The organism is bacterium, from assembly GCA_035559435.1.
Classification (GTDB): domain Bacteria; phylum Zixibacteria; class MSB-5A5; order WJJR01; family WJJR01; genus JACQFV01.
This window is the reverse complement of the sequence record DATMBC010000021.1, coordinates 1-43,548: the sequence shown is the minus strand read 5'-3', so window position 1 is coordinate 43,548 and position 43,548 is coordinate 1. Positions and strand designations below refer to the sequence as shown.

The 43,548-nt window shown below is 61.8% G+C and carries 37 protein-coding genes and 1 tRNA gene; 29 read left to right on the top strand and 9 right to left on the bottom strand.

Annotated elements, in window-relative coordinates; all coding sequences use genetic code 11:
- Window positions 1–521: 521 nt before the first annotated feature.
- Window positions 522–980, bottom strand: a complete 459-nt coding sequence (locus VNN55_02610; GenBank protein HWO56438.1) for an acyltransferase — start codon at window positions 978–980, stop codon at window positions 522–524.
- Window positions 981–1,326: 346 nt separating this feature from the next.
- On the opposite strand from VNN55_02610, the gene VNN55_02605 reads away from it, so the two are divergent.
- The gene (locus VNN55_02605; GenBank protein HWO56437.1) at window positions 1,327–3,183 is read left to right on the top strand and encodes a 2-oxoacid:acceptor oxidoreductase subunit alpha; all 1,857 of its coding nucleotides are present in this window, start codon (window positions 1,327–1,329) and stop codon (window positions 3,181–3,183) included.
- Window positions 3,183–4,217, top strand: a complete 1,035-nt coding sequence (locus VNN55_02600; GenBank protein ID HWO56436.1) for a 2-oxoacid:ferredoxin oxidoreductase subunit beta — start codon at window positions 3,183–3,185, stop codon at window positions 4,215–4,217. The genes VNN55_02605 and VNN55_02600 overlap by 1 nt, the downstream gene beginning before the upstream one ends.
- An 84-nt stretch (window positions 4,218–4,301) precedes the next feature.
- Here the strand turns inward: VNN55_02600 and VNN55_02595 are convergent, their stop codons facing one another.
- The 3 genes from VNN55_02595 to VNN55_02585 all read right to left on the bottom strand — a co-directional run bounded on the left by VNN55_02595 (window position 4,302) and on the right by VNN55_02585 (window position 6,720).
- Window positions 4,302–4,994, bottom strand: coding sequence for a hypothetical protein (locus VNN55_02595; protein ID HWO56435.1), 693 nt, complete (start codon window positions 4,992–4,994; stop codon window positions 4,302–4,304).
- Window positions 4,995–5,078: 84 nt separating this feature from the next.
- Window positions 5,079–5,846, bottom strand: coding sequence for a hypothetical protein (locus tag VNN55_02590; protein ID HWO56434.1), 768 nt, complete (start codon window positions 5,844–5,846; stop codon window positions 5,079–5,081).
- Between the two features lie 73 nt (window positions 5,847–5,919).
- The gene (locus tag VNN55_02585) at window positions 5,920–6,720 is read right to left on the bottom strand and encodes a urate hydroxylase PuuD (protein HWO56433.1); all 801 of its coding nucleotides are present in this window, start codon (window positions 6,718–6,720) and stop codon (window positions 5,920–5,922) included.
- Window positions 6,721–6,965: 245 nt separating this feature from the next.
- Here VNN55_02585 and VNN55_02580 point away from each other — a divergent pair, with 245 nt between their 5' ends.
- The 6 genes from VNN55_02580 to lepA all read left to right on the top strand — a co-directional run bounded on the left by VNN55_02580 (window position 6,966) and on the right by lepA (window position 16,381).
- On the top strand, window positions 6,966–8,042 hold the full coding sequence (locus tag VNN55_02580; protein ID HWO56432.1) for an Mrp/NBP35 family ATP-binding protein: 1,077 nt from the start codon (window positions 6,966–6,968) through the stop codon (window positions 8,040–8,042).
- Window positions 8,043–8,467: 425 nt separating this feature from the next.
- The gene (locus VNN55_02575; protein HWO56431.1) at window positions 8,468–9,451 is read left to right on the top strand and encodes an RluA family pseudouridine synthase; all 984 of its coding nucleotides are present in this window, start codon (window positions 8,468–8,470) and stop codon (window positions 9,449–9,451) included.
- 328 nt (window positions 9,452–9,779) lie between these two features.
- Window positions 9,780–10,493: a hypothetical protein gene (locus VNN55_02570; protein ID HWO56430.1), complete on the top strand. Its 714-nt coding sequence runs from the start codon at window positions 9,780–9,782 to the stop codon at window positions 10,491–10,493.
- A 40-nt stretch (window positions 10,494–10,533) separates the two neighbouring features.
- Window positions 10,534–12,372, top strand: coding sequence for a S8 family serine peptidase (locus tag VNN55_02565; GenBank protein ID HWO56429.1), 1,839 nt, complete (start codon window positions 10,534–10,536; stop codon window positions 12,370–12,372).
- 167 nt (window positions 12,373–12,539) lie between these two features.
- The gene (locus tag VNN55_02560) at window positions 12,540–14,225 is read left to right on the top strand and encodes a FlgD immunoglobulin-like domain containing protein (GenBank protein HWO56428.1); all 1,686 of its coding nucleotides are present in this window, start codon (window positions 12,540–12,542) and stop codon (window positions 14,223–14,225) included.
- Between the two features lie 356 nt (window positions 14,226–14,581).
- Window positions 14,582–16,381, top strand: a complete 1,800-nt coding sequence (gene lepA, locus VNN55_02555) for a translation elongation factor 4 (GenBank protein ID HWO56427.1) — start codon at window positions 14,582–14,584, stop codon at window positions 16,379–16,381.
- 9 nt (window positions 16,382–16,390) lie between these two features.
- On the opposite strand, the gene VNN55_02550 is transcribed toward lepA, so the two are convergent.
- Window positions 16,391–17,926 carry an HD domain-containing phosphohydrolase gene (locus tag VNN55_02550; GenBank protein HWO56426.1) on the bottom strand — a complete coding sequence of 512 codons (1,536 nt, stop codon included), beginning with the start codon at window positions 17,924–17,926 and terminating at the stop codon, window positions 16,391–16,393.
- Complete coding sequence (locus VNN55_02545; GenBank protein ID HWO56425.1) at window positions 17,923–19,701, bottom strand: HEAT repeat domain-containing protein; 1,779 nt, start codon at window positions 19,699–19,701, stop codon at window positions 17,923–17,925. The genes VNN55_02550 and VNN55_02545 overlap by 4 nt, the downstream gene beginning before the upstream one ends.
- A gap of 156 nt (window positions 19,702–19,857) precedes the next feature.
- On the opposite strand from VNN55_02545, the gene VNN55_02540 reads away from it, so the two are divergent.
- From VNN55_02540 to VNN55_02490, 11 genes are all read left to right on the top strand, one after another.
- Complete coding sequence (locus VNN55_02540) at window positions 19,858–21,423, top strand: capsule assembly Wzi family protein (GenBank protein ID HWO56424.1); 1,566 nt, start codon at window positions 19,858–19,860, stop codon at window positions 21,421–21,423.
- Window positions 21,416–22,324 carry a 4-(cytidine 5'-diphospho)-2-C-methyl-D-erythritol kinase gene (gene ispE / locus VNN55_02535; GenBank protein ID HWO56423.1) on the top strand — a complete coding sequence of 303 codons (909 nt, stop codon included), beginning with the start codon at window positions 21,416–21,418 and terminating at the stop codon, window positions 22,322–22,324. The genes VNN55_02540 and ispE overlap by 8 nt, the downstream gene beginning before the upstream one ends.
- A gap of 30 nt (window positions 22,325–22,354) precedes the next feature.
- The gene (locus VNN55_02530; protein ID HWO56422.1) at window positions 22,355–22,669 is read left to right on the top strand and encodes a SpoVG family protein; all 315 of its coding nucleotides are present in this window, start codon (window positions 22,355–22,357) and stop codon (window positions 22,667–22,669) included.
- An 84-nt stretch (window positions 22,670–22,753) separates the two neighbouring features.
- Window positions 22,754–22,828, top strand: a tRNA-Gln gene (locus VNN55_02525).
- A gap of 58 nt (window positions 22,829–22,886) precedes the next feature.
- On the top strand, window positions 22,887–23,927 hold the full coding sequence (locus VNN55_02520) for a ribose-phosphate pyrophosphokinase (protein HWO56421.1): 1,041 nt from the start codon (window positions 22,887–22,889) through the stop codon (window positions 23,925–23,927).
- Window positions 23,928–23,963: 36 nt separating this feature from the next.
- Complete coding sequence (locus VNN55_02515; GenBank protein ID HWO56420.1) at window positions 23,964–24,674, top strand: 50S ribosomal protein L25; 711 nt, start codon at window positions 23,964–23,966, stop codon at window positions 24,672–24,674.
- Between the two features lie 40 nt (window positions 24,675–24,714).
- Window positions 24,715–26,604 (top strand): sulfatase, encoded by a 1,890-nt coding sequence (locus VNN55_02510; protein ID HWO56419.1) that lies wholly within the window; start codon window positions 24,715–24,717, stop codon window positions 26,602–26,604.
- Between the two features lie 178 nt (window positions 26,605–26,782).
- Entirely contained in the window at window positions 26,783–27,778 is a 996-nt protein-coding gene (locus VNN55_02505) for a radical SAM protein (GenBank protein HWO56418.1), read from the top strand.
- 136 nt (window positions 27,779–27,914) lie between these two features.
- Window positions 27,915–28,508 (top strand): DinB family protein, encoded by a 594-nt coding sequence (locus VNN55_02500; GenBank protein HWO56417.1) that lies wholly within the window; start codon window positions 27,915–27,917, stop codon window positions 28,506–28,508.
- The gene (locus VNN55_02495) at window positions 28,505–29,404 is read left to right on the top strand and encodes an IS1595 family transposase (protein HWO56416.1); all 900 of its coding nucleotides are present in this window, start codon (window positions 28,505–28,507) and stop codon (window positions 29,402–29,404) included. The genes VNN55_02500 and VNN55_02495 overlap by 4 nt, the downstream gene beginning before the upstream one ends.
- Window positions 29,401–31,047 carry a site-specific DNA-methyltransferase gene (locus VNN55_02490; protein HWO56415.1) on the top strand — a complete coding sequence of 549 codons (1,647 nt, stop codon included), beginning with the start codon at window positions 29,401–29,403 and terminating at the stop codon, window positions 31,045–31,047. Before VNN55_02495 ends, VNN55_02490 begins: the two co-directional genes overlap by 4 nt.
- A gap of 4 nt (window positions 31,048–31,051) precedes the next feature.
- Here VNN55_02490 and VNN55_02485 read toward each other — a convergent pair whose 3' ends face one another.
- Together VNN55_02485 and VNN55_02480 are read right to left on the bottom strand one after the other, a co-directional pair.
- Window positions 31,052–31,462, bottom strand: coding sequence for a hypothetical protein (locus VNN55_02485; protein HWO56414.1), 411 nt, complete (start codon window positions 31,460–31,462; stop codon window positions 31,052–31,054).
- 22 nt (window positions 31,463–31,484) lie between these two features.
- Window positions 31,485–31,781, bottom strand: a complete 297-nt coding sequence (locus VNN55_02480) for a hypothetical protein (protein ID HWO56413.1) — start codon at window positions 31,779–31,781, stop codon at window positions 31,485–31,487.
- Between the two features lie 441 nt (window positions 31,782–32,222).
- Between VNN55_02480 and VNN55_02475 the strand changes: the two genes are divergently transcribed.
- The 3 genes from VNN55_02475 (at window position 32,223) to VNN55_02465 (ending at window position 34,410) form a co-directional block, all read left to right on the top strand.
- Window positions 32,223–32,828 (top strand): hypothetical protein, encoded by a 606-nt coding sequence (locus VNN55_02475; protein HWO56412.1) that lies wholly within the window; start codon window positions 32,223–32,225, stop codon window positions 32,826–32,828.
- Between the two features lie 213 nt (window positions 32,829–33,041).
- Window positions 33,042–33,905, top strand: a complete 864-nt coding sequence (purU, locus tag VNN55_02470; GenBank protein HWO56411.1) for a formyltetrahydrofolate deformylase — start codon at window positions 33,042–33,044, stop codon at window positions 33,903–33,905.
- A gap of 145 nt (window positions 33,906–34,050) precedes the next feature.
- Window positions 34,051–34,410, top strand: a complete 360-nt coding sequence (locus VNN55_02465) for an RNA-binding protein (protein ID HWO56410.1) — start codon at window positions 34,051–34,053, stop codon at window positions 34,408–34,410.
- Window positions 34,411–34,490: 80 nt separating this feature from the next.
- Here the strand turns inward: VNN55_02465 and VNN55_02460 are convergent, their stop codons facing one another.
- Complete coding sequence (locus VNN55_02460) at window positions 34,491–34,691, bottom strand: cold-shock protein (GenBank protein HWO56409.1); 201 nt, start codon at window positions 34,689–34,691, stop codon at window positions 34,491–34,493.
- A 497-nt stretch (window positions 34,692–35,188) separates the two neighbouring features.
- Here VNN55_02460 and VNN55_02455 point away from each other — a divergent pair, with 497 nt between their 5' ends.
- The 7 genes from VNN55_02455 to VNN55_02425 form a co-directional block, all read left to right on the top strand.
- The gene (locus tag VNN55_02455) at window positions 35,189–36,793 is read left to right on the top strand and encodes a radical SAM protein (GenBank protein ID HWO56408.1); all 1,605 of its coding nucleotides are present in this window, start codon (window positions 35,189–35,191) and stop codon (window positions 36,791–36,793) included.
- A 151-nt stretch (window positions 36,794–36,944) separates the two neighbouring features.
- Window positions 36,945–38,543: a class I SAM-dependent DNA methyltransferase gene (locus tag VNN55_02450; GenBank protein HWO56407.1), complete on the top strand. Its 1,599-nt coding sequence runs from the start codon at window positions 36,945–36,947 to the stop codon at window positions 38,541–38,543.
- Between the two features lie 25 nt (window positions 38,544–38,568).
- Complete coding sequence (locus VNN55_02445) at window positions 38,569–39,051, top strand: hypothetical protein (GenBank protein ID HWO56406.1); 483 nt, start codon at window positions 38,569–38,571, stop codon at window positions 39,049–39,051.
- A complete protein-coding gene (locus tag VNN55_02440; GenBank protein ID HWO56405.1) occupies window positions 39,041–40,294 on the top strand; it encodes a restriction endonuclease subunit S in 1,254 nt (417 codons plus the stop codon). The genes VNN55_02445 and VNN55_02440 overlap by 11 nt, the downstream gene beginning before the upstream one ends.
- Entirely contained in the window at window positions 40,291–40,815 is a 525-nt protein-coding gene (locus VNN55_02435) for a hypothetical protein (protein HWO56404.1), read from the top strand. The genes VNN55_02440 and VNN55_02435 overlap by 4 nt, the downstream gene beginning before the upstream one ends.
- Window positions 40,816–40,867: 52 nt before the next feature.
- On the top strand, window positions 40,868–42,265 hold the full coding sequence (locus tag VNN55_02430; protein ID HWO56403.1) for an RNA-binding domain-containing protein: 1,398 nt from the start codon (window positions 40,868–40,870) through the stop codon (window positions 42,263–42,265).
- A gap of 92 nt (window positions 42,266–42,357) precedes the next feature.
- On the top strand, window positions 42,358–43,548 hold a 1,191-nt coding region (locus VNN55_02425), incomplete at its 3' end, for an HsdR family type I site-specific deoxyribonuclease (GenBank protein HWO56402.1).

Sequence of the window (43,548 nt, the reverse complement as noted above, 5' to 3'; positions counted from 1 at the left end):
GACCGTTCGGGAATCAGGTCCCGATAATTCGGATGATGGCCGCCGGCAGCATCATAATAACTCCGTCACCAATATACATCGGCCGCGACCGCCGGGGCAACAGGCGCCAGGAGGAGACGACGTCGCCCCCAAGCGCCCTCGCCCGTCCCGTGCCCGGAGGCACGGAACGACCTCTCCCAAAGGGAGAGGTGAACGGATTGGGTGAAGTTGCCAATATCGCGGGGAGGTAATCTATTGCCTTCTCACATTCTGAGGCCCCCACGAGCCCAGAAAACTGACGTGTCCCTTGGGAGGGAGGTTCGCCTCTCCCTTTGGGAGAGGTAAACCGATTGAGTGGGATACCCACGTCTGCGCCAAGGTCTTCCGCTGGCTTCGCACGTTCTGAGACCCCCCACAAGCTCAGAAGACTGACATGTTTGCTGGTACGAAGGTTCACCTCTCCCTTAGGGTGAGGTCGTTCTGCCCGCGCCAGCGGACAGCGCGGGTGAGGGGACCTCACTCAGCCGCACATCCCCCTCGGGCTACCGGCTCCCCTTCGGCAACATCTTCAGCACCCGAGCCGGGTTGCCCACCACCACCGCCCAATCGGGGACGTCTTTGGTCACCACCGCGCCGGCGCCGACCACCGCGCCCTCGCCGATCGTCACCGGCAACAGCACCGCCCCGGTTCCGATCATTGCCTTGCGCTTGACCACGGTCTTTTCCCACTTCTCCCGCGGCAACGGCGGCATCCGGTCGTTGGTGAACATTACCCCATGCGAGATGAAGCAATCCTCCTCGATTGTGACCAACTCGCAGATGAAGGCGTGCGATTGCACCCGCGTCCGGTCGCCAATGACGGCGCCGCGCTGGATTTCCGTGAACGGTCCAATCATGCAGTCCTTGCCGATGGTGCAACCGTAGAGGTTGACCGGCGAGAAGATCTTGGCAGATGGATCAATCTTGCAGTCGACTATTTTCCAGGGGTCTTGGGGAAACATGGCGCACCTGTGCCGGTTGATGGTGACAGAGAGGCGTTTCGACCATCGATCCGCCTCGAAGCGGTCAATTAACCCGCCGCCCGGGCCGGCGCAAAGCAGATTGCGTCACTTAAGTCAGAAGGCGCAGGGCTCCCTGACGGGGACGGCGGGTCCAGTTGTCTGGCATTCAAGGAGTTATTAGGACGGGGGCGAGTTAACCATGCGTCCGTCCGGCCAGCAAGGCGCAAGCGCTTGTGAAGATTATATCATAGAGGAATTGCCGCGGCAGAATCCGATAGTTTATATTGTGTTTCTGCCCAAAAACGGGCGTAGAAGCAAATGCACGGTCGCTAAAAGGAAGAAACGCGTGTCCACCCCATCCACCGAACCACCGAAGTCCCAGCGCGTCAAGGAAGTGATTGAACGCGTTACGATCCGTTTTGCCGGCGACTCCGGCGACGGCATCCAGTTGTCGGGAAACCAATTCACGCTGGCCACCGCGATGGCCGGCAACGACCTCGGGACGCTGCCCGATTTCCCCGCCGAGATTCGCGCCCCCGCCGGCACCCTGCCCGGGGTCTCCAATTTCCAGATCAGCTTCTCGGAGAAGTCGATTCACACTCCCGGCGATGCGCCCGATGTCTTGGTGGCGATGAACCCCGCCGCGCTCAAGGTCAATCTCAAGGACCTGGCCAAGGACGGCACGATCATCGTCAACTCCGACAACTTCACCCCGGTGAACCTCAAGAAGGCGGGCTATACCAGCAACCCGCTGGAAGACGGCTCCCTGGGGTCGCGCCGGGTAATCCAGATCCCAATCAATGAGCTCAATCTCAAGGCGCTGGAATCCTCGCCGCTCTCCAAAAAAGAACGCGACAAGTGCCGCAATTTCTACGCTCTGGGCGTGATCTACTGGCTCTATGACCGTCCGCTGGAGCCGACGCTCCAATGGATCGCCGACAAGTTCGCCAAGAATCCGGCGGTGGTCGAAGCCAACCAGACCGCCCTGCGCGCCGGCTACTACTACGCCGACACCACCGAGATTTTCACGCACAGCTACACCGTGCGCAAGGCCGCCCTCCCGCCCGGCGAGTACCGCAACATCACCGGGACCGAGGCGATGGTGCTCGGGCTGGTGGCGGGAGCCACGCTGGCCGAAACGCAGCTGTTCTACGGCAGCTACCCGATCACTCCGGCCTCCGACATTCTGCACGAATTGGCGCGACACAAAAACTACGGCATCGCCACCTTCCAGGCCGAGGATGAGATTGCCGCGGTCTGCGCCGCCATCGGCGCCGCCTACGCCGGCAACATCGGCGTGACCGGCACGTCCGGACCCGGCGTCGCGCTGAAAGGCGAGGCGATCGGCCTGGCGGTGATGGCGGAATTGCCGCTTGTCATCATCAATGTCCAGCGCGCCGGCCCGTCGACCGGCATGCCGACCAAAGCCGAGCAGTCTGACCTGCTGCAAGCGGTGGTGGGACGCAATTCGGAATGCCCGGTGGCGGTCCTCGCCCCGGCCACACCCGCGGATTGCTTCAACACCGCCATCGAGGCGATCCGGATTGCGGTGAAATACATGACCCCGGTCTTTGTCCTCTCCGACGGTTTCCTGGCCAACTCGTCGGAGCCGTGGCTGTTGCCGGATATCTCCACGCTGGAAAAGATCACGATCAGCCACAAGGCAGATGTGAACGATTTCAAGCCATACCGCCGCGACCCGAAAACACTGGCGCGGCCATGGGTGATCCCCGGGATGCCCGGTTTCGAGCATCGCATCGGCGGCCTGGAAAAAGAGGATGTGACCGGCAATGTCAGTTACGACCCGCAGAATCACGAGAAGATGACCCTGACCCGCGCCGAGAAGGTGCGCCGCATCGCGCAGGACATCCCGCCGACGCAGATTGTCGGCGAGCCCTCCGGGCAACTGCTGGTCATCGGCTGGGGCTCGACCTACGGCGCCATCACCTCGGCGGTGGAAAATGTCCGCGCCAGGGGCAAGAAGGTCTCGTATGTCCACCTGCGCCACCTCTGGCCCTTCCCGTCCGACCTGGGCGAGATCATCAGGCGCTTCGAGACCGTGCTGGTCCCCGAGATGAACCTCGGCCAGCTGAAACTGCTGTTGCGCGGCGAGTATGGACTGCCGGTGATCGGTTTGCACAAGGTGCAGGGACGCCCCTTCAAAATCAGCGAAATCCAAAGCAAGATCGAGGAGTTGATCTAATGGCCACCATGACCGCCCCGGCGCCGCAGACGCCCAAGCCGACACGCAAGGATTACGAGTCCGACCAGGAGGTCCGCTGGTGTCCCGGTTGCGGGGATTACAGCATCCTCGCCCAGATGCAGCGTGTCTGCGCCGATCTGGCCATCCCGCGCGAGAAACTGGTGTTCGTCTCGGGGATCGGCTGTTCCTCGCGCTTCCCATATTACATGAACACCTACGGCTTCCACACCATCCATGGCCGCGCTCCGGCGATCGCCACCGGGGTCAAGTGCGCCAACCCCGATCTGATGGTGTGGGTGATGACCGGCGACGGCGACGGGCTCTCGATCGGCGGCAACCACATGCTGCACACCCTGCGCCGCAACGTCGATCTGAAGATCGTGCTGTTCAACAACCGCATCTATGGCCTCACCAAGGGGCAGACCTCGCCGACCTCGGAGATGGGCAAGATCACCAAGTCGACCCCGATCGGCTCGATCGAGCATCCGATCCAGCCGGTGGCCTTCGCGCTGGCCGCCGAGGCGACCTTCGTCGCCCGCGCCATCGACGGCGAGCCGCAGCACATGCAGGAGGTCCTCAAGCGCGCCGCGCAGCACAAGGGCGTGGCCTTTGTCGAGGTCTTTCAGAACTGCAACATCTTCAACGACGGCGCCTGGGAGTACCTGACCGCCAGGGAAATCCGCGACGACCGGATCATCGAACTCAGGCACGGCCAGCCGATGAAGTTCGGCAAAAACCTCGACAAGGGGCTTCGCCTGAAGGGATTCCGGCTGGAGGTGGTGCAACTCGGTCAGGGCGTCAGCGAAAGCGATCTTCTGGTCCACGATGAAACCGACGAGGATGCCTCGCTCGCCTTCCTGCTGTCGCGCGAAAACCCCGACCTGCCGGTCCCGATCGGCGTCTTCCGCAGTGTCAGCCATCCCACCTACGATGGCCTGATGAAGGCACAGATCGACGATTACACGTCCAAGCGCGGTAAAGGCGACCTCAGGAAGCTGATCCACTCCGGCCAACGTTGGACTGTCGGCGCGTAGCCGGTGTTGTCATCCGCAACTGAGAACGCCGGGCATCCTCGCCCGGCGTTTTATATTGTGTCATTAGCGGTTGGGAGGGCGAGGCTATGCCGAGCCTGCTCTTGAGATGCCCATGGGCCTCCGATGCCGCTCAATCCACCATCCCCACACCGGAAACAACCACGCCGCCAGTCCCACCCACCCGATTGCCTCGGCGCTGGGCGGCGGCGGACCGGAGATGTTGGCGATGTAGATGACCGCTGCGAAGGCCACAAACCCCCAGAACGACCAACGGCCGATCCGGTCGCGCGGCTTGATCAGGCGAGTGTAGAAAAAGACCCCGGCGAGGAAGATCATGCCCTCGATGACGACTGTCGAAGGAACCGAATTCCAGAGTCCCAGACCCGCACGCGGCCCCTCCGGGTAAAGCGGCAGGTCGGGACGGTGTGTCAGCCAGTCGAGGACCCAATGACTGACCACCAGCGCGGCAATCACCGCGCCGTCGAGTACAAGGAGCCGGCGGGCAATGCCCCTCCGGCGCAGGATCACATAGCTGCCGGCCAGGAGCATTCCCCAGCCGACGACATAGAGCAGACTGTGCGTGTACGGGTAATGCGTGAATTCCAGCGGGGTGAACGCGGTGTCACCCGGGGCGATCCGCACCTGTTCGATCCCCAAAAGCAGGAAGATCGGCCAGACCAGATCGATCCACGATGTCGCCAGGATCAAGGTCCCCAGCGAGACACGCGGCACGGCTTTCTTTGCCGCCAATGCCAAGCCGAAATGACCGATGAACATGGATCAAGCCCGTTACTTCGCGCGATGACCCGTTAGCTCCTCACGCGTGGAGCAACATCCGCGCTCCATCCATCTCTGCACGAATCATCGCCTGACAATTCTTGTGAAGCGAAACGTGAATTCAGGAGATGTCATCGATCCCCGTTCGGTCACGCTCTGTTCTTCAATAAAATCCCTGTCGTCAGCCATGAATCGACCGTCAAAGGTGACGCGGTCACCTTCGGAGAGACCTGAAAGAGCATCAAAAATCGGAGAGGATTGATCAATCAGCGTCCCGTCCGTGATATCAGACAGTGCATTGTTCCAAGTTTGAACACGGATCTTTGATCCTTCCAGCTGGATCGACACATACGCTTTGCCCTCACTATTCGTCCCCATATCCCTAAGCGTCCCTGCCCAACTGGAAACTGTCCGGTCCCCACTTAGCGCATTGGCTATCTCTCCGCGACGATTAGTCCTCAGCGCTGATTTCTTAAGTTCGTTGGGGGCGTCCTCGTATGCGTCGTAAAACGCTTCGACTGCGCTTACGAATCTGAGTTGATCAGCGGGAATAACAGCTTCGGCTTCGTGGCTAGGTTCAGGTGGATCTTGATTGCGCTCGGCGATTTGCGTGCTGCCGTCTTCTTTCGGTCCCTGTGCTTCCCTCTGCGAGTTGCTTCCTATCGCGGCCAGGAACACGAGTCCAAGCACTACTGTCAACACAAGCTTTACGCCAGTTTTCCACGGAGCTCTGACCCACATGAGTATAACACCGACGGGGTAGACAAAGACCAAGAGCACCACTTGGAGCCAAGTCTTGTCCCATACGGAGATTCGCGACTTGGTACCCACGGGCTGAGACGTGTCTTCCATCTGAATCCTCCTTTTCCTTCAGCAGAATCCATAAATCCGAAGCCGCCCACGTACCTCAGCGACCTACCTCTACTCAAAATGAGTGCATATTCCCCGCACGCTTCAAGAACTGAAAGATCACATGCCAGCCCAGCAATGTGACGATCAAGAATCCGATCCACCAGGTCTTGTCGGTCATGCCCATCGCGCCGCCGGCAAACGAGAAGGTGTGCGCGCCGATCATTGTCCAGAGGATGGTCACGCCCATGTAGCTGTTGTGCCGGGCGCGGAGCATCGCCCCGGCCATCTTCGCCGGGTCCGGCGGCGTCCCCGCCTTGATCCCCGCCACCAGTTGACGCTGCCCCGGCAACAGACGGAAGAGCGTGTTGAACGCGGTGATCGAGCCGAGCATCGCCCCGATGTGAATGTTCGCGGTGCGGTACTCGAACTTCGCCCAGAAGATCATGAGCAGCAGCGTGACGGCCAGCAGCACAAACAGCGCCGCGCCGAGCGCCTTGGGGGTTTTGCCCAGGGCGCTGTTGACCAATAGGTCATAGACCACCGGCGCGAGCAACAGCGAAAACACAATCATCGCGATCGGCCCGACATACCCGCTGGCTCCCTGCACATTGGCAAACGCCAGTTTGCCGTGGTAGAAAACCAGCATCAAAAGCAGGAGCCCGAAGATATAGGCGAGGATCGAGGAGATCTTGAACCAGAACATCGACCGCGGCAGCATCTCCGGCACCAGCCGGCGCTGAACATCGGGCTCCAGTTTCGCCAGCATCGGCATCACGACAAAACTGAAGAAGAACCCATACCCCAGCCAGATCACGCCGAAGAGCACATGCATCCAGCGAAACAACGCATCGAGAATCGGACTGACGGTCTGCATTCACATCCTCCTTGGCGCGGGATTATATCGGGGCCTCGCGACGATCGGCGCGTTTAAGATGCGATCCCCGAAGCACTTGGCAAGCAATATCGCGCCCGGCGGGCGCAATGTCAAAAGCGGATACTTTTTCTCCGCGACCGCCAAACTTTCGCTTTTCATCGCGTATGCCCATAGGCAATAGATGCGCGCGGGTGTTATGATCCATGCCCCGCGCGCCAACGCGCGATTAACGAGAGGACAACCACGTGGCCACCGAAGCCCAGATTTTACAAGCGCTGAAAACCATCATCGATCCCGATCTGCACCGCGACATCGTCTCGCTCGGCTTTGTGAAGGACATCGCCGTCTGCGAGGACCTGGTCAAGGTGACGATTGAGCTGACCACGCCCGCCTGCCCGGTCAAGGACGACATGAAGGCCCAGGCCGAGCGCGTCATCCGCGCCCTGCCCGGCGTGAGCATGGTCAACATAAAGATGACCGCGCAGGTCCGTCCGACGCTGAGCGAGATGGGCCAGGCGCTGATCCCGGGCGTGAAGAATGTCATCCCGGTCGGCTCCGGCAAAGGCGGCGTGGGCAAATCAACCGTCTCGGCCAACCTCGCGGTCGCGCTGGCGCAGACCGGCGCGAGCGTCGGGCTCATGGACGCCGACGTCTACGGCCCCAGCATCCCGACCATCCTCGGCATCACCGAGCCGCCGGTCCCCGGCGAGCGCGGGATCATCCCCGTCACCGCCTATGGCGTCAAGGTGATCTCGATGGGTTTCTTCCTCAAGCCCGACCAGGCGGTTGTCTGGCGCGGGCCGATGCTGACCAAGATGATCGAGCAGTTTCTCGGCGGGGTCGAATGGGGCGAGATCGATTATCTCGTCGTCGATCTGCCCCCCGGCACCGGCGATATCCAGCTTTCGTTGTGCCAACGCATCCCGCTCACCGGCGCGGCGATTGTCTCCACGCCGCAGGATGTCGCGCTGAAGGTCGCCGAGAAGGCGGTGATCATGTTCAATCAGTTGAAGACGCCGATCCTCGGCCTGATCGAGAACATGAGCTACTTCACCTGCTCCCACTGCAACCACCGCGAATACATCTTCGACAACGGCGGCGCCCGCCGCGCCGCCGACCGTCTCGGCGTCCCCTTCCTCGGCGAGATCCCGCTGGCCACCCGTCTGCGCGAAACGTCGGATTCCGGCGTGCCGATCGTGATCGCCGAACCCGACTCCGAATCGGCCATCGCCTTCCAGCAGATCGCGCGCAACCTCGCCGCCCAGGTGAGCATCCGCAATGCGGAGGCCGAAGCGGCCGAGCCGGTGAAAATCACGTTCTGAGACAGTTCACCAATGGCCGGACACGTAGGGGCGTATTGCATACGCCCCTTTCCGATTCCGGTGCATCCCCTGATGACCACGGAACGCCGCGAGCGTGACGCGCCCTGAAGTGACCCGTGGAGGCAGGTTCGAGATCTACCCTGGCAGGTTGCTGATAAACCCAGAATCTCGCATTGTCACCCTGAGCGGAGCGAAAGGTCTGCTTTTCCGGTACATAGATGAAAACAGCAGTTGCTTCGCATCGCTCAGCATGACATTTGCCTCTTCGCAGTCGCATCGTAGGGGCGTATTGCATACGCCCCTTCCCCACGCCGCCTCATGGCATCAAACGGGCTTGCGGCGCAGAGTGCCCCACGGCAGGAGGATGGGGCGCTTGGCGATGACCGCCTCCCTCCGCTCCGAATTCCGTATCTTACCCCCGACACATGCACTCGAACCCCACCATCCACCACACCGCCGCCGCCGCCGATGCCGGCATCCGTGTCGACCGCGTGCTGGCCGAGCGCTTCCCCGACTACTCCCGCTCGCAGATTCAGCGGGCCATTGACGGCGGCCAACTGCTCATCAACGGCGTCGTTGCGCGATCCAATTACAAGGTGGAGGAAGGCGACCAGATCACGCTCACGCTGGCGCGCGTCGCGGCGCCCGATGCCCCCGCCGAACCGGAAGACATCCCGCTGGATGTCCTCTTCGAGGACGAGCACTTGCTGGTAATTAACAAGCCCGCCGGGATGGTGGTGCATCCGGCCGCCGGGCACCGCACTGGGACTTTGCTCAACGCGCTGCTGGGACGGGGCGCCTTCGACGACGATGACGCCGAAGCCGAAAGCGACCGCCCGGGGATCGTTCACCGGCTCGACAAGGGCACTTCCGGCCTGATGGTGGTGGCGCGCACCGAACTGGCCCACCGTCGTCTGGCCGCGCAACTGAAGGACCGCGCGCTCTCGCGCATCTACTGGACCATCGCCTGGGGGCACCTGAAGAAGTCGCCGCTGGTGATCGACGCGCCCATCGGCCGCTCCCTGCGCGACCGCAAGAAGATGGCGGTCAACAACGCCGGTCGTGAGGCGAAGACCACCGTGCACCTGCGCGAACGCCACGCCCTCGCCGATTGGCTCGAAGTGCACCTATCGACCGGACGCACCCATCAGATCCGTGTGCATCTTTCGCACGTCGGCCATGCGGTGGTCGGGGATGTCGAATACGGCGGCGGACGCGACCGGATCGCGGGGGTCGATCCCCGCCGCCGCGACCTGGCCCGTAAGATGCTCGAGGCCATCGGCCGCCCCGCCCTGCACGCCCACACGCTCGCCTTCCTGCACCCGGCCTCCGGCGCGCCGCTTACCTTCTCCGCCCCGCCCCCGCCTGACTTCCAGGCGCTGTTGGACCTCTGCGCCCAGCACCCCTGAATCCGCTTGACCGCGCCGAAACCGGAACAGAAATTCTCCCCATCTAAAACGGGGCGGCAGCGCCGGCTGTGACTGTGCGCGTCAGCGCCGCGCCCGTGCTTCGCAACTTCGCAACACACACGATCGACGGGTTGTCTCGCATGCGGGTGAGGGCATGCAGATGCTGACTCCAGGGACCGCTATGACGGCCGGACCGTCCGTGGACAGGCCGCATCGAAACGATGCGCCGCGGGTGGGGAGGTGGTGTCGTTGAGTGCGTCGTAATCGCTTCGGATGTCCTTAGTCAACGTTGTTGCCCATTCACCGAACTCTGAAAGAGGACAAAGCCATGAGGCATCGCATCATCCTCCTGATCGTTGCCGCCTGTGTGCTGGCCGGATTCGCCGGCGCCGCCGCCGCCGATTACGTCATCCGCAAGGAGTTTGTGCCCGTCGATGACACGCCACGCTGGGTGGATGACGAGTTTGTGGTCGTGCTCAAACCCGCCTTCAAGTCGGGCTTCGATGTCCAGGTCGACAAGCGCGCCAACCGTGTGCGGGTCAGTGTCGCGTCAATCCAGCGACTGGTCGACGCGCACGGCGTCATTGGCATGTGGCGTCAGTTCGCCGCCGCCGCCGCGCCGGAGCTGGAAGCGTTCTACACCGTGAAACTGGCGCCGGGGCAGGATCTGGATCAGGCCGCCGCCGCCTTCGCCGCCGACCCGGCGGTCGATCATGTCGAGAAAATCGGCATCCATCCGCTCTACGCCAACTGCGCCACCGGGACACCCCGTCCCGCCAACGACACCTACTACAACAACCCACCGCCGACCTTCAACTGGCCGCAGTGGGACCTCTGGGACAGCAAGGGCATCGATGCCGAGCTGGCCTGGACGGTTGAGACCGGCGACGCCACCGTGGTGGTGGTGGCGATGGATTCGGGCGTGAAGTACACGCACAAGGACCTGGGCGGCAACAATCCCCCCGGGCCCCTCGGACAACTCCACCGACGGCAACGTCTGGGTCAATCCCTTCGAGGTCCCCGGCAATGGAATCGACGATGAAGGCAACGGCTTTGTCGATGACGTCATCGGCTACGACTTCGTGACCGGCGTGACCGGCTGCGCCTCGGGCGAGGACTGCTCGACCATCGACAACAACCCGATGGACTTCAACGGCCATGGCACGCACACCGCCGGCACGATGGCCGCGATCACCAACAACGCCCGCGCCGTGGCCGGCATCGCCGGCGGATTCGGCGATGGCACGACGGCCTCGCCCGGCAACGGCTGCAAGATCATGTGCATGCGCATCGGCTGGTCGGACGCGGCCGGCAACGGCTTCGTCCGCATGGATTTCGCTGCCCAGGCAATCAACTACGTCGTCGGCATGAAGCAGCGCGGCGTCAACGTCGCCGCCATCAACTGCTCCTGGGGCAGTTCCAACTCCGGCGGCATCGCCGCCGCCCTCGACGCGGCCATGAACAATGACATCCTCGTCGTTCACGCCGCCGGCAATTCCAACTCCAGCCTCGCCGACTATATGGGCAGCCGCACCGAAATCCTGAATGTGGCCGCCACCGACGAGGCCGGATTGCGCGCCAGCTTCTCCAACTACGGCTCCTGGGTCGACATCGCCGCGCCCGGCGTCTCAATCATCAGCACCTACCAGGTCGGCACCGACCCGATTCCGGATTATGTCGCCGTCCTCGACGGCACCTCGATGGCGGCCCCGCACTGCGTCGGCGTGGCCGGATTGCTGGAGTCCTTTAACCCCTCCCTGACCCGCGCCGACAAGTTCAGTCTGATGGTCAATAACACCTGCCCCGCCGGCAGTCCGAACATCGGCGGCATCCTCAATGCCAAAAAGGCGCTCGATGCGATCGCCCCGCCCTGCGATGTGACCGCCAACTTCACCGGAGCGCCCACGTCAGGCAATGTGCCGCTGACGGTCAATTTCACCGACGCCTCCACCGGGCCGGTGACGTCGTGGTCATGGGATTTCGGCGACGGCGGCGCCTCGACGGCGCAGAACCCGTCGCATGTCTACTCCGCCGCCGGCACCTACACCGTGTCCCTGACGGTGACAACCGCCACCTGTAACAACACCCTGACCCGCACCGATTACATAACGGTGACCGACCCGAACGCCTGGGTCACATTGTCCTCGGATGACTTCGAGGCGGGATTCGGCAGTTACACCGACGGCGGCGCCGATTGCATCCGCTACACCGGCGGCACTCATGCGCACCAGGGCGTGGCGGCCATCGACATTCAGGACAACACCGCCAGTTCCCTGTTCTCCCACACCGCCGCGTACAACGTGACCGCCTACAACACGCTGGAGGTCTCGTTCTGGTTCAAGGCCGTCAGCATGGAGAACGGCGAGGACTTCTGGGTCCAGTACTTCAACGGGTCGACCTGGGTCACGGTCGGCGATTTCAACGCCGGCACGGACTTCGTCAATAACACCTTCAACAACCGGGTGGTGACGATCTCGCGCAGTCAGCACAATTTCCCGACCAACGCACGCATTCGCTTCCGCTGCGACGCCGGCGACAACAACGACGACGTCTATATCGACGAGGTGGTCTTCCGCGCCACCACCGCCACGACACCGTCGATCAATTCCGCCCCCGCGCTGGCCTCGGCCGATCCCGTGCCGCGCGAATACGCGCTGGAGCAGAACTACCCCAATCCCTTCAACGCCGGCACCGTCATTCCTTTCACGCTGCTGGAGGGCGGCGATGTGCAGCTGGTGGTCTACGACATCCTTGGCCGCACCGTACGCCGACTGGCCGCCGGCTTCTTCCCGGAAGGATCGCACACCGTCGTATTTGACGGCCGCGACGCGGACGGTCAACCTCTGGCTTCCGGCGTCTATCTCTATCGATTGGTCGCATCCGGAAGTGTCCAGACCCGCAAGATGGTTTTGCTGAAATAGCCCCGAACAATCGCGCCGCGGGGAAGTCCGACGGACTTCCCCGCGGCTCAGTTCGCGGAGACAGCAAAGCAATCGCTATCGCGCCGCCTCGGACCGTCCGAACCGACGACACGTGGCGGGGCGCCCAACGTCAGGCTGCTGATCGTGCGGCAGGGAGGATTCTCATCATGAAGTATTTCGTCCTGGCACTACTTGTGTGTGCGTTGGTGTGCGCCGCACCGACCGTCCGGGCGGGCGAGCGCGATCCCTCCGCGGACCGACTGTTGGCGGCGGCCGAGCCCTGCCCACCGGAAACGATGTTCACCAGCGCCCAATCCGGGCCCCCGCGCCCCTGGTGCGGCGCCCAGGAATTGTGGGATCGCAAAGTCCGGCTCATGGGTTTGTCGAAGCCCGTGGCCGCCTGCCCTCAACAGGGCGCTTGCGACGATCCCGCCGTGCGCGACGCGACTCCAGTGACACCCCTCACGGTCCGCGTGATTGTCCACGTGCTGCGGAATGATGACGGCACCGACGGCGTATCGCAGGCCGTGGTCGACGCGACCATTGCCCAACTGAACGCCGACTTTGCGGCCAACGGAACCGGTCTGTCGTTTAGTCTGACCGCAACGCGATTCCACAACAACAGCGCGCTGGCCTGCATCGCCGCCTGCACGGCCGGCGATTGCGGCGCCGCGCTGGCAGATATTGACGCCATGCGCAACCTGTACGCCGAGTCCCCGACCAGCCAGTGTAACATCTACATCTCCTGCCAGGACTCGGGACCGGCCACACTCTACGGACTGGGAAACTTTCCATGGGACCCGGATGCCCTCACCGACCTCGGCGGCCTGTGGATCAATTCCGTCGTGGCCGGAGCCGATCAACACATCATTACCCACGAAATGGGTCACACGCTGGGCCTATGGCACACGCACCACGGCATCACGGAGGTGGCCACATGCGGACCCTGCTATGAGTTTGCCAGCGGATTTGAGGGGGATCGTCGCGGCGACTTCTGCGGCGACACGCCGCCGACGCCCGTCAACTACACGTGTTTTGCCCCCGGCGTTTGCGATTGCGAATACGCACAATTCGGAGCGACTCAGCCGGAGAATTACATGGGCTACGGCCCCGCCTCGTGTGTTCACTTGTTCACTGCGCAACAGTCCCGTCGCCTTCAATGCTGGACCAAAGCGGTTCTGGGCAGCTGGTACGGGGCGGCGCTGCCGGAGCTGCATGTTCATGACCAGCGCGTCATCCGCATCGCCGGCGGCGGCAATCGGTGGCGCGCCAGCGACACCATCCTGATCACCGACGCCAACCATGCCCCGGTCGCGGGCGCAGCGGTCACCGCCACTTATTCGGGTCCCAGTTCCGGCACGCTGAGCGGCCAGACCGGCGCCAACGGCCGTGTCGTGCTCACAACGCCACTCAAGAAAAATCCATCCGGCCAGTGGTGTTTTGAAGTCACCTCGGTGTCGCGTTCCGGTTACGCCTACAATTTCGGGGACAACGAAGTAACGCGTGAGTGCGAGTCCGGACCTGTCTTCGCGCTCTCAAACGATGCGGCCAACGGAAGCGCTCTCGCCGCCAAAGACGCAGGCACACAGATGAGGGCCTACCCCAATCCCTTCAACGCTAACACCACGATCGCCGTGACCCTGGCTGACGACGGTCCGCTGGTGCTGACGGTATGTGATATTCTGGGACGAACGGTTCGCCGGCTCGCGGATGGCCACTACCCACGAGGTACGTATTCGTTTGCTTTCGACGGCCGCGACGAACACGGCAACCCCCTGGCCTCGGGCGTCTACCTGTATCGACTGACCACGCCAGGCAACACCCAGACACGGAAGATGGTGCTGGTCAAATAGCCATGGGCTCCCGCTGACTGGCATGACGCCCCCTCGGCGACGAGGGGGCGTCTGTTTATGCAGGAGGTGTGGCAACCGCCTCCTGCCGTCATCCGAATTCACCGCCGCAAACCAGCAAGCCGGGATTAAGGGGCCAATAACCCCTAACGTCATCAACTCTCGTGGAAACAAGACTCGTTCACCTCCCCCCTCCGGGGGAGGTCGCTCCGCGTCAGCGGAGCGGGTGAAAGCGCACCGCCGCCAATACCCGCCCGCGGCCAGTCCCCCTCAAACACCGAAGGCGCCTTGATAAGGCTCGTCCAAATGCGTACATTGCAGGCCTGCGCGGACGCCCCTGCGTCCGCGTTTGGCGTGTTATGGACCAGAGCCGCATCCGCAACTTCTCGATCATCGCCCATATCGATCATGGGAAATCCACGCTGGCCGACCGGCTGCTGGAGGCTACCCACACCATCGATGAGCGCAAGATGCGCGAACAGGTCCTCGACAACATGGACCTGGAGCGCGAACGCGGCATCACCATCAAGTCCCACGCCATCCGCATGAACTACCGCGCCCAATCCGGTCAGGACTATGTTCTGAACCTGATCGACACACCCGGGCATGTCGACTTCAACTACGAAGTCTCGCGGGCGCTGGCCGCCTGTGACGGCGCCATTCTGGTCGTCGATGCTGCCCAGGGTATCCAGGCGCAGACCGTGGCCAATGCCTACCTCGCCATCGAGGCCGGGTTGACCATCGTCCCGGTCCTCAACAAGATCGATCTGCCCGCGGCCGATCCCGACCGCCACGCGGTCGAAGTCGCCAAACTGCTCTCCTGCGAGCCCGAGGAGGTCATCCGCGTCTCGGCCAAGACCGGACTGAACACCGACCAGTTGCTGGAGGCGGTCATCGCGCGCATCCCGCCGCCGGCCGGCGACCCCAATGCCCCCCTGCGCGCGCTGGTCTTCGATGCCGCCCACGATCTGTACCACGGCGCGGTTGTCTATGTCCGCGTGGTCGACGGATCGCTGAAAGCCGGCGATCAGATCCGCTTCTTTTCGCACCCCGATGTCCATCAGGTCGAGGAGACCGGGATCCTGCAGATGCGTCCGATCCCGCGCGAGACGCTTGCGGCCGGCGAGGTCGGCTACATCCTGGCCCACGTCAAGGACATCCACGAGGCCCGTGTCGGCGACACCGTCACCAACGCCGCCAACCCGGCCGCCGCGCCCCTGCCCGGTTTCCGCGCCATCAAACCGATGGTCTTCTCCGGCCTGTATCCGGCCGATTCGGACAAGTACTCCGATCTGCGCGTCGCCCTCGACAAACTGCGCCTCAACGACGCGTCGCTTTCTTTCCAGCCGGAGCGGTCGCTGGCGCTGGGGTTCGGGTTCCGTTGCGGTTTTCTGGGACTGTTGCATCTGGAGATCGTCAAGGAACGGCTGGCGCGCGAATTCAATCAGCCGATCGTGGCCACCGTGCCCAACGTCGAATACCAGATCCGCATGACCAACGGCGAGGTTCGCACCATCGACAACCCGGCCGACATCCCGCCGCGCGGCCAGTACGAGGCGATCGCCGAACCCTATGTGCGCGCCCACATCATCTGCCCGTCCGACGCGGTCGGCACGGTGATGACCCTGGCCACCTCCAAACGCGGCGACTACATCAACACCGAGTACATCGGCGACCGCGCCCGGTTGATCTTCGACTTCCCGCTGGCCGAGATCATCTTCGAGTTCTATGACCGGCTCAAGTCGGTCACCCGCGGCTACGGCTCGCTCGACTACGACTTCCTCGAGTACCGGGAAAACGCCCTCGACAAACTCGAAATCCGGCTGGCCGGCGAGACCGTCGACGCCCTCTCCTCGGTGGTCCATCGCGACAACGCCTACCGCATCGGCCGCAAACTCTGCGAGACGCTCAAGGAATTGATCCCCCGGCAGCAGTTCGAGGTCATCATCCAGGCCGCGATCGGCGGCGGCAAGCCGATCGCCCGCGAATCGGTCAAGCCCCTGCGCAAAGACGTCATCGCCAAACTCTACGGCGGCGATGTCACCCGAAAGCGCAAGCTGCTCGAAAAGCAAAAAGAGGGGAAGAAACGGATGAAGCGGGTCGGCAAGGTCGATGTCCCGCCCGAGGCCTTCCTCGCCGTGCTCAAAATCAGCGATTAGGGATGGGGCTTACGCCCTGGACACGGTCGGGTCGATCGTCGGGATCAGGATCCCGCCGCTGACCTCGGGCTGATAGATCACGCCCAGGTAATCTTCCAACCTGATGCCTTCGGCCGTCGCGTCGAGCGTCGCGGCGATGTGCAACCCCGCCGGGGCCGCATCTTTCTTCCGCGCGCGCAGTTGCCGGGACCGCCGTGTCGGCGTGCCGTCGGCCTCGCGCACAACGAGCACCTCCGGCGAATACAAGTCCACTGAGTCGTTCCGCATCACCATTGCCACCGAGCCGTCCGAGAGGCGCACAACCGTGCCGACCGGAAACACCCCGATCACGTTGACGAACGCCTTGAGGATGAGCGGGTCATACCATTGCCGCCCCTTGTACAACAGCCGCCGCACCGCCTCATCGGGGCTGATCGTCTCCTTCTGGTAGACGCGGCCCGATGTCATGGCGTCGTAGGCGTCGCAGACACTGATGATGCGCGAGAACAAATGCAGCGTCCGCGGACGCGTCAGCGGCGGATAGCCGGTGAGGTCCATCTTCAGGTGATGCTCGAAGGCGCCGGCCATCGAGACGCCGATCTCGCGTTCCATCGCCCGCAGACTGGCCAACGTCAGCGCGCCCAGCGTCGGATGGCGGCGAATCTGCTCCCAATCGTCCTCGTTGAATTCCGCGGGCTTAGCGATCAGTTCGCGCGGCAGTTTCACCTTGCCGATATCATGGAACAGCGCCGCGAAGCCCAGCTGCGCGAGGCGAATGCGATCCAGCCCCAGGCGCATGCCGACCGCGATCGAGTAGAGCGCCACATTGACCGAGTGGTAGTAGGTATACTCGTCGAAGTCCTTGAGCGCCGCAAACTCCATTAACACATCCTCGTCGTGCGCCACTTCGTCGATCATCAGGTGCACCACGCGTTGCACGGTGGAGGCATCGAAGGAATTGCGATCACGCACCCGCTCCCAGAACTCCTGCACCACCGCTTCCGACCGCTGGAACAGCGCCTGCGCCCGGCGACGCTTGACCACGTTGGGATCGGTCTCCGGGTCAATCTTGCGCGGGTCGAGAAAGTCGCTCGGGTCACGGGTCGCCAGCGGCTGGATCGGAATCCGCGTCAGCCCGACGGCGTTCCAGGTCTCCACCAGCGCCGCGTAAGGATCGGCGGCGCGGCGGTCGGTGGTGGCCAGCGCGAAGAGCGCCTGGTCGATCTGGCCCGACGGAGTGTCGCTGTAGATCGTCACGCCGCCCAGGCGCAGGTCGGCGAACCGCGCTGCCAGCGACCGCCCGAAGGAGAATTCGCGGTCGTAGTTAAGACGTTCCCCGTTGAAGAAGATGTAATCATTCTGATAGGTGATGGCGCAATCGGAGCCGCTGGCAAACAGCGCCCGCAGGGCCTGCGCCAGTTCCTCGCGGCGCGTCCGGAAGGCGGTGTTGTTCTCGTCATAGACCGCGGCGGCCCGCCAGGCGGCGTAGAAGGCCCGCAACGCGGTGATCGCAAGGCGATACCCCTCCGCCCGCGACAGATTGTCCGATCGCGCCGGTCCGCTCATCCCTCGTCCTCGTCGTCGGCGGCTTCCGGCGCCGCCAGTTGCTGCCGTAACGACAGAGCCGTGCGTGCGGCATCGGCCACGTCGGCGGCATGGTCCTTCACCAACGCATTCAATTCCGCCAGCGCCAGCGGGTCGGACGATGCGCCCAACGCCCGGATGGCCGCCAGACGCACCGGCTGCCAGCGCGACCGCTTGAAAAACGGCGCCCGTCGCGAGAGATTGATCAGGTGCAACGCCGCCGGTTTTCCCCCCAGGCGCGCGTAGGTCGTCAACAGCTCCCGCGTCTCGGCCGGATCGCGATCGGGCAGTTCGTCGGGATTGATCTGGGCCTTGATGTCGTCGATCGCATCCGCGCTCGGTCGCCGCCCCAGCGCCCGCAACGCCCGCTTGCGCAGATCGGCGTCGGGATCGTTGAGGAAGCCGCGCAACACGCGGTCCGCCTCCGGTCCGAGAATGCGTTTGGCCGCCCGCAGCGTCTCCAACCGCACCCTGGGGTCGGTGTGCGATGCCGACTTCTTGAGGAAACTGACGCCGCGCTCGGCGCCGATCTCACCCAGGATCATCGCCACGTTCCGCGAGACATACCAGCGCTTGTCGTAGATGAAACCGCCGATCAGATCGATCGCCTCGCGCCCATGTGCGATAAGGAAGTCGCAGACCATCATGCGCGCCGGCCTGTTCTCCAGCGTCCCCAGCATGCCGGTGATCGGCGTGATCGCCACCGGACCAAACAGCGAGAGCAAGTCGCGGATCGGCTCCAGCGGCGCCTGCGGATTGGCGTTGAGGTAGGTTGCCAGCTTGTCGAAGTGCCGCTTTTCCGCCATGCGCGTCAGCGCGGCGTTCAGTCGCTGGACCCCGCGCGGCTGCAGATCCCCCATCAATCCGCGCACTTCAATCATCAACTTGCGCGCCAGATTCCAGCGCCCCGCGGCCACCGCCTGCTCGTACTGCCGTTCGAGCACGCCCACGGCGTCATCAAAGATGCGCGTGCCCTCGTTGTTCCGGATGATCTCGATTAACACATCCAGGCCAAGACTCTCGGCCGTGTCGTCGGTGTCCGGACGGCACAGTGTCGCGAGTGCGACTTTTTCATCGGCGCTCAATGCCGTCACGTCGCCGAAGATGTCCTGGATGTGCAAATGCCGTTCACGCTGCACGCCCTGGTAGGGGCTTTCGGGCCGCGTCTGGCCGGCGGTCTCCGCGAGCGTGGGCTTGGCGAATTCCTCGTGCGGGGCGGCGATCTCCGCGTCGGTGGCCGCGAGGATGTAGGCCCCCTCGACGACACGGTCCACCGTGTAGTGCTTGATGTGCGGCAGCGAGGCTTCCCAGAGACGGTTGGCGAGGTCGACGGCGGAGTCGACAGTGGCCAGCGCTTCCGCCATGATCTGGAGGAAGCGATCGCACTCTTCGCGGGTCACGCCGGGCTCGAAACCGATCTCACGAATGCCGTCGCGGAAGAACAGATAGGCGAGATTCTCCTCGCTCCCGGCGCTGTCGTAAACCGATTCCCCTTCAAACATGAAGGCGGCGTCGGTCGCCTGGATCACAAACGGTCCGTGACCGTCCAACAGCAAGTGCAACGCGTCGAAGAATCTGCCGCGGAACTCCTCGGGAAGCGGATTGGTCGCCGGATACAGGCAGGTTGTCTTGACCGCGCGCGCCCAGAGACTGCAAAACTCCCGCAGCGAACGCACCAGGAGTTCGCCCGACTCCGGCACGGCTCCGCCGGCGCCTTCCACTGTCCCCGCCATGTTGGTCAGGTCGCGATCGGCCATCACATGTCAGATTATCGGCATCATCGGCGCGCTCCCACAGCGTGCCCGCGCCCCGGATCATCGGATTTCCCGGCATCACAGTATGGGATACACCCCATACCCGGACCGGGGGAATGCGATTGACCCGTTCCCGGCGCATGGCGATCATGGCCCGGTATGAGACGCCTGGCCCTGCTCTGTCTTTTGCCTGCGCTACTCTTATGGGCCGCCCCGGCCATCGGCGCCGGTTCGCGGGTGGAGGACATCCCCGTCGATTCCTGGATTTACGACGCCCTGTTCGAGCTGTCGGCGCACACACCGCTACCGGAACTGCTGTTGCACACGCGGCCGCTCGCACGCGGCGAGGTGGCCGACGCTCTGGCGCGGCTCAACGGCGAGCGCGAAGCGCTGACTCCCGGCGCAGCGATCGTGTACGACCGTTTGCGGCAGGAATTCGCCGAAGAGCTGGCCGCTGCGGACCCGATCCGCCGCGAGCACGGTCTGCGTCTCGGCGGGGGCCCGACCGCCCGCACCGATCAGTTTCGCCATGGCCTCGCCGAAAACCGCATCGGCGTGGATTTCATTCCCGCCTTCACGGTCGCGGACGCCATCGCGGTGCGTCTGCGCATCCGCTTCGACTCCGACGCCCGCTCGGACAGTCAATTCCACGGCAAGCATTGGAAGGACAATTTCTCCGCCTGGGTTGAGCAGTCGGCGCTGACCGCGCGCTGGAAACGACTGACCGTGGCGTTCGGCCGCGAGTACTGGCGCTGGGGACCCTCGCCCCACGACGCGATGCTGATCTCGGATCATTCGCCCCCGTTCAACGGCCTGCGGCTGCAATACCGCGCCGGCAACTGGTCGTATGCCTTCCACGCCACGCCGCTCGATCAGATGTATGTCTTTGCGTCCGATTATGCGGAGGGATCATTCACCGAGGGTCTGGCGGACCGCTATCTCGTGGCGCACCGCCTGAATTGGAAGCCCGTTCCCAATCTGGAAATGGCCGCCTCCGAAGTCATGGTCTTCGGCGGCTTCGACCGCCGTTTCGAGTGGAACTACCTCAATCCCTTCCTGCCCTACTACTGGGAGCAGCTCAACGAGAGCGCCAACGACAACCCGCTGTGGAGTCTGGAACTCTCCTGGCGCGCGCGCCCGGGGCTGCGTCTCTACGGCGAATGGCTGATCGACGATTTCCAGATCGACTTTGAGTCCGAACCGCAGCAGATCGGCGTCCTGATCGGCGGGCTCTGGTCCCCCGCGCCGCTGCGCGGACGGCTTTCGCTCAACGCCGAGTACCAGCGCATCAACACCTACGTTTACGGACAGGGACAGCCGTGGAATCGCTACTTCCATCTTCGCGACAAGGATGGCGCGGTGATCGGTATCGGATCGAATCTCGGCACCGACGCCGACCGGATCAGCATAATGCCGCTTTGCCATTTGTTGCCGCGCCTGGATCTCCGCGGCGATTTCCATTACATCCGCCGCGGCGTCAACCGGATCAGCGATCCGCAGAAGTCGGGTGTGCCCAAGGGCACGCCCTTCCCCTCCGGCACGGTCGAACGCGAGTGGCGTTTGGCCATCGGCCCGCGCTGGCAACAGGGCGGCCATCTCGTGGCGTGGGCGCTGGTGGGTTACGACGATATCGACAACGCCGGGCACGTCGACCGCGCCCGGCGCAACGGATGGTTCGTGCAGCTGCGAGTGAATGCCCTCTGGTGGAAGACCTTCGGTGTCTGATCGACCCTCACGACTCCTCCTGCGCGCGCCGGCCAAGCTCAATCTTGGACTGCGTGTGCTCGGCAGGCGCCCCGACGGCTACCACGAGATCGAAACGCTCTTCGTCGCCGTCTCGCTCTTCGATGAATTGGAGATGGAGCGGCTGCCGTCCGGCGGGATCCAGTTTTCCTGGACGCCGGGACGATCCAATCTGGCCGCAGGCGATCTGAATGCCGGCGAAGGCAACTTGGTCGTCCGCGCCGCCCGTGCCTTTGAAACGATGGCGGGCGCGCCCATCCATGTCCGCATCCATCTGCGGAAATCGATTCCCGTCGCCGCTGGTCTGGGCGGCGGGTCCGCCGATGCCGCGGCAACTTTGATTGGCTTAAGCCGACTCTATTCCGGGGAGGCGGCCAGACTGGACTTGGCCGCCGTTGCGACAACAATCGGTGCCGATGTGCCGTTTTTTCTCGGCCCTCCGGCCTGTTTCGGGCGAGGGAAGGGCGAGCGGCTCAGCCCGGCGGCGATCAATCTAACATGGTGTGCCATAGTAGCTTGCCCGAAGATATCAAGCCCAACCGGGGAAGTTTACTCGGCTTTGGACTTGACTTGTGTACCAAAAATGACCGATTATCCCAATCGTCTCGACGGGGATGGGTTTTTCGCCGCCTTGGCGCTCTTACACAACGACTTACAAGACGTTGTCGCGCGTCGAATCCCCGAAGTGCCCCAGTGGCAGCAGCGACTTTTAACTCTCGGAGCGGAAGGAGCATACGTATCCGGCAGTGGGCCATCAGTGTTCGGGATTTTCCGGACGCCGCCAGATCGAGCTGTGATCGAATCGCTCGCGACTGACAACGCCGATCTGTTTCTGGTCCACCCACTGAATACGAAGATGACTATTTTAGTCGGGTTTGCGTAACTTCCGTTGCCCTGACTCAAGGAGCAACCTGTGGAGATCAGCGAAGTCCGTGTCACCCTGCGCGATGAAGAGAAGCTGAAAGCCTTCGCCAACGTCACCTTCGACGAGGAATTCGTCATCCGGGGGCTGAAGATTATCAACGGGAACAACGGCTACTTTGTCTCCATGCCGTCGCGCAAACGCGCCGATGGCACGCATCAGGATATCTGCCACCCGATCAACAACAAGATGCGCGAGAAGATCGAACGGGCCGTACTGGCCGCCTACGAGGAAGAGTTGAAGGCCGCCGCCGCCGGCAAGCCGCGGGGGGGCGCCGACATCGACGACGATCACCATCCCTCCTGAGATCCTCTCCCATCCCGGGCCGGCAATCCGAAAAATCCCCGACCGGGACGCGCCCAAAGTTCGTACCTTGGCGGGTCGCGCGACTGGGGCGTAGCCAAGCGGTAAGGCACGGGCCTTTGGAGCCTGCATTCCCAGGTTCGAATCCTGGCGCCCCAGCCAACCGCTCCCAAACAGTCATCGCGCCAACGACCGCTGGCAGGAACCGAGACCCATGATTATGGACGCCGAACTCAAGATCATCAGCGGCAACGCCAACCGCCCCCTCGCCCAACGGATCGCCGAGCATCTGGACCGCTCGCTGACCGCCTGCACGGTCACCCGTTTCTCCGACGGCGAAGTCTTTGTCAAAATCGACGAAAACGTGCGCGGCTCCGACCTGTTCATCGTTCAGTCCACCAACGCGCCGGCGGACAACCTCATGGAGCTGCTGATGCTGATCGACGCCGCTCGACGGGCGTCGGCCAAACGCATCACCGCGGTCATTCCCTACTTCGGTTATGCCCGCGCCGACCGCAAGGATCAGCCCCGCGTCTCCATCACCGCCCGTCTGGTCGCCGACATGATCACCCTGGCCGGCGCCAACCGGGTGCTGACGATGGACCTGCACGCCTCGCAGATTCAGGGGTTTTTCCAGATTCCGTCGGATCACCTCTACTCGGCGATCGTGTTCAACGACTACTTCCTCAACCTCGGTGTCTCCGACCCGGTGGTGGTGACCCCCGATGTCGGATCGATCAAGATGGCGCGCGCCTTCGCCAAGACCCTGTCCTGCGGCCTGGCGATCATCGACAAGCGCCGCCCCAATCCCAATCAGGCCGAGGTGCTCAACATCATTGGCTCGATCGAGGGCAAGACCGCCATCCTTCGCGACGACATGATCGACACCGGCGGCACGCTGACCGAGGCCGCCAAAGCGGTGGTCAAAGGCGGGGCGCGCAAAGTCTACGCCTGTTGCACCCACCCGGTCCTCTCCGGCAAGTCGCTGGAACGCGTTGTGGCATCGCCGATTGAACTTCTGTGCGTGGCCGACACCATCGATTTGAGCCAACGAAATATCCCCGACAAGATCAAGATTATCTCGACCGCCCACCTGTTCGCCGAGGCCATCGCCCGGATCGCGCACGAGCAATCGGTCTCGGCCCTGTTCCCGGGCGAACCCGATGCGCTCGAAGAGGGGAATCAACGAAGAGAATCTGACACGCCGGCCAAACAGCCGACGCGTCCCGCCGTAGGTACAAACACGCCCGCAGGGGCTTGATCGTTCCTGGGTTTTTCGCTTGAGGAGTCCATCGCAATGAAGACCATGCCTTTGACCGTCCGAACGCGCACCGCCAAGGGGAAGGGTGGCGCCCGCCAGTTGCGCGCCGCCGGCTCGATTCCCGCCATTCTCTATGGGGAGCGTACCGAACCGGCCACGCTGGCGCTCAACCGCCACGAATTCACCACCGTGCTGCACAAGTCATCCTCGGAGAATGTGATCGTTGATCTGACGGTCGAGGGCTCCGCCAAGGCCGAACTGGCGCTGGTGAAGGATGTCCAGCATGACCCGCTTTCCGGCGAGGTCATCCACGTCGATTTCCAGCACATCTCCGCCGACAAGCCGATCCGCGTCACCGTGCCGATCCGTATCCTCGGCATCGCCGACGGTGTCAAGAATTTCGGCGGCATTCTGCAGCACTCGGCCCGTGAGGTCCAGGTTGAGGCGCTGCCCGCCGACATCCCGGACTACATCGACCTCGATGTCAGCAACCTGGGCATCCATCAGGCCATTCACGCCCGTGACATCAAAGTCGATCGCGTCACTGTGGTCACCCCCGGCGACCAGACCATCGTCTCGGTGGTCCCGCCGACGGTGGTTAAGGAAGTGACGCCGGGCGCGCCGGCCGAAACGGAAGAAACCGCCGCGGGCGAGCCGGAAGTGATCGGCGAGAAGGAACGCGAGGCCCGCGCCGCCGAGAAGGAAAAGGAAAAGGGCGGCGGCGAAGAGAAGAAGAAAGAGAAGTAATCGCCGCCGACCACTGGCTGTTTGCGCGCCCGGAGAGTCCTTGCTGGATCCTCCGGGCGTCGCGCATAATGTCCCTGCCGTGGCCTTTCTGCTGAACCCGCCGCTCCTCGCTCTGGCCCTGGACTTGATCCTGGGCCGTCCCGCCGCGTTCAACCTCGAACAGAAGCTCTTCTACCTGTTGTCGTTGGCCGGCTCGGTCGCCCTCTGGCTTTTTGTCGGCTGGCTCCTGCGGGCGCCGTCGACACGCCCGCGCCATGTCGCCGCCGCGGTCGTCGCCGCCCTCTACGCCATCAACCTCGTGCTGGTTTACGGCTACCGGCTGACCGTCGGCGCGATGCCCAACTACTACACCTTCGAGTATTTGTTCGCCGAGCCCTATAACAGCTGGACCATCCTGCGCGACTCCTGGGCGTGGAGCCACACTCTGGCGCTGCCGATCGTATTCACGCTGATCTGGATCGGCCTGTCGCGCTGGCGCGCCTTCCTCGGCGCCCGCTGTCAGGTTCGCCGTCACCGGGTGATTGCGGCCGCCAACGCCGCCCTGGCGGTCATCATTCTCCTGGTCATTCACAACAACATCCGCTTCGTTGACCAGTGCTACACCGCCGACCTCACCACCTCCGCCAGCGTCCTGCGCAATGTCTACACCCGCCTCTCCGATCCGAACGCCGGGCGCAGCGGGCTCTCGGCGCGGGTGCCGATGGACCTGCCGCCCCTCGCGCACGAGCCGCGAACCAGCGTTCTCATCATCCTGACCGAATCGCTGCGCGCCGACGCGCTGGGATGCTACGGGTACACACGCCCCACCACGCCCTTTCTCGATTCGCTGGTGGACAATTTCCGCGGTTTGACCGTGCGTTACGACAACGCCTATGCCACCGCCACGATGACCTACATCGCGGTGCCCACCCTCTTGACTGGCGTCTCGCCGCTGTCCCCGGCGCTGGCGTTGCACACACAACCGACTTTCTGGGAGTACCAGAAGGCCCTGGGACGCAGGACGTTCTTTTTCACCTCACAGAGCCAGGAGTGGGAAAACATCAGAGCCTACTTCACCATTCCCGCCATCGACTACTACTACAACAAGGAGATCGCCGGCATCGGCGCCAGGAATGACCTGGGCATCGATGATCACTATGTTGTCGATCACTTCATCGACTGGCTGGGCGGCCTGCATTCGCGCACGCCGTTTGCCGGCGTGATCCAGTTGAACCAGACACATTACCCCTATTGGACCCCCGACAGTCTCCGTCCCTTCGGCGCGGAGAACCGCCGCGACCTCTACGACAACGCCGTTCGCTACACCGACGATCAATTGCGCCGCATCATCCACGCGCTGGCCTTCTACGGCCATCTGGATGGCACCCTGATCATCATCACCTCCGACCACGGTGAGGCCTTCTACGAACATGAGATCTTCGGGCACCTCAACTGCCTCTACCGCGAGGGCATCCGTGTCCCCCTGCTGGTGCTTTTCCCGTGGTACAACGCGGCGGAGATGCCCCACGCCCGATTCCGGCGGCTTCGCGATTCGGCGCCACGCAACGTCTCCAACCTCGACATTTTGCCGACGCTGCTGGACATCGAAAATCTCTGGGGCCGTGACAGTCTGCGCCACATCACCGACGGCATGGCCGGCCGTTCGCTTATGGACTCAATCCCACCCGACCGGATCATCGTCACGTCGAATCTGACCGAGATGACCCGCCGCCATCTGGGGCTGTCGCTGATCATCGACCACTGGCACTACATCCTCAATTTGCAGGGGGAAAAACTCGGCGTCGAGGAATTGTATGACTGGTCCGCCGACCCCGGCGAAACCACCAACGTCATCGACAGGATTCCCGCTGACTTGCGTCAACGCATCACCGAGTTCATGCAGGCGCATCCGGTCTCACAACGGGCGCTGACCTCCCTGACAGACCGTTGAGACCACGGCGCGTTCGCGCTTCTGTGAGATTTAACCCCCGCCATCACCTGTTTGTGCATGAATGCACTTGCGCCTGCGCACTGGGCGTTTTGGCTTGCCCGCGCTCCGATCACCCGCTATTTTCGTGGCATTCGTCGACAACCCCCCGTCCCTATGGGGGCGCCCAACGGTCCACTCGATGCCAACAACGTCTCTACGAGCCGCTCAGATCGCCCGTGGAATTGGCGCGTTGCTCAATCCCACCCGTCCCATGCTCGCGCAGGTGGTCGTGACGCGCCGCTGCAATCTCGAGTGCGGCTACTGCAACGAATTCGACAAGATCTCGGCGCCGGTGCCGACCGCGACGCTGGTCGCCTACATCGACCACCTGGCCGCGCTCGGCACACAGGTGGTCACTTTCACCGGCGGCGAACCGCTGTTGCATCCGGAACTCGACACGCTGGTGGCGCGCGTCAACCGGCACAACATGGTGCCCACCTCCATCACCAACGGGTTTTTGCTCACGAAGGAGTGGGTCGAGCGGCTCAACGATGCGGGACTGTATCTGTTGCAGGTGTCGGTCGACAACCTCGATCCCAACCGCCAGTCGCAGAAATCCTTCAACCTGCTGAAAAAGAAGCTGCCGTTGTTGTCGCAATACGCCCGTTTCAACGTCAACGTCAACGCCGTCCTCGGCTCCTCGCCGGTGGCCGAGACCCGCGAGCTGGCCCGTCAGGTCCGCGCGATGGGCTTCTACATGACCGTAGGGCTGCTGCACTCCAGCAACGGCTCGCTGGACCGCGGCCTGTTGGCCCACCGCGACCTCGAGCCGCTCTTCAATGAAATGACCGGCGACCGCCGCCGCAGTTTCTTCCATCGTTTCGGCGAGGGCTGGGAACACGAGATGATCCGCACCGGCCAGTCCGACTGGAAATGCCGCGCCGGCGCCCGCTATCTCTACGTCGATGAGTTCGGCATCGTCTCGTACTGTTCGCAGCGCCGCAACGACCCCGGCATCCCGTTGCTCGAATACGGCAAGGAGCAGCTGCGCCGCAGCTCGACCACCCGCAAAGGGTGCGAACTGACCTGCACCGTCGCCTGCGTCCGTCGCGCCTCCAGCGTCGATTCCTGGCGAGGCCAGGAAGCGGAAATTACCCCCAGGCCCGACATCGAAGGCCTCCCGGCCACCACGTAACGGCGCTTCCCCCATCCGGTCACCGGTTGTGCCTGCCGGCCAAGGACGTCACGGCGTCTTGTTGCGCAGTAGATGATTGCCAATTCTTGCGGCGCGGACATATCGTTTCGGCGCTGTACGGTGATCGGAGGATCCCATGAAGACCATGATTGAACGCTTCCGTAACTGGTACGACCATGAACGCGACTGCAACGCCAAGATCCTCGCCATGCTGTCGTCGGTGCCGGAGGACAAGCGTGCCACGCCGGAATTCCAGCGCGCGCTCGATTTGGTGGCGCATCTGATGCTGGCACGCCGCATGTGGCTTTATCGCCTCGGCCACTGGACCGCGCCTCCCGGCGGCTGGGATTCGACCGGCACTAATTTGGAAGACCTGCCCGCCATGGTGGCCGAGACCGAGACGGCCTGGGTCGACTACCTGCAGCGCATCGACGACGCCGAATTGCAGCGTCTGCTGACTTGGACACCGCTGGGCGGCGCTGCCAAACGTTGGCGCTGGCCGATCGAGCTGATCCTCACCCAGGTCTCCGGCCATGCCTGGTACCATCGCGGGCAGATTGTCGAGTTGGTTCGCCTGCTCGGCGGCCAGACCACGAGCACCGACTACATCTTCTGGAATCGTCCGGAGGAACTGCCTCCCGACGAGGGAAAATGGAATTGTCCGCTTTTGGACTTGACAAGCCTTTCGGCCTATGGTAGATTGCCAGCGTCGAAAGGGGTAATACCATGACGATCATTGACTTATTCCAGACCTTCAAGACCCAAGAGCAGTGCATCGACTATCTGGAGCAGGCCCGTTGGCGGGGAAAGCCGACTTGCCCATACTGTAAGGGTGATAAGGTCTATCGGCATGTGAGCGCGGACCGGAAGAACCAGCGTTGGCAATGCCAGACATGCCACAAGGCATTCGCGGTCACGGTCGGTACGATCTTCCACAGAACCCATGTACCGCTTCGCGAGTGGTTCCTTGTGCTCTCTCTCATGCTGAACGCGAAGAAGTCAGCCAGCGCGTGTCAGATTGCCCGCGATCTTGGGATGCGCCGCCCGACCGTGTGGAGCATGATGCACCGAATCAGAAAAGCAATGGCGATGGATGCGAACCAAGCCGATCTTCTCCACGGACTGGTGGAAGCGGATGAGACGTACCTTGGCGGAAAGCCGCGCCAGCACAATCTGAGACGCCATCGCAGAGGCGGTAAAGAGAGACGCGGACGCGGCACGGAGAAACTTCCGGTGCTCGGAGTGATCGAAAGAAACGGGCGCGTAGCAGCCCAACCGATCAAGCGTGGGCATCTGAACGGACCGCAACTCACCCGATTCATCAAGAGCAACATTGACTGTGAAGGTTCACTCGTGATGACTGACGAATACAAGGGCTACTCCGGCATCTCGAAAGTGATTTCCCACGCCAAGGTGAATCATCAAGTTTGCTACGTGGATGGCGCAGTGCACACGAATACGATTGAAGGTTTCTGGGCGCACATCAAGCGGGCATGCTACGGTCATCATCATCACTACAGCCGGAAGTACTCGCACCTATACGTCTCAGAAGCATGCTTCAAGTACAATGCGCGGGCCAGCAAGACGGCGTTTGTTGACATGATCGAGTTAATGTTAGCGGCATGAACACACTATACTACGGCGACAATCTGACCATCATGCGTGAGCAGATGGGCAAGTCTGCCGTTGACCTTGTATACCTCGATCCGCCGTTTAATTCCAAGAGCAATTACAACATCATCTACCGAAACTTGACGGGACTTCCAGTGCCTGAGCAGGTTGAGGCATTCTGCGATACATGGGATTTGACTCCGGAGAAGTTGGAAGTGGCGAAGAACATGCCAGTGCTCCTACGCGAAAGCGGTGTTGAGGACTACTACGTTGAGTTCTGGCGCATTTGGATTCTTGCCCTACGCAACACGAGGCCGGAGTTACTGGCCTACCTGATCTACATGGTGGAGCGGCTACTGCAAATTCGCTCGGTGCTCAAGAAGACAGGTTCAATCTACCTGCATTGTGATCCGACTGCCAGCCACTACATCAAAATCATGATGGACGGAATCTTTGGGCATCAGAACTTTTTGAATGAAATCATCTGGAAGCGGACCAGCGCCCACAGTTCGGCGAAGCGGTGGGGCCCTGTCCATGACGTGCTTTTGTTCTACGCCGCATCGAGCAATTATAGATGGAACCGCGTTCATCAAGCATACGATAACCAATACCTCGATACCTTCTACCGCAACCGCGATGCAGACGGAAAGCGTTTCACTGTTGGCGATCTGACAGGTGCGGGTATACGGCATGGTGAGTCGGGCCAACCGTGGCGCGGACACAATCCAACTGACAAGGGGCGGCACTGGGCCATACCGCGCCGAGTACCGGGGATTGATGTTTTACCCAAGTCCCCATTGGCGGCACTTGATGTGCTTGATAAGGCCGGACGTATCATTTGGCCTACCAAGGACGGAGGCGTTCCGCGTTTTAAGCGATACTTGGATGATATGGAGGGAGTTCAGATACAGGACGTGATTGACGACATTGCCCCGATTTCAGCCCACGGGAAAGACCGTCTCGGATATCCGACGCAGAAACCAATAGCTCTGCTCGATAGGATCATTCGCGCTTCATCCAACAAGGGCGAAATAGTCTTTGACCCATTCTGCGGTTGCGGAACGACGATCTACGCGGCCCACGCCGCAGAGCGTCAATGGATTGGCTGTGACATTGCAATTCTGCCGATCAAACTGATTAAGCGAGAACTGGAAAAACGATTCCGACTCGTGGAGGGCAAGCACTTCGTAATAGATGGTATTCCCGTCAGTGTCGAGCAAGCCGAAGTGCTTTTCCGAAAAGACCCATTCCAATTCCAGCATTGGTTTGTCGAGCGAGTAGGCGGCTTCCCGACACTCAAGAGATCGGGGGATACCGGAATTGACGGGCGGATCTACTTCGAGACGAAAGACGGTCTGGATGAAATGGTGCTCTCAGTGAAGGGCGGGAACATCCGACCTACGGACATTCGTGATTTGCGCGGAGTGTTGGAGAGAGAGCCGAATGCGAAGATGGCCGGATTTCTCTCTCTACGTCCACCGACAAAAGCGATGCAACAAGAGGCGGCACAGGCAGGACAGTACAAGTATGGCAATCGCAAATACGACCGGATACAATTCCTGACGGCAGAGGATGTACTCGTCGAAAAGAAGCTATTCCACACTCCTACTGTAGTGGGAGTGAAGGGCGAGACTGGGCAAGTCAATCTTGCGGTCTAATGCTCTACCAAGCGATTGTGAATGAGCCGCGCCTGCCGTCGTAGATCAAGATTGTATGCGCCAATAGGTCACGGCCAAGCAATGCGATTATTCCCTGGTTCTTTAGCAAATGATCTGACGCAAGTGCCGTGTTCGTATTGAAGAAGAACGGGCCTTCGGCACAATTAATAAGTACGGGATAGACAAGCTGGTCTTCGGTTCCACTTGGAGTGCTGACTTTCTGGAGCCCTACCGGCAATACGCCGAGCTGAGTCACCACTGCCGAATCGACGCAACAAAGCGAGGCACCAGTGTCAACGAGGGCAATACCATTGACAGATGGCGGAATCGTCTTTTGATCTTTGGCGTACTGGTCCGAAAGATGCTTAGGCAAATTGATCTGGACCTGAAGCACCGGACCAAACCGTTGCATCATGTACGGCGGCGGACCGCTGATGTCATTGTATCGTTGGAGATCCCGTCGAAACGTGCCCACCGAGTAGTCCTAAGAAGAGTGCCGGTAGCATTGCCGGAGAATCGTTCTCGTCAACTTTGCGAATGTACATCGGCACATTTCCAAACAAATCGATCCCCTGGTTATACGCGGCATCGAACGAATCGAAAGTGCCATGGAGAGTCTTGTTGCGGATCAAGACGTACTTACCATTATACAATCTCAAGTACTCGGCCTTGTTGGCCTCGTAAAAGTCCCGCTCTTCGGTCAAATCAACTCCCGTCTTGTCATGATCTGTCATACGCTCACCCCCTCACTTCACTCTATCGGGTGAAGCGGGACATACTTTCACTAACATTATACGCCTGTTTCGTTTATCACAATAGAGCGTGAGAAAAAAGTCCAAAAGCGTACAATTCCGAGGGAAAATCCTAATCGCCTCGCCGGCAACGGGATGGTCGCGCATGATCTCCGCGTCGCCGTCGAAATAATTCCGAACCTTCCCGCCAAAACGGAATAGAATCATCCTGAAGACCTCCACGACCGCAAGGGAAGCGTCCGCGGTCGTTCCTCACGATTACATCCGATCGTCGTCAGCAAGCCTGACGGAGCCGTTGGGTCCAACGACGCGCGTCGCGGCGCGACGCAAAACAGGAAAATCACCGGGTGCGAGCGGGCGGGATCGATCACCGTCTGAATCGTCCGCGTCCGCCAGCCGCCGGACTCAGAAAGGGAGGACACAATGCGCAAAGCCATTGTGGCAGCAAGTCTGCTCGCCGTGCTCGTGGCCGCCGGATGCAACACCGAGAAGAAACGCCTCGAAGGCGAACTGGCGACCGCGACCGCGCGCATCAGCGAATTGGAGCAGAGCGTGGTGCAAAGCGGGTTGAAGGCCGACAGCCTGGCCGACAGTTTGCGCCATGTCGAACAACGCGGCCGGACGATCCGCGACAGTCTCAGCGACATGCTCCATGCCGCGGTCACCAAGTCCCAACGGCTCGAAGCGAATCTGCAGGGCGCGCGCGACAAACACCGTCGGACGATCGACAGTCTCGGCACGATGCGGGCCACGCTCGAAAGTGCCATCAACGAGCACCGCGGCACCGTCGCCAGTCTCGAATCGCAGCTGACCATGGCCCAAGGCGACGCCGAGAGGTACCGCGGCCAACGCGACAGTCTGCTCGCTTTCGTCGATGATCTGCGTCCATGGTATGACTACTACAAGCACGAAGCCGGGCGCAATTGGGCCAAGAAGCTCTTCGGCGCCGGCCGCGGCAAGAAACCGACCACCGCCGAACCGGCGTTCCGGACGCCGCCGGCGCCCGAATTCGAAGCCGGACGCCCGTAAACGGCGCGCCGGATAAAAGCCCCCTCCCCACCCATCCCGCTGTGACGGGATGGGCCACTCTCCCCGGAGGGAGAGTCCGGAAGACTCTTCACTCCCTCCCGGGGGGAGGAAAACACAATCGCCCGTCCATGGTCCCTGGGCGGGCGATTGCGTTTGTGATTTCCTGCGCGACACCCCCTGTGCCAACGGCGCGCCGCTGCCGACACAGTAGTTATGCCGCGCGCGATCATCCTGCTCATCCAATGCCCCGACCGGAAGGGGTTGGTCGCCAAGATCAGCGCCTTTTGGTATGAGCGCGGCTTCAACGTGCTCGATTGCCAGCAGCATGTCGACAACGGCCATGGCCGTTTCTTCATGCGCATCAAACTCGATCTGGAATCGCGGCGCTGGCCGGATACGGCGATTGTGTCGGACTTCCAGTCACTGGCCGACGGATTGCAGCTGGCCTGGACCATCCACGACACCGGCGCGCGTGAACGGGTCGCGGTCCTGGTGTCCAAAGCGCCGCATTGCCTCTATGATTTGCTCGTGCGACAGCGCGAAGCGGAGCTGCCCTGTGAAATCCCGCTCGTAATCGGCAATCACCCCGATCTGGCGACGGTCGCCGCGCAATTCGACATTCCCTTCCACCATCTGCCGGTGAACGCCGACTCCCGGCGCGACCAGGAAGCGCGCATCGATGCGCTGCTTTCGCTGGAACGAATCGGACTGGTTGTCCTGGCGCGTTATATGCAGATCCTCAGCCCGGAACTGGTCGCGAAGCACGCCGGACGAATCATCAACATCCACCACGGTTTCCTCCCCGCCTTTCAGGGCGGCAACGCCTACCAGCGCGCCTATGAACGCGGCGTGAAGATGATCGGCGCGACCGCGCACTATGTCACCGCCGAACTCGACGCCGGCCCGATCATCGAACAGGATGTCGAGCGGGTCACCCACGAGGACACCCCGCGCGAACTGGCGCGCATCGGACGCGACATCGAGCGGCTGGTGCTGGCGCGCGCGGTCAAGGCCCACCTCGAACGGCGCGTGATCGTCGCCGGCCACAAAACCATCGTCTTTTCCGCCGGCGCGTGACGCGTTCCCGTGCCCGCCGGATGCCAACAAAGTTGGAAATACCGCTCGGAACCCGGCGGCAATTGTCCGTCCTTACCCGTGACGTGTCAGGCAGGTGGCCTGATGGTCAGCAGGCGTTCGGTGTAGAAAGAGAGAGGAGTTCGGCATGAAGATTTTCGTCGGCGGGTTATCGTACGAGGTCACCGACGCCGCCCTGAAGGAACTGTTCACCCCCTACGGCCAAGTCGAGTCGGCCGCGGTGGTCAACGACCGCTACAGCGGCCAGCCGCGCGGCTTCGGCTTTGTCGAGATGCCGACCCGCAGCGAGGCGATCGCCGCCATCAGCGCGCTGTCAGGGACCGAGTACATGGGACGCACCCTCGAGGTCAACGAGGCGCGTCCACCGGCCGAACGCGGCGGACATCGGGGCGGACCGCCCCGCGGACGCGGTGACCGGGGCGGGCGCGATCGCGACCGCAATCGCGGCGGCGACCGGCGTGGCGGCGGCGGACGCGGACGGTACTAAGCCGCAGATCGGAACCGTGGACAATGAAAAACCCCCGGCGGGCCATGCCCACCGGGGGTTTGTGTTGGCAGATGCAGCGATTAGAGCTTGCGAACGTTCGCGGCCTGCGGACCCTTCGGGCCCTGCACAACCTCGAACTCCACACGGTCGCCTTCAGCCAGGCTGCGGAATCCCTCGGCCTGGATGGCTTGATGATGCACGAAGACATCCTTGCCACCCTCCTGAGAGATAAAGCCGTAACCCTTGGCATCGTTGAACCACTTGACGGTTCCTTGCGCCATGACACTTCCTTTGTTCTTCTGTGGGTGAAACGGCACCCACGGTCCGTTGGCCCCGACGGCCGGTGAAACCAATCGATCTTTCCTGCGAGTGCCGTCGGATATGAACCGTGCGGTCAATCTGAGAAAGTCAGTGGCTTCGTTCTAATGCTATAATACGGCATATTTCCGGAATTGTTCACTCCTTTTTTCGCATTGGATACGTAAGATCGAGCCGCACAACGCCTTATGCCATCGCCGCCCGGACGCCCCATCGCTGGACCCGCGCGAACAAGCGACACCTCTGACCGGAGGACGGCGGCCGGGACGAAATCGGTAGTCTCCCGGCGACCTGGTGTGTACCATCTCTCTGTCGCCGTGGCGTCGCCCGGTCAACTCTGATCGCCACCCGGACCTCCCGTCGGCGCCGCGCCGCGGGATCACACGCATTCGCAAGCGAAGAGTGCAAGTCACCCGACCCGACGCGGCCGGGGCGAAGGAGTCGTGGATGGTGACTCACCGTGCGTAAGCTGCAAATCGGCATCATCGACCTGGTCGCGAAAAATCCCAACCCCGGCCTCTGGGCCCGGGTGATGAACGCCAACTTCGCCAGCATCATGCCGCAGGCCATCGGCTGCTGGTGCGAGCAGATGGGCCATGATGTCACACTGGTTTGCTACACCGGATTTGAGAACCTTCTCGACGAACTCCCCGACAAACTCGACGTCATCTTCATCGGCGCCTTCACCCAATCGGCGCAATTGTCGTATGCGCTCTCGCGCCTCTTCCAGTCGCGCGGCGCCGTCACGGTGCTCGGCGGGCCGCATGCCCGGTGCTACCCTGAAGATGCGCTCAAGTATTTCGACTATGTCACCGGCTTCACCGACAAGCAGGTGATCGCCGAACTGCTGCGCGATCCCGCGCCGCAGCGTCCCGAAGGACGCCTCATCGGCGCGCCGCGCCAGCCGGTCGCGCTGCCCGGTGTGCGCGAACGCTGGAAGTTCATCGACGCCACGCTGAAAAAAGCGCCCTTCATCAAGATCGTGCCGATGATCTCCAGCGTCGGCTGTCCCTACACCTGCAGCTTCTGCATAGACGCCGCCGTCCCCTTCCAGCAACTGGGCTTCGATGTGATGAAGGAGGACCTGCGCTTCCTCCTGACCAAGTTCAAGCGGCCGCGGGTCGGCTGGCATGATCCCAATTTCGGCGTGCGTTTCGATGAATGCATGGACGCCATCGAGGAAGTGGTCCCCGAGGGGAGAATCGACTTCATCGCCGAAAGCAGTCTCTCGCTTCTCAGCGAGTCGCATGTCAAACGGCTCAAGCGAAACGGATTCCGCGCCGTGTTGCCCGGCATCGAGTCCTGGTATGAACTGGGCGGCAAATCCAAAACCGGCGCCAACAAGGGGATGGAAAAAGTCGAACGGGTCGCCGACCAGGTGAACATGATCATGCGACACATCCCCTATGTGCAGACCAATTTCGTCTTCGGCCTCGACTCCGATGAGGGCGCCGATCCCTTCGAGCTGACCAAGCGCTTCCTCGACCGGGCCCCGGGCGCCTTCCCCGCCTTCTCGCTTCTGACCGCCTTCGGCAAGGCCGCCCATCTCAACCTCGAATACCAGCGCGCCGGACGCGTCCTCCCGTTTCCGTTCCATTTCCTCAACAACAACCACGCGATGAACGTGCGCGTGAAGAACTACGGCTGGTCGGCCTTCTATGACCACATCATCGACCTGACCGCCTACGCCTGCTCGCGGCCGATGATGGCGCGTCGTCTCTGGGCCAACGGCGCCTCGATCCCCGGCGCGATGAACCTGGTGCGCGCGCTCTCCACCGAGTTGTCGGGACGGGTCAAGTACTACAGCAAGGTCCGCGCCCAGCTCGACTTTGACCACGGTTTCCGCGCCTACTTCGAGCAGGAATCCACCGACCTGCCCGGCTTCTACTGGCGCCACATGCAGCGCGACCTCGGCCACTTCTGGGACTGGCTCCCGCGGGAAGCGGTCCACCATGACCCCTACGCCTACCTCAACGGCGAACACCACCGCACGCCGGCCCACACCGCCGCCATCGCCGACAAAGAAGCCGCCCTCGCCGCCTCCGGCCTGCCACAAGCGAAGTGAGTCCGGTATAGCGTCCTGGTTCGTCCCCGGGAGCGCCTCTTGATCGTGACTTGTCTCAGCAGTATAATTCGCTGAGATAGTCATGATCCGGGCTCCGGTGCAAGATGTGCAAGCCGCCCGGCTCCATCGTCACGTTTCGAGGTAATCTGCGATGCCCCCTCGCGCCCGTTCGACCCGTACCACCCGCAACAATCACACCGCCAACCTCGGATTCGAAGCCAAACTCTGGCAGATGGCCGATGCCCTCCGCGGCAACATGGACGCCGCCGAGTACAAGCATGTCGTCCTCGGGCTGATCTTCCTCAAGTACATCTCCGACGCCTTCGAGGCCAAACATGCCGAATTGACGGCCCAGAGAAGTAAGGGCGCCGACCCCGAAGATCGCGATGAGTACCGGGCCGACAACATCTTCTGGGTGCCCAAAGAGGCGCGCTGGTCGAATCTGAAGGCCAATGCTCCACAACCGTCGATTGGCCGGATCGTCGACGACGCGATGACCGCCATCGAGCGCGACAATCCCTCGCTCAAGGGTGTTCTGCCCAAGGATTATGCCCGTCCCGGCCTCGACAAAGAGCGGCTGGGCCAACTCATCAACCTGGTCAGCGACATCGGCCTCGGAGCCCCGGAGGACCGGGCGAAAGATGTGCTCGGTCGGGTCTACGAGTACTTCCTCGCGCAGTTTGCCTCCGCCGAGGGGAAGAAGGGCGGACAATTCTATACACCCTCCCGTGTGGTGCGCGTGCTGGTCGAAATGCTCGCGCCCTACAAGGGACGCGTGTATGACCCTTGCTGCGGCTCCGGCGGGATGTTCGTGTCCAGCGAGAAGTTCATCGAAGCCCACTCGGGCAAGATCGGCGACATCTCAATCTACGGTCAGGAGTCAAACTACACGACCTGGCGTCTGGCCAAGATGAATCTGGCGATCCGCGGCATCGACGCCCAGATCGCCCACGGCGACACCTTTCACAACGACCTGCACCCCGACCTCAAAGCCGACTATGTCCTGGCCAATCCGCCGTTCAACGACAGCGACTGGCGCGGCGACCTCCTGAAGACCGACAAGCGCTGGAAGTACGGCGTCCCGCCGGCGGGCAACGCCAACTTCGCCTGGGTGCAGCATTTTATCCATCATTTGGCGCCGACCGGGCTGGCGGGATTTGTGCTGGCCAATGGCTCGATGTCATCCAACCAGTCCGGCGAGGGCGAAATCCGCAGAAATATCATTGAGGCCGATCTGGTCGACTGCATGGTTGCCCTCCCCGGCCAGTTGTTCTATTCAACCCAGATTCCCGTCTGCCTCTGGTTTCTCGCGCGCGACAAAAAGAACGGCCGCTTCCGCGACCGTCGCGGCTCGGTGTTGTTCATCGATGCGCGCAAAATGGGCACATTAATCGATCGCGTCCATCGTGAATTGACCGACGCCGATATCGCCAAGATCGCCGGGACCTACCACGCCTGGCGCGGTGACTCCATTTCATCCCCTCCCCCGCTTGCGGGGGAGGGTGAGGGTGGGGGCTACGCGGACGTCCCCGGCTTCTGCAAATCTGTAACTCTGGACGACATCCGCAAACACGGCCACGTCCTCCCCCCCGGACGCTACGTCGGCGCGGAAGCGGTCGAGGACGACGGCGAGCCGTTCGAGGGGAAGATGAAGCGGCTCACCGCAACACTGCGCGAGCAGCAGGCCGAGGCCGCGAAGCTCGATGCCGCGATCGCCGCCAACCTGAAGGAGCTTGGGTATGGCGGATGAATCTGAACTTTTTCGGAGGGTGCACTTGGCACTGAATGCGTTCTTCAAGTGTGAAAGTGACCTGCTGGTGAGAGAGTCAAGTGAGCGCTCCATTACACACAAACTGGCTGAGCACTTGCAGGCGTATTTCCCAGAATTCAAGGTGGATTGTGAGTACAACCGCCATGGGAGTGAGGTTAAGCGCTTGAGAAACCATGGTGAGCCCACAACATCGAATGATCTAGGCGTGCGATCCGTGTATCCAGATATAGTTGTTCATGAACGAGGTCGCGACAGCAAAAACGTCCTCGTGATTGAAACAAAGAAGTCGAGTTCAAGGCAACCTCATGAATGGGACTGTAACAAATTAAAGGAGTTCACCGGTACGCTTTTTCGCTATGAGATTGGACTTCTTCTGGTACTTGATCTCCGAAGAATGCGCCTCAGCAAGGTTCAATGCTTCAAGAATGGCAAAAAGGTTGCAGCAGGAATCTGGACCAGGTTGAAGGAGCTGAGGTATGGCGTGTGAGTGGCCAGCATACTGGACCCGGGCATCTCTGGGCGAGGTCGCGGACGTCAACTGGGGAGACACCTCCGTGACGAAAGCTTCCTACGTGGAGACTGGATTTCGTGCTTACAGTGCTTCTGGTCCGGACGGTCTTCTCTCGTATGCCGACTTTGAACGCGTAGGCGTAGTCCTCAGTGCAATCGGGGCCGAATGCGGAAGGACTTGGCTCGCGAAGGGCAAGTGGTCGTGCATCAAGAACACGCTTCGGTTTTGGGCAACCCACGCAGACGTAGACACCGAGTTCCTCTACTGGTTGACGCGGGACCCCGCGGTTTGGCCAAAGCGCGGTTCGGCACAGCCGTTTATATCGCAAGGTGATGCACGTACACTTGAGGTCGCATACCCCCCACTCATCGAACAACGCGCCATCGCCCACATCCTCGGCACGCTGGACGACAAGATCGAGTTGAACCGGCGGATGAGCGAGACGCTGGAGGCGATGGCACGGGCGCTCTTCAAGTCCTGGTTTGTGGACTTCGACCCCGTCCGCGCCAAAACCGAAGGCCGTGACCCCGGCCTCCCCCGCCACATCGCCGACCTTTTCCCCGGTTCCTTCGTGGATTCGGAGCTCGGCGAGATCCCGAAGGGGTGGGAGGTGAGGTCCATCGGTGAACTGGCAGAGATTGTCGGTGGGAGCACACCGAAAACCGAGCGAGCCGAGTACTGGGAGGACGGTACGCATCACTGGGTTACACCGAAGGATCTATCAGGGCTTCCGTTGCCTGTTCTGCTCGACACCGAGCGCAAGATCACAGACGCCGGACTAACGCAAATCAGTTCCGGATTGCTGCCAAAAGGAACCGTTCTCCTTTCCTCGCGCGCGCCCATCGGCTACCTGGCAATCGCCGAAGTACCAGTTGCAGTCAATCAGGGCTTCATCGCTATGAAGCCGCGTCCCGGCACTTCGAACCTCTTCCTGCTGCGATGGGCAAGCGTTTCCCACGATGAGATTGTGAGTCATGCCAACGGCTCGACGTTCTTGGAGATCAGCAAGTCCAACTTCCGGCCGATTCGAATCGTCGCGCCGACTGCCCCCATCATGCACGTCTTCGATCGCCTGTCACGACCTCTGTATCTGAAGGTCGTCGAGCATGAGCATGAATCCCGCACACTAGCGGCCCTGCGCGACGCGCTGCTGCCGAAGTTGATCTCGGGGGAGATTCGGCTGAAGGATGCGGAGCGGTTCATTACGGAGGCGAGATGATCACTCACTATGGCCTGTACTGGTCGGAGCGACACGTTTTCTGGGGAAGACAGAAGCGCGCAGGTCAATTACTGGGACGTGAAAAGACGCCGCTTGCCAGGCGGGGCGCTCCGAGTTCGGCTGAGCGTGGAAAGGCTGGGGATTTCCGTAACTTCGTTGGCGTGTACTGCCTATACGGAGACGGAAAACTGCTCTACATTGGCGAAGCCGGCTTGGGAACAAAGCGCACTTTGTTCGCTCGACTCAAGAAGCATCGTAAAGGTCCTCTGGCAGGGAGGTGGGACCGGTTCTCATGGTTTGGGCGAGACAGCGCGTCTGGACGATGCGGTGTCAAAGAAGCCCTCGCCCAACTTGAGGCCGTATCGATTGCCATCATCAACCCGGGGTTCAACAAGCAATCGGGAGCCTTCGCGGGTGCAATCCAGGTCTTCCAAGTGCCGCACCAAGAGGCTGAAGGAGATATGGAAACCAAGGTCGACCGGATCGCCAGGATCGTGTCGGAATTGAGGGAGGCAACCTGACCGAGCGAGCCAGACTCCGTGAGTCGGCAACGACGCCTTGGGGGACTTAAGAATGATCGATGCGAAACTTCTGGGAACTTGGGTAGCAGATGGTGAATCCGAAACGCTCGAATTCAAAGCTACCACCGGTGAACGTCGTGAAGCAGCGAGAGCTCTGTGCGCGATGTTGAATCACCGAGGCGGTCGCGTACTATTCGGGGTGTCTTCGGATCGCCGAGTGCTTGGTCAACAAGTCAGTGACAGCACGTTTGAGGACTTGGCGCAGGAAGCTAGATTGATTGATCCCCCGGTGTTTCCCACGATTGATCGTGTTCCCGTAGGTGATGGCAGGGAAGTCATCGTTGCCTCGGTTACGCAAGGCCAGGCCCGCCCATACTCCTATAAGGGTGTGGCCTACCGTCGTGTTGGAAACACAAGTCTCCAGATGTCGCGCGACGAATACAATAGAATGCTGTTCGAACGGCTCCACGGGGAACAGCGATGGGAGAATCAGCCAGCAACCGGGTGGAACCCATCTGACCTTGACACCGACGAGCTTTGGCGGACTCTTGATGAGGCAATTCGTCGAGGGCGTGCGGAAGATCCTGGTTCGCGCGACATTGAACAGTCGTTACGTGGCTTTGGATTGATGCGCGACGGTGTTCTGTCCCGCGCCAGCGTGGTTCTATTTGGACGCCCGGAACATCTCGAGGCGGAGTTCCCGCAATGCCTGCTGCGCGTGGCTCGTTTTCGCGGAACTGATCGAACAGAATTTATCGACAATCGGCAGTTCCACGGTAACATCTTCTCGCTCCTCCGCCACGCCGAGAGGTTTCTGCGTCTGAACCTCCCTATCGCAGGCCGTGTTCTTCCTGGCCTGTTCGAGCGTGAAGATGATCCACTCTATCCTCCGCTTGCACTCCGAGAAGCACTCGCGAATGCGTTTTGCCACCGTGACTACTCAATCGGCGGCGGGTCCGTGGCCGTCGCGGTTTACGACGACCGACTAGAAGTTACTTCGTCCGGGACCCTGCACTTTGGCTTGACGGCTCAGGCGTTGTTCCAACCACACGAATCGCTTCCTTGGAACCCGCTTATCGCAGGCGTACTCTTCCGGCGCGGCATCATCGAATCATGGGGGCGCGGGACGCTTAAGATGGTGGAAGTGACTCAGGAGGCGGGGTTGCCCGTGCCTGAAATCGAGGATTCGGCTGGTTGTGTAACCGTGCGGTTCCGCCCCAGCCGCTACCTCCCTCCAAGGCGCGTGGGGCGTGAAGTCACATCACGTCAGCAGATGATTTTGATACTGCTGGATCGTTCCGGTGGCGGATTAGCACTGCGAGACATCTTGGTTCAGTTGGGCTCAGAGGCCAGTGAGAGACAAGTGAGAGAGGACTTGGCTACTTTGAGAACTCTTGGGCTTGCGATTCCTTCAGGGCATGGTCGTGGCGCCAAATGGAACAGATTGTGAATCAACGGGTTGGCTAATTCTGGCTAATTCTGGCTAATTCACGGCTCATTCCGGACCAGTTCAAGACAGCCCTAACCTAAAGAAACGCGATTATGGCCCCTCTCACCGAATCCACCGTCGAAGAAGCCACCCTGTCCTGGCTGGAGCAGTTGGGGTATCTCACGGCCTTCGGCCCCGACATCGCCCCGGGCGAACTGGCGGCGGAGCGACAGGACTTCGGCGAAGTCATCCTCGAAGCCCGTCTCCGCGACGCCCTCGCCCGGTTGAACGCCGATCTCCCCGCCGAGGCGTTGGAAGACGCCTATCGAAAGATCACGCGCATCACCGCCGGCACGCTCACCGAGCGCAACCGTCTTTTTCACAACGGGCTGGTCAACGGAGTCACTGTCGAGTTCCGCCGCGACGACGGCTCGATTGCCGGGGCCCAGGCGCGCCTGATCGCCTTTGACGATCCGGAGGAAAACGACTGGTTGGCGGTCAACCAGTTCACCGTGGTCGAAAACAAACACAACCGCCGCCCCGATGTCGTCGTCTTCATCAACGGCCTGCCGCTGGCGGTGATCGAATTGAAAAACCCGGCCGACGAAAAAGCCGACATCTGGACCGCGTACAACCAATTCCAGACTTACAAGGAACAGATACCGTCGCTGTTTGTGCACAACGACGGCCTGATCATCTCCGATGGCCTGGCAGCGCGGGTCGGCACGCTCACATCCGACCGGTCCCGCTTCATGCCCTGGCGCACGATCGACGGCACGGAACTGGCCAGTCCCGCCCTGCCCCAACTGGAAGTGCTGGTCAAGGGGGTCTTCGATCAACGCCGGTTCCTCGACTTGCTGCGTTACTTCATCGTCTTCGAGAAGGAAAAGTCGGGAACGCACACCAAGAAGATGGCCGGCTACCACCAATACCACGCGGTCAACAAGGCGGTCGAAACGACCGTGGCCGCCACGCGCCCCTCCGGGGACCGTCGCGCCGGCGTCATCTGGCACACGCAGGGTTCGGGCAAGAGTCTGACCATGGCCTTCTTCGCCGGCCGGATTGTCCTCCATCCGGAGATGGAAAACCCGACCATCGTGGTGATCACCGACCGCAACGATCTCGACGACCAGCTCTTCGGCACGTTCGCGCGCTGCGGCGACCTGTTGCGGCAGGACCCGCAGCAGGCGGACAGCCGCGAGCACCTGCGGCGGCTCCTCCAGGTGTCATCCGGCGGAATTGTCTTCACCACGGTGCAGAAATTCTTCCCGGAGGAGCCCGGCGGCAAACATCCGCCGTTGTCG

Coding starts and splice junctions, on each gene's coding strand:
- VNN55_02515 (HWO56420.1), top strand. CDS start 23,964: ATGAAGACCATGCCTTTGACCGTCCGAACGCGCACCGCCAAGGGGAAG.
- VNN55_02500 (HWO56417.1), top strand. CDS start 27,915: ATGAAGACCATGATTGAACGCTTCCGTAACTGGTACGACCATGAACGC.
- purU (HWO56411.1), top strand. CDS start 33,042: ATGCCGCGCGCGATCATCCTGCTCATCCAATGCCCCGACCGGAAGGGG.
- VNN55_02570 (HWO56430.1), top strand. CDS start 9,780: ATGAGGCATCGCATCATCCTCCTGATCGTTGCCGCCTGTGTGCTGGCC.
- VNN55_02545 (HWO56425.1), bottom strand. CDS start 19,701: ATGGCCGATCGCGACCTGACCAACATGGCGGGGACAGTGGAAGGCGCC.
- VNN55_02495 (HWO56416.1), top strand. CDS start 28,505: ATGACGATCATTGACTTATTCCAGACCTTCAAGACCCAAGAGCAGTGC.
- VNN55_02505 (HWO56418.1), top strand. CDS start 26,783: ATGCCAACAACGTCTCTACGAGCCGCTCAGATCGCCCGTGGAATTGGC.
- VNN55_02610 (HWO56438.1), bottom strand. CDS start 980: ATGTTTCCCCAAGACCCCTGGAAAATAGTCGACTGCAAGATTGATCCA.
- VNN55_02585 (HWO56433.1), bottom strand. CDS start 6,720: ATGCAGACCGTCAGTCCGATTCTCGATGCGTTGTTTCGCTGGATGCAT.
- VNN55_02460 (HWO56409.1), bottom strand. CDS start 34,691: ATGGCGCAAGGAACCGTCAAGTGGTTCAACGATGCCAAGGGTTACGGC.
- VNN55_02590 (HWO56434.1), bottom strand. CDS start 5,846: ATGGAAGACACGTCTCAGCCCGTGGGTACCAAGTCGCGAATCTCCGTA.
- VNN55_02430 (HWO56403.1), top strand. CDS start 40,868: ATGATCGATGCGAAACTTCTGGGAACTTGGGTAGCAGATGGTGAATCC.
- VNN55_02485 (HWO56414.1), bottom strand. CDS start 31,462: ATGATGCAACGGTTTGGTCCGGTGCTTCAGGTCCAGATCAATTTGCCT.
- lepA (HWO56427.1), top strand. CDS start 14,582: ATGGACCAGAGCCGCATCCGCAACTTCTCGATCATCGCCCATATCGAT.
- VNN55_02435 (HWO56404.1), top strand. CDS start 40,291: ATGATCACTCACTATGGCCTGTACTGGTCGGAGCGACACGTTTTCTGG.
- VNN55_02475 (HWO56412.1), top strand. CDS start 32,223: ATGCGCAAAGCCATTGTGGCAGCAAGTCTGCTCGCCGTGCTCGTGGCC.
- VNN55_02540 (HWO56424.1), top strand. CDS start 19,858: ATGAGACGCCTGGCCCTGCTCTGTCTTTTGCCTGCGCTACTCTTATGG.
- VNN55_02490 (HWO56415.1), top strand. CDS start 29,401: ATGAACACACTATACTACGGCGACAATCTGACCATCATGCGTGAGCAG.
- VNN55_02575 (HWO56431.1), top strand. CDS start 8,468: ATGCACTCGAACCCCACCATCCACCACACCGCCGCCGCCGCCGATGCC.
- VNN55_02600 (HWO56436.1), top strand. CDS start 3,183: ATGGCCACCATGACCGCCCCGGCGCCGCAGACGCCCAAGCCGACACGC.
- VNN55_02440 (HWO56405.1), top strand. CDS start 39,041: ATGGCGTGTGAGTGGCCAGCATACTGGACCCGGGCATCTCTGGGCGAG.
- VNN55_02550 (HWO56426.1), bottom strand. CDS start 17,926: ATGAGCGGACCGGCGCGATCGGACAATCTGTCGCGGGCGGAGGGGTAT.
- VNN55_02465 (HWO56410.1), top strand. CDS start 34,051: ATGAAGATTTTCGTCGGCGGGTTATCGTACGAGGTCACCGACGCCGCC.
- VNN55_02595 (HWO56435.1), bottom strand. CDS start 4,994: ATGTTCATCGGTCATTTCGGCTTGGCATTGGCGGCAAAGAAAGCCGTG.
- VNN55_02520 (HWO56421.1), top strand. CDS start 22,887: ATGGACGCCGAACTCAAGATCATCAGCGGCAACGCCAACCGCCCCCTC.
- VNN55_02560 (HWO56428.1), top strand. CDS start 12,540: ATGAAGTATTTCGTCCTGGCACTACTTGTGTGTGCGTTGGTGTGCGCC.
- VNN55_02450 (HWO56407.1), top strand. CDS start 36,945: ATGCCCCCTCGCGCCCGTTCGACCCGTACCACCCGCAACAATCACACC.
- VNN55_02480 (HWO56413.1), bottom strand. CDS start 31,781: ATGACAGATCATGACAAGACGGGAGTTGATTTGACCGAAGAGCGGGAC.